This window comes from Micromonospora sp. NPDC006766, from assembly GCF_040636055.1.
Classification (GTDB): domain Bacteria; phylum Actinomycetota; class Actinomycetes; order Mycobacteriales; family Micromonosporaceae; genus Micromonospora.
Window position 1 is genome coordinate 1 of sequence record NZ_JBEYIX010000053.1, and the last position, 41,224, is coordinate 41,224.

Sequence of the window (41,224 nt, forward strand, 5' to 3'; positions counted from 1 at the left end):
CCCGCCGAGAGCGAACAGTTCCTCGCCGTGCGACATGCCCCCAGCGGCGGCGAGCCGGCCACGGCCAAGGAGCCGGCCGGCGCCAAGCAGCCCGCCGGCTCGAAGTTGCCGGCCTCCAGCCGCTCCTTGACCGCGACGAGGAAGCGGGCCGCGTCCGCGCCGTCGATCAGCCGGTGGTCGTACGACAGGGCCAGGTAGACCATCGAGCGGACCGCGATGACCTCGCCCAGCTCCGGGTCGTTGACCACGACCGGCCGCTTCACGACGGCACCCGTGCCGAGCATCGCCGACTGCGGCGACGGCACGATCGGGGTGTCGAAGAGCGCGCCCCGGCTGCCGGTGTTGGTCAGCGTGAAGGTCGCACCGGCGATCTCGTCCGGGCTGATCTTGTTGGTGCGGGTGCGCTCGGCCAGGTCGGCGACCCGCTTGGCGATGCCGCCCAGGTTGAGGTCACCGGCGTTGTGGATCACCGGCACCAGCAGCCCGCGCTCGGTGTCCACCGCGATGCCGAGGTGCTCCGCGTCCGGGTAGGTGATCGTGCCGGCGTCCAGGTCCATGCTGGCGTTGACGATCGGGTACGTCTGCAGCGCCTCGACCGCGGCCAGGGCGAAGAACGGCAGGAAGGACAGCTTCACGCCGTGCCGCTGCAGGAACGAGTCCTTCGCCTGCGCCCGCAGCTTGGCGATCCTGGTGACGTCCACCTCGATCACCGTGGTGAGCTGCGCCATCTCGTGCAGCGACTGCTGCATCCGCTTGGCGATGGCCGTCCGGATCCGGGGCAGCTTCTCGGTGGTGCCCCGCTTCGCGCTCGGCTGCGGCTTCACAGCCGGCTTGGCCGGGGCCGCTGCCGCAGCGGGGGCCGGCTGGGCGGCCGGCGCGGCCTTGGCGGCCTTCGCCTTCTCCGCCGCGTCCAGCACGTCCTGCTTGCGGATCCGCCCGCCGACGCCGGTGCCGGTGACCGAGGCCAGGTTGACCCCGTGCTCGGCGGCCAGCTTGCGGACCAGCGGGGTCACGTAGCCGGCGGCTTCCTCGCCACCCTGCACCGGCGCGCTCGGGCGCTGCGGGGTCGGGGTCGGGGCGGCCGGCTGCGCGGCCTGCTCGACCTGTGCCGGCCGGGCGGCGGCCTCCGCCTCGGCTACCGGCTCGTTGTAGGACAAGCCCGGGGTCGGCTCCTCGACCTTCGGCGCCGGCGCGGCCGTGGGCTTCGGCTCCGGCTTCGCCTCGGCCTGCGGTGCGGGGGCCGGAGCGGGCGTCGGCTGGGCCGGCGCACCGGCCGCCCCGACGACCGCCAGGTCGGCGCCGACCGGGGCGGTCTCGTCCTCGGCGACCTTGATCTCCAGCAGCGTGCCGGCGACCGGCGAAGGAATTTCCGTGTCGACCTTGTCGGTGGAGACCTCCAGCAGGGGCTCGTCCACCTCGACGCTGTCGCCGACCTGCTTGAGCCAGCGGGTAACCGTACCCTCGGTGACGCTCTCGCCCAGGGCCGGCATCTTGACCGGGGTGCCCGCGCCCGTCGGCGCCGGTGCCGCCGGGGCTGCCGGGGCCTGCACCGCCGGCTGCTCCGCCTCGGCCTGCGGCGCGGCGGCGGCCGCCGCAGCCTGCTCCGCCGGTGCCGCCGGCTGCGGGGCGGCCGCGCCGGCCGCCTCGCCCGCGCCGGCGATGACCGCCAGTTCGCTGCCGACCTCGGCGGTCTCGTCCTCGCCGACCACGATCCGGCTCAGCACGCCCGCCGCGGGCGACGGGATCTCGGTGTCGACCTTGTCGGTGGACACCTCAAGCAGCGGCTCGTCGACCTCGACGGTGTCGCCCTCCTGCTTGAGCCAGCGCGTGACGGTGCCCTCGGTGACGCTCTCGCCGAGCCGGGGCATGGTGACCGATACCGGCATGTTCTCCAGACTCCTTCATTTCCCTGGTGGGATCATCGCCCGTCGCCGGACGCCGCGGTTGTCGTGGTCAGGCGTGCGCGTGCAGCGGCTTGCCGGCGAGGGCCAGGTGCGCCTCGCCCAGGGCCTCGTTCTGCGTCGGGTGGGCGTGCACGAGCTGTGCCACCTCGGCCGGGTAGGCCTCCCAGTTGTAGATGAGCTGCGCCTCGCCGATCAGCTCGCCGACCCGGGCGCCGACCATGTGCACGCCGACCACCGGGCCGTCCTCGACCCCGACCAGCTTCACGAAGCCGGTGGTCTTGAGGATCTGGCTCTTGCCGTTGCCGCCCAAGTTGTAGTTGTAGGTCTTGATTTTGTCGGCGCCGTACTTCTCCTTGGCCTTCGCCTCGGTCAGGCCGACCGAGGCCAGCTCGGGGTCGCAGTAGGTGACCCGCGGGATGCCGGCCTCGTCGATTACGGCCGGGTTCTGGCCGGCGATCTCCTCGGCGACGAAGATGCCCTGCTGGAAGCCGCGGTGGGCGAGCTGGAGACCCGGCACGATGTCGCCGACGGCGTAGACGTTCGGCACGCTGGTGCGCAGCCGCTCGTCGGTCAGCACGTAGCCGCGGTCCATCTTGACGCCCTGCTGCTCGTAGCCGAGGTTGGCGGTGTTCGGGCCGCGACCGACGGCGACCAGCAGCAGCTCGGCCTCGATGACCTCGCCGCCGGCGATGGTCACCCGGACGCCGTTCTCGGTCTTCTCGACCTTCTCGAACGGCTTGCCGACCTTAAAGTTGATCTTCCGCTTGCGGAAGGCCCGCTCCAGCGCCTTCGACGACTCCTCGTCCTCGGCGGCGACCAGGCGCGGCAGCGCCTCGATGATCGTCACGTCGACCCCGAAGGACTTCCAGACGCTGGCGAACTCGACGCCGATCACGCCGCCGCCGAGCACGATCGCGGAGGCCGGGATCCGGTCCAGGACCAGGGCGTGGTCGCTGGTGATGACCCGCTCGCCGTCGACCTCCAGGCCCGGCAGGCTCTTCGCGTACGAGCCGGAGGCCAGCACGACGTTGCGGCCGGTGTAGCGCTTGCCGTCGACCTCGACGGTGTTCGGCGCGACCAGCCTGCCGGCGCCCTCGATGATGGTGATCGCCTTGTTGCCCTTGAGCATCCCCTGGAGGCCCTTGTAGAGCCGGGCGATCACGCCGTCCTTGTACGAGTTGACCGCTGCCATGTCGATGCCGACCAGCTCGGCCTTGACGCCGAACTGCTCCGACTCGCGGGTCTGGTCGGCGATCTCGGCGGCGTGCAGCAGGGCCTTCGTGGGGATGCAGCCGTTGTGCAGGCAGGTGCCGCCCAGCTTGCTCTTCTCGATCAGGGCGATTGACAGACCCAACTGGGCGGCGCGCAGCGCGGTTGCGTAGCCGCCGCTACCACCTCCGAGGATCACGATGTCGAAGGTTGCGTCGTTCGGCTCGCTCACGTCCAACTCCCAGGTCGCGTCACTGCATCGGGGGTTACGGGGGAGTAACAGGCACACCCCACCTCGGTCATCTTGTCACCACCCGGGACGGAGCGGGTACCGAGGTGCCCAACGACACGTCCCCACCACGTACTCTTGGCACCGTCTTCAATGACGTACGGGGGAGGAGTTGGGTGCGGTGGGGCTGTTCCGACGACGCAAGCGCACGGGCGCGGTGAGCCGCGACCGGGTCGCCAACCGCGCCGATCTGGAGCACCTTGAGAACTTTGTCCGCACTCGGCGCGGAGTCGAGGCGTACCTGGAACCCCGCACCACGGTCACCGAGACCACGGTCATGCTGATCGCCGACGACGGCGAGTGGACCCGGCGCCGGGTCAGCGGCCCGGAGGAGGCCCGCCGCTTCGCCCACCAGCAAGGCATCCCCATCTACGACGTGCGCCTCATGGGCTACCCGCAGCGCATGCGCGACTACAACGAACGCCGCAAGCGTCGTCCCGAGCTCTTCTGACCGGCGCACCCGGCGCCGATGCGTCCGGCGCCCGATGCGTCCGGCGCCGATGTTAATAAGGGCCCCCTGCTCTGCACGAGGCGTTAACAGGGGGCCCTTCCTTGCAGGTGTCAGCCGTTGGCGGCGATGTCGTCGACCAGGTGGAGCAGGGTACGGACCGGGACGCCGGTGCCGCCCTTGGTCCAGTAGCCGGTGGGCTCGCCCGAGTGGTAGCCCGGCCCGGCGATGTCGATGTGCGCCCAGGCCACGTCCTCGGTGACGAACTCGCGCAGGAAGACGCCGCCCTGCAGCATGTGACCGGCCCGGTCCATGCCCGCGTTGACCTGCGAGATGTCCGCGACGTCGGAGTCCATGCCCTTGCGCACGTCCTCCGGCAGCGGCATCGGCCAGGCCGGCTCGCCGGTCGCCTCGCCGGCGGCCTTCACGCGCTCGCACAGCTCCGGGCTGCCCATCACGCCGGCGATCTTCTTGCCCAGCGCGATCACCTGACCGCCGGTCAGGGTGGACGTCTCGAACAGGTAGTCGGCACCGTCCTCGCAGGCCCGGGCGATGCCGTCGGCGAGGATCATCCGGCCCTCGGCGTCGGTGTTGAGCACCTCCACCTTCTTGCCGTTGTACATGGTGATCACGTCGCCCGGCCGGTAGCTGGTGCCCGAGGGCATGTTCTCCGCCATTGGCAGGTAGCCGGTGACGGCTACGGCGGGCTTGAGCGCCGCGACCGCGAGCATCGCCGCGCCGACCGCCGCCGCGCCGGCCATGTCGGACTTCATCTCCCACATGCCCTGGGCCGGCTTGATCGAGATGCCGCCGGTGTCGAAGGTGATGCCCTTGCCGACCAGCGCCACCCGCTTGCCGTTGCCGCCACCGGACGGGGTGTAGGTCAGCTTGACCAACCGCGGCGGGGCCTCCGAGCCCTGCCCGACGGCGAGGATGCCGCCGTACCCGCCGGCGGCCAGCGCCGCCTCGTCGAGCACCTCGACGCCGAGCCCGGCCTCCCGGGCGGCGGCGGCCACGGCCTCGGCGAACGCCGGCGGGCGCAGCTCGTTCGGGGCGGTGTTGACCCAGTCCCGGCTGGTCCGCACGGCACCGGCGACCGCCTGGGCCCGCGCGATCTCCGCCTGGGCGGTCGTGTCGCCGGCGTCCGGCACCGCGACCAGCACCTCGGCCACCGGCTCGCGCCGGGCCGGCTGCGGCTTGGTCTTGTAACCGGCGAACCGGTAGCCGCCCAGCAGCGCGCCCTCGGCGACCGCGCGCAGCGCGGCCGGGGCGTCAGCGTCGTCGGGCAGCGGCAGGGCGAGCGCGACGCGCGGCGCACCGGCCAGGGCGCGTACCGCGGCGCCGGCGGCCCGGCGCAGGGTCTCCGGGGCCGGTGCGGCGCCGGTCGGCTCGGGACCGAGGCCGACGGCGGCGACGACGGGGGCGGTGACCGTGCCCAGCGTGGCCAGCTTGATCACCTCGCCTGCGCCGCCGGTCGCGCCGAGCAGGGCCAGGGTCTCGGTCAGCTTGCCGTCGAACGCGGCGGCGATGCTCTCCGCGCCGCTGGCCAGCAGCAGGGCGCCGGCGGGGGCGTCGGACTCCTGCTCTGCGGTCTGGCTGTGCACGCCGATCACGATCGCGTCGACGGCGAGTTCGGCGGGGTCGGTGTCGACCAGACTGAGGGTGGTACGAGGTGATGTCACTGAGGCTACTCCGGGCGGGCCGGGCCGGCCGCGTCGTCGCGTACCGGCGATGAAGGTCTCCGGCGGCAACCTACCCGCCGGACGCGTGGCTGTCCCGCCGATGGGCTCCGACGGGGTCCCGCCGATGCTAACCAGCCTGCCAGCTGGCGGTAAGTTGCCACCCATGACCGAGGTGACCTCCGACGCTGCCGTGACCCGGCTGCGTCGTTCCCCGTTGCACGAGCGGCACACCGCCGCCGGCGCCAAGTTCGCCCCCTTCGGGGGCTGGGAGATGCCGCTGGAGTACGCCGGTGGCGGCGTGCTCAAGGAGCACACGGCGGTGCGTACCGGGGTGGGGGTCTTCGACGTCTCGCACCTCGGCAAGGCCCGGATCACCGGGCCGGGCGCCGCGGACTTCGTCAACGCGTGCCTGACCAACGACCTGCGCCGGATCGGCCCGGGCAAGGCGCAGTACACGCTCTGCTGCGACGACGCCACCGGCGGCGTGGTGGACGACATCATCGCCTACCTGCACGCCGACGACGACGTCTTCCTCATCCCGAACGCGGCGAACACCGCCGAGGTGGTCCGCCGGTTGCGCGCCGCCGCGCCGGACGGCGTGGTCGTCACCGACGAGCACGAGGCGTACGCGATCCTCGCGGTGCAGGGGCCGCGCTCGGCGGAGCTGCTGGACGCGCTGGGCCTGCCCACCGACCACGACTACATGAGCTTCTCCAGCGCGACGCTCGACGGTGTCGAGCTGACCGTGTGCCGCACCGGCTACACCGGCGAGTTGGGCTTCGAACTGGTCGCCCCGGCCGAGCACGCGGTCGCCGTGTGGGACGCGCTCTTCGCCGCCGGCGCGGCGTACGAGCTGCGGGCCTGCGGGCTGGCCGCACGGGACACCCTGCGTACCGAGATGGGCTACCCGCTGCACGGGCAGGACCTGTCCCCGGAGATCACTCCGGTGCAGGGCCGCTCCGGCTGGGCGGTGGGCTGGGACAAGCCGGCCTTCTGGGGGCGCGAGGTGCTGCTCGCCGAGAAGGCCGCCGGCCCCCGGCGTACGCTGCGCGGCCTCGAGGCGGTCGACCGGGCGATTCCGCGCCCCGGCATGGCCGTGTACGCCGGCGACCAGCAGATCGGCACGATCACCAGCGGCACGTTCAGCCCAACCAAGAAGCAGGGCATCGCCCTGGCCCTCATCGACACCGACCCGAAGCTGCCGGACGGCGAGACGGTGGAGGTGGACATCCGAGGCCGCCGCGCCCACCTCCGCCTGACCCGCCCCCCCTTCATCCAGCCCTCCGTCCGCTGAGGTCAGCCCTCGTTGATCATGAGGTTGGTGGCGGCAAAAGAGATCAACAACACCGCTAACCTCATGATCAACGTGGCTAGGCGGTGGGGGGGTTGCCGGCGTCGAGGACGGCCTGGGTCCAACCGCCTTCTATGACGCCGGTGGCGTCCAGGACGGCCCAGTCGACCACGTCCGTCGTCTCCACCACCACGGGGGCGCCGATCCGGACGGTGGGATCGCTGTTGGCGTCGCTGGCGCTGGCGCCGATGATCCGTTCCGGGGTCTCCCACGAGGTCACCCCGGCCCAGACGTACTCGGGGCCGTCGTCGCCGGGCAGGCCGTACTTCACCACCAGCTGCGACTCGACGGGCAGCTGACCGGCGAGGAACCGGGCCCGGATGTCACCCAGCCCGGCCCGGGCCGCAGCGATCGCCCTGCTCATCGCGTCGCCCGCGCGGGTGTACCGGACGTCCGGCTGGATGCCGCTGAACAGGGTGGCGCAGGCCGCGGCGAAGTAGCGGCCGGCCGGCCCGGGATGACCCGGCGGCGGGCTGAGGGTGAGGAACGAGTCGGCGTCCGGGTCGGTCGCCGGATCCAGTTCCAGCCGCAGCAGCACCGGCGCGGTCGCGCCGTGCTGCCCCGGATTCCCGTACGCCACCGCGATGTCGTGCCCGGTCACCGTGGCCAGCACCGGCAGCTGCACGAACGCCGGCACCTCCTCGCCGGCCAGCCCCGCGGTCCAGTCCCGCAGCAGCCGCCGCGCGGCACCGGTCATCACCGCGCCCCAGGCCCGGGTCAGGTGGTCCGGCACGCCCTGGGCCTGAAGCTCCAGCAGCCCGAAGCGGCGCAGCCCCTTCGTGGTGAACCAGAGCCCGTCGGTGTCCGACGAGTAGGGCACCAGCACCCAGTCGACCAGCCGGATCCGACCGTCGGCGTCGGGGAGGGAGCGCAGCGCGGCCGCCGGGTCCAGGAACTGGAGACCGAAGACGTCCACCACGTCCCCGTCGACCGTCTCGGCGATCGCCGCGGCCACCGCCCGGGCCGCCCACTCGTGCGCCGGCGGCCACCCGGGCCGATATTCCGCCTGCACCACCACCAGGTGGGTCGCGGCGGCCAGCCGGGCCAGCTGAGTCTCGGTGGCGCCGAACGCGGTGAGCAGATCCGGCGGCAGCTCGGGAAACTCGCTGATCTGCCGGGTGTCCACGCTCATCAGCGGGCTGGCCAGCATCTGCTTCGCCAGCCCGTGCACCGGCTCGGCGAGCCGGCCGGCCAGGGCCTCCACCGCCGTCTTCGGGCTGACCCTGGGCAGCCCCGCGATCGGCACCAGGTAGGTCGCGTCCAGCGACTCCGGCACCGGTACGGGCAGGAAATCGTCCGTGATGAGCATGCCGTCCCCCTCGACCGCGCCGCTGCCGTCGACCACGAACGCTACCTGCCGCGACGGGTGACCCTCAGCCGGACAGCACCAGTCCCAGGTAGACCAGCGTGGTGACGATCTCCACGGTGGCGCCGAGCACGTCTCCGGTGATGCCGCCGAGCCGGCGTACCACGTGCCGCAGGAGCCCCGCCGCGACGGCGAGCGCGACGACGACGGCGAGCGGCCCCTGCCACGGGCGGCCCGGCACCGCCGGCACCGCCAGCAGCGCGACGGCGGCCGCGCCGACGACCAGCGCGACCGGCCCCACCGTGCCGGCCACCAGCGCGCCCAGCCCCTCCGGCCGGGCGGCCGGCACCCCCCGGCGGCAGGCCAGGCCGACGCCGAGCCGCCCGGCCGCCGTGGCGGCGGCCACCCCGGCGAGCGCCGCCGGCCAGGACCGCCCGGCCAGGCCGGCGAGCACCGCGGCCTGGAGCAGGAGTACGACCACCAGCGCGACCACCCCGAACGGGCCGACGTCCGGCTTCTTCATGATCTCCAGCGCCGCCGCGCCGCGCCGGTACGAGCCCAGCGCGTCCACGGTGTCGGCGAGCCCGTCCAGGTGCAGGCCCCGGGTGAGCAGCGCGCCGAGACCGACGGTGACCCCGGCGGCGACCAGCGGGGGCGCGAGGGCGGCGGCCAGCAGCAACACCACCGCGAGCAGCGCGCCGAGCAGCGCCCCGACCGCCGGGGCGAGCGCCATCGCGGCACCCGCCGCGGCCCGGTCCACCCGGCCGGCGCGGACCGGCAGTGTGGTGAAGGTGGTGACCGCCAGCCGGATTCCGTCGGCGACCCGTGCCTCAGTCGGCACGCCGGCCGGGGGACTCCGGCACCGTGACCGCCTCGTCCGGCTCGACCGTGGTGGGCCGGCTGGGTCCCGGGCCGGCTGGCTCCGGCTCGGCGAACTCCGGTTCGGTGGGGGTGGGCCGGCTGGGCCCCGGGCCGGCCGGTTCCGGCTCGGCGAATTCGTCCTCGTCGTACTCGGTGTCCCGCAGCGACGGGTGCACCGGCAGGGTGGCCGCCAACGACAGCATCGAGCGCAGCAGCGGCAGGGTGGCCAGCGAGGTCGCGCCCTCGCCCAGGCCGAGCCGCAGGTCCACCAGGGGGGCCAGGCCGAGCACGTCGGCGGCGTGCCGCACCGCGGGCTGACCGCCGTGGTCGGGCAGCAGGCACCAGTGCCGGGCCTGCCCGGCCAGGTCGCGGCTGACCAGGCCGGCGGCGACCCCGACCGGCCCGTCCAGCAGCACCGGGATCCGCCGGGCGGTCGCGCCGAGCAGCACGCCGGTGGCCACCGCGATGTCCCCGCCGCCCAGCTCGGCCAGCACGTCCTTGGCGTCGCGCGGGCCACGCCGGGTGCGGTGCAGGGCATCCCGGACCGTGGCGCAGCGGACCATCCAGGCCGCGTCGTCGATCTGGCCCTGCTCGGTCAGCACCCGGCCCAGCACCATCGGCGCTTCCGCGCCGGTCGTGGCCACCAGCACCGCCGCGGCGGCCGCCTCGGCGCCGGCCCCGCACGCGGCCAGCACCAGCAGCTGTACGCCCGCGTCGGCGGCCTGTTCGGCCAGCCGCCAGCCGTACCGCAGGGCCGACTCGACCTGCTCGGCGGTGAGCGCCGGCTCGTCCTCGATGGCGGCGGAGGCGGGCGCCTCGACCACCTGCAGGCTGGCCCCACACTCGGCGGCCAGCCGGGCGAGCGCCCCCTGGCCGGCGCGCGCCTGCCGGGCACGGCGGGCCGACTCGTCGGGCGTTGCGCCGGCCGACGCCCCGCCGGCGTGGTCGCCGTGCAGCAGCAGCACCCGCACGGAGGTCCAGGGCGCGGGAGTCGCGGTGCCCTGGGTGGCGGCGGCGAAGCCGACCACCCGTTCCAGCACGCCGAGCCCGGCGCCGGGGATGTCCAGGGTGGCGAGCCGGTCGACCGCCTGCGGACCGACGTAGTCGTCGGGCATGGGCAGCTCCATGCCGGGCTCGATGGTCAGGCCGGCGGCGACCGCCGGCGGCGGTTCGGCCCACTCTGCGGCCGTCGCCACCGGTGCGCCGGCCTGGCCGGGGCCGGCCTGGGACGGCACGGCGGGTTGGCGCGGGGCGGCCGGCTTCAGCCAGGCCGGCTGGCCGGCCACGACCAGCACCACCGCGTCGCAGGCGTCGGCGATCGCCCGGTTGGCCGCGCCCAGCGCGTCGGTGAAGGCCCGGCCGAGCGGCGTGGTCGGCACCAGGCTGAGCCCCACCTCCGGGCTGACCAGCACCAGCCGGGCGCTGCTCGCCCGGACGGCCGCCGCCAGCTCGGCGATGGTGGCCGGGTCGTCGGCGGGCTGGCGGGCCGGGTCGAGCAGCACGGTCACCCAGCCGCCCAGGTCGTCGACGAGCAGCGTCTCGTTCGGCCCGGCCGCCGCGATCACCTCGGCCAGCCGGCCCGGATCCGCCGCGGTCTCCTCGGTGGTCCAGGTGCCCGGCCGGCGGGCGCGGTGCGCCGCCAGGCGGGTCGCCCACTCGGTGTCCGCCGGGTCCCCCTCGGGCGCGGTGGCCACATATCGGACCATGGGTGCGTCGGCGACCAGCGATTCCGCGAACTCGGACTTGCCGGACCGGATACCGCCGAGCACCAGGAGCGTGTTCCACCCGTCAACGGACATGCCCGTACCTTAAAGCCGTCCGACCCGTCGCCGCCCGCCGGCCCGTGCGTGAGCCGACGGGCTGGGACGACCGGTCAGCCGCAGTGCCCGGATGGGCTGTTGTAGCTGGCCCCGCCGGTCGATCCGCCCCACTTGACGCAGGTCTTGGCCGCGGCGGCCCGGACCGGCCCGGCGTAGTACGCGAACGACCCGCCGTCGGTCTGCCGGGTCTTCCCCTGCACCTCCAGGTACGCGGTCACCGGGGTGGCCCGGCCGACGTCGGTGTCCTTGAGCGTGACCACGCAGTTGTTCCCGTTGGCCGAGTTGTAGAGCAGGTAGACCCGGCCCTTGCGGACCCCGTTCGCGGTCAGCGTGGCCGAGTCGATCACCTGGTAGCCGCTGCCACACGCCTGCCCGGCCGTGTACGGGTTGGGCTTCTCCGGGGCCTTGGTCGTGCTGGTCGGCTTCGGCGCACCGGTGCCGCCGGTGGACGGGGACGCCGGCGCGGGCGCCCCGGCCGACGGAGTGGTGGCACCGGGCGTCGATCGGTTCGGGGCGGCGGACGGCGATCGCTCGGTCCGCCCGGTACGGCTCGGCGTCGGCCCCGCAGCACCCTCGGTGACCTGCGGTGTCGGCTCCGGGTCGGCGACCGGGCCCTCCGCGTCCACCGCGTCCACCGTGGTCTGCGTGGTCTGCGTGGTCTGCGCGGACCGGCCCTGCGGTGGGTCGTCGTCGCGCAGCGCCGCCACGGCGACCGTGGCCGCCACCGCGACGAGAACCACGCCGGCCGCCCCGGCCAGGGCGAGGGCCCGTCCCCGCCCCGGACGTCCCGAGGGCTCCTCCAACGTCGGCGGAACGCCGGAGCCGGCGGGCCGGTTCTGCTCCGGCCCGTACCCCCCGGGGCGCGGACCGGGCTGGCCGGGTTGCGCCACGCCGACCGACCAGACGGGACCGGCCGGGGGCGGGCCGCCGCTGCCGGCCGCAGCGGCGGTGGCCTTCGGCGCCGGTGCGGGAGGGCGCGGATCCGAGGGCTCGCCGACGCCCGGGCTGGCCGGGGACCCGGCGGATGGGGACGCGCCGGACGGCGTACCCCCGGACCGGTCTGCGGCGGCCCCCGGCACGGCCGGGCCGGCCACCGCCCAGGGCGGCTGCGGCGGAACGGGGACGCTGGCCAGGGTGGCGTCCCGGACGTCCTGGGCGGCCTCGGCCATGGCGAGCGCGCTCGGGTACCGGTCGCCGGGGCTCTTCGCCAGCGCCCGGTTGACCATTTCCACCACCGCCGGGGGCGTGCCCGGCGGCAGCGGGGCGGGCTCGTCCTGGGCGTGCCGCAGCGCCACCTGGAGCGGGTTGTCGCCCTCGAAGGGCGGGTGGCCGGCAAGGCAGAAGTACGCGACCGCGCCGAGCGCGTAGACGTCGGTGGCCGACGAGACGGGCTGGCCGGTGGCCTGCTCCGGCGACATGTACGAGGCGGTGCCGAGCACCATGTGCGCGGCGGTGATCCCCGCCATGGTGGTGGCCCGGGCGATCCCGAAGTCGACCAGCACCACCGTGCCGTCCCGCTTCACCAGCAGGTTGCCGGGCTTGACGTCGCGGTGCACGATCCCGGCGAGGTGAGCGGCGTGCAACGCGTGCGCGGCCTGCGCCACCACCGACATGGTGGACGCCGGGTCGAGCCGGCCGGCGCGCCGGACCCACGTCACCAGCGGATCGCCGTCGACGTACTCCATCACCAGGTAACTGACCTGGCTCTCGTCGGCGAGGGTGGCGGAGCCGAAGTCGTGCACCTGCACGATGCCCGGGTGCCGCAGCGCGGCCATCATCCGGGCCTCGGCGTGGAAGCGGGTGGTGAACTCCGGGTCGGCGACCAGCGACGGCAGCAGCACCTTCACCGCGACCTCGCGATCCAGCAGGGTGTCGGTGCACTTCCAGACGGCCCCCATGCCACCGGTGGCGATGCGTTCGTTCAGCCGGTAACGGTCGCTGAGGACCACTCCTCGAGTCAGCACCGCGCCACCGTACCGGCCGTGGATCTGTCGCATGATCCACCCGGGTGTCCGGTCCGGCACGTGCTGCCCGGGCCGTTGTTCGTCCGGCCGACTACGCTTGCGGGGGTTCCGTCCCGGGAGGACGGCGGTGAGGGGAGACACGGCATGGCGTGGAGCTGGCGGTACGAGGGCACGAACGGCGAGTCGGTCGACGGCCCGAGCGAGTCGTTCGGCAGCCAGGCGGACGCCGAGTCGTGGATCGGTCAGACCTGGCGGGAGCTCGCGACGTCCGGCGTCACCTCCGTCACGCTCGTCGAGGACGACCGGGTGGAGTACCGGATGAGCCTGCTGCCCCCGGCCCAGTGATGGGCTACGACCGGCCGGCCGAGCCGCTGGTGCTCGGGGTGCCCCGCGCGGCGTTCCGGCCCAGCCCGATCTTCCTCGCGCTGGTCGCGCTCTTCGTGACCAGCGGCGTGCTGACCTGGTACGGGTTCGGCAACGTCCGGTTCGACGTCTTCCTGTTCGTGGTCTCGGGCTGGCTGGTGTCGCTCTGCCTGCACGAGTACGCCCACGCGGTGGTCGCCTACCGGTCCGGGGACCGGGACATCGCCCACCGGGGCTATCTCACGCTCAACCCCCTGAAATACACCAATCCACTACTGTCGATCATTCTGCCGGTGGTCGTGGTGCTGCTCGGCGGGATCGGCCTGCCCGGTGGCGCGGTCTGGGTGGACCGGCACGCCATCCCCGGCCGGCTGCGGCACACCCTGGTCAGCCTGGCCGGCCCGGCCACCAACGTACTGTTCACCCTGCTGCTGGTGATGACGCTGCTGATCGGCCCCGGCCTGGTGGGCGGCCCGCTGGCGTTCTGGGCCGGGGTGGGCCTGCTGGCGTTCCTTCAGCTCACCGCCAGCGTGCTCAACCTGCTGCCGGTGCCTGGCCTGGACGGCGGCAACATGATCCAGCCGTGGCTCAGCCCGTCCTACCGCCGGATGTACGACATGTTCGCCCCGTTCGGCTTCATCCTGCTGTTCGCGCTGCTGTGGAACCCGCGGATCGGTGGCTGGTTCTTCGGCGCGGTGTTCGGCATCGCGGACCTGCTGGGCCTGCCCCCCGACCTCTACCTGCTCGGCCGGGAGCTGATCCGCTTCTGGTAGGGCTGCGCCGGACCCGGTCCGGCCGGGGCGCGCCGCGCCGACCGGACCGGGGATTCTCACGGACGCTGGGCGGGGGACTCGGTCTTCGCCGGGTCCCGCTCGGTGATCGGCTCGACGATCTCGTCTATCGCCTTGAGCAGGTCGGCGTCGAGCTTGACGCCCGCCGCCTTCACGTTGTCGTGCACCTGCTCCGGCCGGGACGCCCCGACGATCGCCGAGGAGACGTTCGGGTTCTGCAGCACCCAGGCGATGGCCAGCTGCGCCATGGTCAGCCCGGCCTGCTCCGCGAGGGGCTTGAGCCGCTGCACCCGGGTGAGCACCTCGTCGGTGAGCCACTTGGCGATGAAACCGGCGCCCGACTTCTCGTCGGTGGCCCGGGTGTTGGCCGGCGGCGGCTGGCCCGGCAGGTACTTGCCGGAGAGCACGCCCTGGGCCATCGGCGACCAGACGATCTGGCCGATGCCCAGCTCCTCCGAGGTGGGAATCACCTCGGCCTCGATGACCCGCCACAGCATCGAGTACTGCGGCTGGCTGGAGACCAGCGGGATACGCAGCTCGCGGGCGAGCCGGTGGGCCTCGCGGAGCTGCGCCGCCGTCCACTCCGAGACGCCGATGTAGTGCGCCTTGCCGGAGTGCACGATGTCGGCGAACGCCTCCATCGTCTCCTCCAGCGGAGTGCTGTAGTCGTAGCGGTGGGCCTGGTAGAGGTCCACGTAGTCGGTCTGCAGGCGGCGCAGCGAGCCGTTGATCGACTCCATGATGTGCTTGCGGGACAGCCCGCGGTCGTTGCGACCTGGGCCGGTCGGCCAGTAGACCTTGGTGAAGATTTCCAGCCCCTCGCGGCGCTCGCCCTTGAGCGCGCGGCCCAGCACCTCCTCCGCCTTCGTGCCGGCGTACACGTCGGCGGTGTCGAAGGTGGTAATGCCGGTGTCCAGGGCGGCCCGCACACAGGCGGTCGCCGCCTCCTCCTCGACCTGCGAACCGTGGGTGATCCAGTTGCCGTACGAGATCTCGCTGACCATCAGGCCCGAGCGGCCTAGGTGTCGGAATTCCATACCCCGACCCTAGCCCCGCCCGATCATGGTCACCGCCGCCGGTCAGAGCACCGGGCTGGTGTCGGCGAGCAGATGTTCGATCTCCGCGACCACCGCCGCGCGACTCGGGTGCGCCCGCGCGATCAGCGGCTCGCCCCGCCGGTCCAGCGCCCCCCAGCGGCCCGACTCGTCGCCCACCAGGAAGGCGACCGGGTGCACGACCAGCGCCGAGTACGCCGGTTCGACCAGCACCCGGCCGGTCCGGTCGACCACGCCCCGGCGGCCGGCCAACTCCACCACGGCCAGGCCCTCCTCGGTGAAGCCGTCCACGTACCGGCCGTCGGCCAGGGTGGTGGTGAAGCCGTGGTACCGGGTCGGCACGACGACCTGACCGGTCCGGTCGACCGCGCCCCAGCCGCCGTTCTGGCGGACCACCGCCAGGCCGCCCCGGAACGGTCGGACGTCCTCGTAACCCGGCGGGATCCGCACGATGTTGGTCGGGTCGACCGCCATCCACCGGCCCTTGCCGTCCATCGACACCCAGGCCAGCTCCTCGGAGAACGAGCCCACCGCCCGGTAGCCGTTGTTCGCCTCGATCAGCGTCACCCCGGCCGGGTCGATCAGCGCCCACCGGGACGCCTCCGGGCGGCGTACCCAGGCCAGGCCCTCGCGGAACGGCTGCACCTCGGCGTACCGGTGCTCGATCACCAGCTCGCCCTCGGCGTCCGCGTACCCCCAGAGCTGCTGTTCGTCGTCGAACGTGGGCGCCGGGTGCCGCTGCTCGCCCAGGATCGTCTCCCGGGTACGCGGCTTCGGGCCGAAGCCGTCGGCCCCAGCCCGTTCGGCGACCGCGTCCAGCGCCACCACCGTACGCGCGTTCAGCTCGGCATCCTCGCCCTGGCGCAGGTCCAGGGCCCGCTCGAAGTGCAGGCACGCCTCGACGAGCCGGCCCTGGTCGTAGCAGGACCGGCCGGCGTGCTCGTGCAGCACCGCGCGCAGGCGGTCGGGCAGTTCGGACGAATTGGCCTCGGCGAAGAGCCGGTCGGCCTCCGCGTGCTCGCCCCGCCAGCGCAGCACCTCGGCCAGCCGCGCGCGGGCCAGCGCGGTCCGCCGTAGCTCGCCGGTGGCCTCCGCGTACGTGAGCGCGAGCCGCGCGTCGGCGACGGCGTCGTCCAGGTCGCCGAGGATCCGGGCGGCCACCGACCGCAGACTCAGCAGCCGGGCCCGGGTGCGGTTGTCCAGCGCGCTGCCGAGCTTCGTGGTGAGCCCGTCCAGGATCGCACGCAGCGCCTCCGGATCGGGTGCCTCCTCGCGCAGCTTCTCCGGGTGTAGCCGCCACCGGACGGCGGCCAGCGCCTGCTCCGGGTCCGCCGGGCGTACCTCCCGCGGCTCGTCCTCGGCCGGGGCGGCCGGTGCCGGCGGCGCGGACACCTGCGCGGGTGGCGCGGATACCTGCGCGGGTGGCGCGGATACCTGCGCGGGTGGCGCGGACACCTGCGCGGGCGGCGCGGAGATCTGCGCGGGTGGCGCGGATACCTGTGCCGGAGCGTAGGCCGGCGGCGCGGACACCGGCGGTGGAGTGTATGCCGGTGGGGCGGGTGGCGCGGACACCGACGACGGGCTCGGCGCCGGAGGGGCGGACACGGGCGGTGCGGACCCGGGCGGGGCGGACACCGGGGCCGGTGGTGCCGACACCGGCGGCGCCGCGGGGCCGGGATCCTGGATCGGGAACACGGGCGCGGCCGACATGGCGTCCGATGCGGTGGCCGGGCCTCCAGCCGGCGGCGCGGTGGGCGCTCCCGCGGTGGGCCGGTCGGCGGTCGGCGGATCGTCCTCATCGGTCGGCGGGATCGGGCCGGTGGCGGGCTCGGCGTCGGCAGGGACGTGCACGGGCGGTCGAGGCTCCCCGCCCCGCTCGTCGCCGCCCCGCTCGTCGCCGACGCGAGGCGGGGCGGAGGCGGGCGATCCCGACACCGGCGCAGGCGGGGCGGCGCTGATCGGCTGCCCCGCCGCACCCTGCCCGGCTGGCGGTACAGGCAGCGGTTCGTCATGGGCTGCTGGGCGGGCCTCGGTCTCGCCGGGTGGATCCGCCACCGGCCCGTTCGGCCGGAACCAGGCGTCCATGCCGCCGGCCGGGCGACCCGCCGAATGCGTAACCGCCGGGTTGTCGTCGGGCCGGACGGGCCGCGCAGTCTCCGCGGCACCGGGGTCGCTTCCGGCCTCGACCATCGATGGAGGTGATACGGGCTCGGGCACGCCGCCGGCCGGGCCCGTGGACGCAGGGGCGGCCGGCGGCGCCGATACCGGTCCGGCCGGCGGCGCCGACGCCGGGGCGTCGACCGGCCGGGTCTGCGGTGCCGGGACGGCCATCGACTCCGGAACCGGTGGCCGGGGCGGCGTGGACGCGGGCGGCGCGGAAACGGGTGGCGTTGGGGCAGGGGACGTCGCCCGCTCCCGCCTGTCGTCGGCTGCGTACGCCGCAGGACGCTCGCGCATGTCCTCGGGCGCGGCGTACGCCGGAGGCCGCCGGTCCTCAGGCCTCGGCGCGGCCGGCACCGGCGGTCGCTCACGCAGGCCGTCCGGCCGGGGGGCGGACGCGGCCGGCCGGTCACGGACGTCGTCGGGGCGGGTACGGGCGTTCGGCGCTTCCGGCCTGGGCCAGCCGGTGTCGGGGCGGACCGGACCGGCTTCGGCCGGGCGCGCCGGCCGGCCGTCCGGACCGGGACGGTCGGGGCCGGTCGGGCGGTGCCATTCGTCGGGCCGGTAGCCGGCCGGCTCGCTGCGGGGGCGTCGCTCGACAGGCGGCCACTCCTCGGCACGCGGGTGCGCCGAGTCCGACGGCAGGCGGCGGCCGTCCCACCGCTCGTCGGGGCCGTGGGCGCCGGGGCGTGGGCCACCGGGCCGGCCGGGCTCCGCACGGTACGGATCCACGGGCCGCCGGTGACCGTCGGGTGCGGTGGGTGGGGCCGGCATTGGGTTCCCGGCGTGTGCGGCCGCCTCCCGGCGCGGGTCGGAATCGCGGCGTGGCGCACCGTCGAAGCCCGGTTCCCGCCGTTCGACCGGCCGGTCGAAGCCGGGGTCGCGTCGGTCCACCGGGCCGCGAGGCACTGCGGAGGGCGGTCCCTCGGGTGTTCCCCGGTGCTGCTCCGACCGGGCCGGGCGCGGCTGGGGGCGGTGCGGGAACTCCTCGGGCTCCGGCAGCCAACCGGGCTCAGGCGCGGGAGAGACCGGTCGGCGGGAGTCCCCGTCCGGCGCTGGCATCCGCCGTCCGGGCTCGGGGCGTACCCAGCGCGGGTCGTGCCGGTCCTCCGGCCAGCCGGCGGAGCGTGCGCGGTCCGGCGTCCGGTCCTGGCCGCGCGGGTCGTATCGGTCGCCCTGGTGCGGAGCGAAGCCGCGTCGGGGCGACTGGTCCGCGCGCACGTCGTCCGGCGCGTGGCGGTCTGCCCAGGGCCGCCGCTCGCCCGGGCGCGGCTCGTCCCGGCCGCGCCCGTCCGGATACGCGGGTCGCTCGCCGGGACCGGGGTACGCGCCGTTCCGGTCAGCCGGCGCCGGGCTGACCGGGTATGCGTCCCGGCCCGGTGGCGGGTTGACCGGGTGCACCTCGGCGCGGCCGACGACGGCGGCCCGGCCACGCGGCGCGGGTGGCGGGGTCAGGTTCTCGATGCCGATGTCGCCCGGGTAGCGCTGCCCCGGGAACTGCGGGCGCCACTCGTGGGTGGGCTCGGCCGCCCAGGACGGTTCGGCCAGCTCGCGCCAGCGGTCCCAGCCGCTCATCGGGGGACCCTGTCGCCGCCCGCGCGGCGCGGCCCCGGGGCCGGCTCGCGTCGATCGCTCACGGCGATGTCACCTCGTTGGAAAATTGTCGCGCCGGGCGCCAGACGTGCCGGTAGAGTCGCCCGGTCCGGCACGTCGTGGCTGCGAAAGGAGGGTAGCGGCGTGGGCTCCGTCACCGCCACTGTGGCATCGCCCACGAGCGCAAACGTTACCCGATGGTTTCGGACATTCAGCGCTATAGTGGCATCCGGTTTTCGGCGATACGCCACCTACCGCCAGGCCGCCCTGGCGGGCGTGATCACCAACAGCGTTTTCGGCTTCCTGCGTTACTACATCTTCGTCGCGGCGGCCGGCGCGACGGGCCGGGTCGCCGGTTACGACCGGACCCAGCTCGCCACGTTCGTCTGGGTCGGGCAGGGACTGCTGGCGGTGGTCCTGCTCTGGGGCTGGACCGAGCTGGCCGACCGGATTCGCACCGGTGAGATCGCCGCCGACCTGCTCCGCCCGGTCCACCCGGTGACCAGCTACCTCGCCACCGACCTGGGCCGGGCCGGCTTCGCCGCGCTGTCCCGGCTGGTGCCGCCGGTCTTGGTCGGCCTGCTCCTGTTCGACGTGTACCTGCCCCGCCAGCCGGCCACCTGGCCGTTGTTCGCGCTCTCCGTGCTGCTTGCCGTGCTGGTCTGCTTCGGTTGCCGCTACCTGGTCAACGCCACCGCGTACTGGTTGCAGGACGTGCGGGGCCCGCTGATTCTGTGGACGCTCTGCTCCGGCGTGCTCGCCGGGCTCTACTTCCCGCTGGGCTTCCTGCCCGGTTGGCTGGAGGCCGTGCTGCGCTACGGCACCCCGTTCCCGAGTCTGCTTCAGATCCCGCTCGACGTGCTGGTCGAGCGGGATCCGGCACCGATGCGGCTCGGCCTGGTCGGGGTGCAGTTCGGCTGGGCTGTCGCGCTGCTCGCCCTCAGCCGGCTGGTGCAGCGCCGGGCCGAACGCCGGCTGGTGGTGCAGGGTGGCTGAGCCGGGGACGCTTTCCGCGTACCGGGCGCTGCTCGGCGCGCAGGCCCGGTCGCAGGCGGCCTACCGGACGTCGTTCGTGGTGGACCTGATCGGCAACGTCGGGGCCACCGTGTTCGACGTGGTCACCGTGTTCGTGCTCTTCGGGGTCACCCGGGAGCTGGGCGGCTTCACGCTGCGCGAGACGCTGGTCATCGTCGGTCTGTCGTCGTTCGCGTTCGCCAGCGCGGACCTGCTGGTCGGCAACATCGAGCGGCTGTCCCGGTATGTCCGCACCGGTCTGTTCGACGCGGTGCTGGTCCGCCCGCTGGCGGCGCTGCCCCAGCTGCTGCTCATGGACCTGCCGCTGCGCAAGGTGTCCCGGGCGGTCTTCGGGCTGGCCGTGCTGGTGGTGGCGCTCGCCTCGGCCGGCATCCACTGGACACCGGAGCGGGCGGCGCTGGCGGTGGTCGCCCCGCTCGCCGCGGTGGTGTTCTTCGGCTCCGTCTTCGTCATCACCGCCACCGTGTCGTTCTACTGGATCGACTCGGGCGAGCTGGCCAACTCGGTCACCTACGGCGGGCGTGACTTCACGGCATACCCGATCACCGTCTACGGCGGCTGGTTCCGTGCGCTCTTCGCGTACGGGATGGGCTTTGCCTTCGTCAGCTACCACCCGGCGCTGGCGCTGCTCGGCCGGGCCGACCCGCTCGGCCTGCCCGCCTGGGTCGGCTGGGTCGCGCCGGGCGTCGCGCTGGTCGCCGCGGCGGTCGCCGCCCTGGCCTGGCGCGTCGGGATCCGCCACTACCGGAGTACGGGGTCTTGATGAGCGTCATCGAGCTGCGCGGGCTGCGCAAGGAGTTCACGGTCCGGGTGAAGGCGGGCCGGCTGCGCCGGGAAAGGCGCACCGTCACCGCGGTCGACGGGATCGACCTGCGGGTCGAGCGCGGCGAGATGGTCGGCTACATCGGCCCCAACGGGGCCGGCAAGTCGACCACCCTGAAGATGCTCACCGGCGTGCTCATGCCGTCGGCGGGGGAGGCCCGGGTCTGCGGGTTCCGCCCGGTGGCGGAGCGGACCCGCCTGGCGCTGCGCATCGGGGTGGTCTTCGGGCAGCGCTCGCAGCTCTGGTGGGACCTGCCGCTGCGCGACTCGTTCGAGCTGCTCCGGCACGTCTACCGGGTGCCCGCGGGCGAGCACGCCGCCCGGCTGGCCCGCTGCCGCGGCCTGCTCGACCTGGACGAGTTCCTGGACACTCCGGTCCGCCAGCTCTCCCTCGGGCAGCGGATGCGTGGCGAGCTGACCGCCGCGCTGCTGCACGGCCCGGAGGTGCTCTTTCTCGACGAGCCGACCATCGGGCTGGACGTGGTGAGCAAGCAGGCTGTCCGGGGCTTCCTGGCCGAGCTGGGCCGGGCCGGCGACACCACCCTGGTGCTCACCACCCACGACCTGGCCGACATCGAGCGGCTCTGCCAGCGGCTCGTGGTGATCGACCACGGCCGGGTGGTGCACGACGGTTCGATCGCCGCGCTGCACAGCCGCTACGGTTCCCGCCGGATGGTCGTCGCCGAGCTGGACGCCCCGCTGCCCGAACCGCCGGCGCTGCCCGGCGCGCCGCTGGTGCGGACGGCGGCGGACGGGCACCGACTGGTCTTCGCGCTGGAGTCGGCGAGCGTCGCCGAGGTGGTGGCCGGGCTCGCCGGCCTGGCTGCCCTGCGGGACATCTCGATCGTCGAGCCGGACATCGAGGAGGTCGTCGCCCGGCTCTACCGCGCCCCGGCGGAGATCGGCTGAGCGCCGGCCTGCCGCCGGCTCAGGGGTGTTCCATCACGAGCACGGCGAAGGTGCCCGGGGCCAGCGCCTCGTATCGGTGCGGCGTGTCGCCGGGGAACGTGGCGTAGTCGCCCGGACCCAGCTCGACCAGGTCGGAATCCGGGCCGAGCCGCATTCGCCCGGCCGCCACCACGACATGCTCGACACTGCGCGGGGTGTGCGCCTCGGCCACCCGGACCGCACCGGGCTCCAGCTCCATCACGTACACGTCGCGGCGGACGTGCGGCGCGCCGGCGGCGAGCAGGGTGGCGGAGAAGTCGGCGTGCTCGGAGCGGATCCGGGGGCCCTCGCCGGCCCGGACGACCCGGACGGCGGCCGTGGGAGGTTCGACCAGCCGGCTGAACGGTACGCCCAGCGCGACGCCCAGCGCCCAGAGCGTCTCGACGCTCGGGTTGCCGGCGCCGTTCTCCAGCTGGGAGAGGGTGGACTTGGCGATGCCGGCCCGGCGGGCCAGCTCGGTCAGCGAGATGCCCGTCCGGTCTCGCTCGCGGCGCAGGGCCGCTGCGATGGTGGCCAGCGGGGGAGCGGGATCGACCGTCACTGTTCGCTCCATAGGTCGGTCTGTTCGGTTTGACGAACGCGTGTCGCTGCGTCCAGGATAATGGACATGCGTACGGCAAATCGAACGGGCGATGCGGCGGTGCTCCGCGACGTCGCCGCCATCGGCGCGGCGATGCTCGCCGTCGGCGCCTCGTTCGGCGCGATGGCGGTGGCGGCCGGCCTGCCCGCCTGGGCCACCCTCGCCATGTCGGTGTTCGTGTACGCCGGTGGCGCGCAGTTCATGGCGGTGGGCCTGGTGGCCGCCGGCAGCCCGCTCGCGGGGGTCCTCGCCGGGCTGCTGCTCAATGCCCGGCACCTGCCGTTCGGCCTCGCCCTCGGTGGCAGCCTCGGCCCGGCGCGCTGGCGGCGGCTGCTCGGCAGCCACCTGATGACCGACGAGGCGACGGCGTTCGCCCTGGCCCGGCCGGCCGGCCCGGCTCGTCGGCACGCGTTCTGGGTTGCCGGGGCGCTGCTCTTCCTGGCCTGGAACGCGGGCACACTCCTCGGCGTGGTGGCGGGCGGTGCGGTCGGCGATCCGGCGGTGCTGGGCCTCGACGCCGCCTTCCCGGCCGGGCTGGCCGCCCTGCTGCTGCCAAGCCTGCGGGACCCGCAGACCCGCCGGATCGCGTTGGCCGGTGCCGGGCTCGCCGTGCTGGCCACACCGTTCCTGCCGGCCGGCCTGCCGGTCCTGCTCGCCCTCGTCGCCGTCGTCGTGCCCGCGCTGCGCCGCCGCACCCCGGCTGCGGCGACCGGGCCATCAGCGGCGATCGGGCCGGCTGCGGCGATCAGGCCATCAGCGGCGATCAGGCCGGACACGGCGATCGCGCCGGACGCCATCGTGCGCACCGAGGAGGCCTCATGCTGATCGCCGTGATCATCGCCCTGGCCGCCGGCACGTACGGCTTCCGGGTCGCCGGGGTGCTCCTGCGCGACCGGCTGGAACTGCCCGAGTGGTCCCGGCAGCTGCTGCCGGTCGCCGCCGCCGCGCTGCTGGCCGCGCTCGCCGCCACCGCCGCGTTGACCGAGGCCGGCGGGTTCGCCGGCTACGCCCGGCCGGCGGGGGTGCTGGTCGGGCTGGCGTTGGCCTGGCGACGGGTGCCCTTCGTGCTGGTCGTGGTCGCGGCGGCCGGCACCACCGCGCTGCTGCGCCTACTCGGGGTGGAATGACGCGGCCCCTCCCCGCCGAGGCGGGAAGGGGCCGACCCGGGGCGGGGCCCGGTCAGATCTTGTCGCCGATGTTCACCTGGGGCACCGGGGCCCGCATCTTGCGGAACGTGATCGAGCGCATGATCGCGTAGAAGTAGAGCGAGCCGAGGCGCTCGGTGCTCTTGGGGAAGCGCTCGCGCACCAGCTTCTTGATCCGGCGCGAGATCAGGATCGAGTCGATCAGCACACCGAGCGCCAGCGCGGCCCACAGGACGTTGGAGAGCAACCGGACGATCGGCGGCATGGCCTGGTTGGAGCCGAGCAGCACGATCAGCGCGCCGCCGAAGAACCACGTGCCCACCGTACGCCGGGAGTCGACGACGTTGCGGGCCAGCAGCCGCTCGGGGCCTCGGTCGCGGGGGCCGCCCTCGCGGCGGAACTCGGCCGCCGACTCGGCGCGCGCCACCCGGCGCTGCTCCCGGGCCTCCTCCTTGCTCAGCGGCTTGGTCGGCGCGCCCGGCCGGCGGCCCTCGGTAGGCCGCTTCGGCGTCACCACACCCAGCTCCTTCTTGCTGGGCGTGTAGCCCCGGGGGCGGGTGGCAACGGACGCCTCGTCGGTCGTCACCGTGGCGACGGACTCTTCGACGAGGTCGGTGGGCTTACGACGAAACAGGGGCACTCGTGAAGGGTAGCCAAACAGCCGCGCCCGGTGCACATCGCGGGTGCACCGGGCGCGGGAAACGCAGTGTGATGTTACGGACGCTCTACGTGTGCGCCCAGGTTCGCCAGCTTGGCCTCGAAGTCCTCGTAGCCGCGGTTGATCAGGTCGACGCCGTACACCCGGGAGGTGCCCTCGGCGGCGAGGGCCGCGATCAGGTGGCTGAACCCGGCGCGCAGGTCCGGGATGACCAGGTCGGCCGCGTGCAGCTTGCTCGGGCCGGCGATCACAGCGGAGTGCTTGAAGTTGCGCCGGCCGAAGCGGCACGGGGTGCCGCCCAGGCAGTCCCGGTAGACCTGGATGTTGGCGCCCATCGAGTTCAACGCCTGGGTGTAGCCGAGCCGCTGCTCGTAGACCGTCTCGTGGACGATCGACAGGCCGCGGGCCTGGGTCAGCGCCACGACGAGGGGCTGCTGCCAGTCGGTCATGAAGCCGGGGTGGACGTCGGTCTCCAGCGCCACCGCGTTCAGCTCGCCGCCCGGATGCCAGAACCGGATGCCTCCTTCCTGGCCCGGGCGGCCGGCCCGCGGCGGCCGCAGGTCGGTCACCTCGTACTCGCCGCCGACGGAGCGGAAGATGTTGAGGAAGGTCATCATGTCGGCCTGCTGGGCGCCGAGCACCTCGACGTGGCCCCGGGTGGCCAGCGCCGCCGCCGCCCAGCTGGCCGCCTCGATCCGGTCCGGGATCGGCCGGTGGGTGTAGCCGCTGAGCCGCTTCACACCCTGGATCTCGATCACCCGGTCGGTGTGCACCTTGATGATCGCGCCCATCTTCTGCAGGACGCAGATCAGGTCGATGATCTCCGGCTCGACCGCCGCGTTGCGCAGCTCGGTGACGCCCTCGGCCATCACCGCGGTCAGCAGCACCTGCTCGGTGGCGCCCACGCTCGGGTACGGCAGGGCGAACTTGGTGCCGTGCAGCCCGTTCGGCGCCGACAGGTGCAGGCCCTCCGGCGTCTTCTCGACGGTCGCGCCGAACTCCCGCAGCGCCTGCAGGTGGAAGTCGATCGGACGCGGGCCGATGTGGCAGCCGCCCAGGTCCGGGATGAAAGCGTGACCGAGCCGGTGCAGCAGCGGGCCGCAGAACAGGATCGGGATCCGGCTGGAGCCGGCGTGCACGTTGATCTGGTCGGTGCTGGCGCTCTCGACGTTGGACGGGTCGAAGACGAGCTCCCCGTCCTCATCGCCGTCGCTGACCTTGACCCCGTGCAGGCCGAGCAGCCCGCGGACCACCTCGACGTCCCGGATCCGTGGCACGTCGTACAGCCGGCTCGGGGTGTCACCCAGCAGGGCGGCGACCATCGCCTTGGAAACGAGGTTCTTCGCGCCGCGTACGCGAATCCGCCCTTCCAGGGGAGTGCCTCCGTGTACGACCAGGACGTCGTCGGTCAACGCAACCTCCAGCGCGTTGGTGCTGCCGTGTAGATGGGTGGGGCCCACGATCTGCATCGCTACCCAGAATGCGGCCACGGGCAAACGACCCGCGTAGTTCGTCGCCTCGGCAGCATAGCCCTCCGTGACGAAAATGTAATCGGTCACATCACCAGCGAGGGCACGAACTGGGGTGTCCCGTGCGTTTCTGTGCCAGTGATGTGACCGAGGGTGATCAAGCGCCTGGGAGGGCGAGCATCTGGTCCAGCGCGGCCCGGGCGTGGTGCGTGGTGTCCGGGTCGACGGTGATCTGGTTGACCACGCGCCCGGCGACCAGCTCCTCCAGAGCCCACACCAGGTGCGGCAGGTCGATCCGGTTCATCGTCGAGCAGTAGCAGACCGCTCGGTCCAGGAACATGATCTGCTTGTCGGGGTGGGCCAGCGCCAGCCGACGGACCAGGTTCAGCTCGGTGCCCACCGCCCACGCCGAGCCGGCCGGGGCCGCCTCGATGGCCTTGATGATGTATTCGGTCGAGCCGACGAAGTCGGCGGCGGTGACCACCTCGTGCCGGCACTCCGGGTGGACCAGCACGTTGACCCCCGGCACCCGCTCCCGGACGTCGTTGACGCTGTCCAGCGTGAACCGGCCGTGCACCGAGCAGTGCCCACGCCACAGGATCATCTTCGCGTCGCGGAGCTGCTCCGGGGTGAGCCCACCGCCCGGCTTGTGCGGGTCGTAGAGGACGCAGTCGTCCAGTGTGAAGCCCATCTCCAGCACCGCCGTGTTGCGGCCCAGATGCTGGTCGGGCAGGAAGAGCACCTTCGACCCCTGCTGGAATGCCCAGTCCAGCGCCCGCTTCGCGTTGGACGAGGTGCAGACCACACCGCCGTGCCGGCCGACGAAGCCCTTGATGTCGGCCGAGGAGTTCATGTAGGTCACCGGGACGGTGTCCGCCGCGACGCCCAGCTCGGTCAGCAGGTCCCAGGCGGTCTCGACCTGCGACAGCACGGCCATGTCGGCCATCGAGCAGCCGGCGGCGAGGTCGGGCAGGATCACCCGCTGCCGGTCCGAGGTGAGGATGTCGGCGCTCTCGGCCATGAAGTGCACGCCGCAGAAGACGATGTATTCCGCGTCGGGGCGGGCCGCCGCCTCGCGGGCCAGCTTGAACGAGTCGCCGGTCACGTCGGCGAACTGGATCACCTCGTCGCGCTGGTAGTGGTGGCCCAGCACGAAGACCTTCGTGCCGAGCGCGGCCTTCGCCGCCGCCGCGCGGGCCACCAGGCCCGGGTCGCTCGGCGCGGGGAGGTCACCCGGACACTCCACGCCACGCTCGGTGGCGGGGTCGCTGCCGCGGCCGAGGAGCAGCAGCGCAGTGGCGGTGTTGGAGGGCTCAACCCAGGTCGAAGTCACGCCTCCCATCGTCCCACAGCCAGACGGTCCCGCAGCCGCCGCCGATGTGGCCTGCCACACTGCTGCGCATGCGCGTGCTGCTCTGCCCGGACAAGTTCGCCGGCACGCTGCCGGCTCAGGAGGTGGCCGCCGCGGTGGCCGAGGGCTGGCGGACCGTGGCCCCCGCCGACGAGCTGCTGCTCCGGCCGCTCGCCGACGGCGGGCCCGGGTTCGTCGCCGTGCTCGCCGAGGCGCTCGACGGGCGGCGGCTGCCGGTGCCGACCGTCGACCCGCTCGGCCGGCCCGCCGCCGGTGAGATCCTGCTCACCAATGACGGCACCGCCTACCTGGAGAGCGCCCAGTCCTGCGGGCTGCACCTGCTCGCCGCCGCCGAACGCGACCCGAAGACCACCACCTCGTACGGGCTGGGGCTGCTGGTGGCGGCCGCAATCGAGGCGGGCGCGCGAACCGTGGTGATCGGGCTCGGCGGCTCCGCCACCAACGACGGGGGCGCCGGGATGTTCACCCCGCTGGGCGTCACCGCGCTGGACCAGGCCGGCCAGGCCCTGCCGTACGGCGGGGCGGCCCTCGCGGCGGTGGCCGCGCTGGACGGCGCCCCCCGGGTACGCGGGGCTGCCTTGGTCGCCGCCACCGACGTCGACAACCCGCTGCTCGGACTGCACGGCGCGAGCAACGTGTACGGCCCGCAGAAGGGCGCCGACCGGCCCGACGTGCTGCTGCTCGATGCGGCGCTGGAGCGCTGGGCCGAGGTGCTGGAACGCGAGTTGCCCGGCTGCCCGCCCGGGCTCGGCGCGCTGCCCGGCGGCGGCGCGGCCGGTGGGCTCGGCGCGGCGATCCTCGCCCTCGGCGGTCGGTGCGAGTCCGGCATCGGGCTGGTCACCCGGGCCATCGGGCTGGACGCCGCGCTGGACGCCGCCGACCTGGTGATCACAGGGGAGGGGTCCTTCGACCACCAGTCGCTGCGCGGCAAGGTCGTGGCCGGGGTGGCCGGGGCCGCCCGGGACCGGGGCGTGCCCTGCGTGGTGCTGGCCGGACGGGTGAGCACCGGGCGGCGGGAGGCCGCCGCGGCCGGCGTGACCGAGGCGTACAGCCTGGTGGAGCACTTCGGCGGCGAGGAACGCGGCGGGGTGGAGGCGGCGCTGGAACGGCCCGCTGAGGGGCTGCGCGCGCTGGGCGCCCGGCTGGCCCGGCAGTGGAGCCGCTGACCCGGGGCCCGGTGGTGCCGGCCACGAGTCACGGCACCCGGGGTGAGTTCCAGCCGGGCGGCGTACGATCGGGTCTGGACCACACCGGGAATGACTGGGCGACGGGAGATGTTGACCAGTGCGTCCGGACCCACACGCGCAGGGAGATTTCCACGTGACCACGCCAGCGCAGACCGAGTCGACCGAGGCCAAGGCCCCCAACAACGTCGTCCTCACCGACGTCGCGGCGCAGAAGGTCAAGGCCCTGATCGAGCAGGAGGGCCGCGACGACCTGCGGCTCCGGGTCGCCGTGCAGCCGGGCGGTTGCTCCGGCCTGCGGTACCAGCTCTTCTTCGACGAGCGGTCGCTCGACGGTGACATCGTCACCGACTTCGACGGCGTTGAGGTCGTCGTCGACCGGATGAGCGCGCCCTACCTGGCCGGCGCGACCATCGACTTCGCCGACCGGATCGACGCCCAGGGCTTCACCATCGACAACCCGAACGCCGGCAACTCCTGCGCCTGCGGCGACTCGTTCAGCTGAGTCGACGCCGCAGTGGCCCGCACCGGGCCGACGGCTGACATACGCAACGGCGGGACCACCCTCACCGGGGGTGGTTCCGCCGTTGCTGTCGTTGCGCTCTGCCGGTGTCCACGCGGTGACCTTCGTGCGTGCGGAGTATGACCGATTGTCGACCGGTCCGGTCCGGCGGGCCGGGGTGACCGGTAGGCTGACCGGCGCCGAGCTTCCGACCACGAGGGCTGACATGAAGATCGCCGTAACTGGCTCGATCGCCACCGACCACCTGATGAGCTTCCCCGGCCGCTTCGCCGACCAGCTCATCGCCGACCAGCTCCACAAGGTGTCGCTGTCGTTCCTCGTGGACGACCTAGTGCTGCGGCGCGGCGGCGTGGCGGCGAACATCGCCTTCGGCATGGCCCAGCTCGGGCTGCGCCCGGTGCTGCTCGGCGCGGTCGGCGCGGATTTCGACGACTACCGGTCGTGGCTGGAGCGGCACGGCGTCGACTGCGACTCGGTGCACATCAGCGAGGTGGCGCACACCGCGCGGTTCGTCTGCACCACCGACACCGACATGTGCCAGATCGCCTCGTTCTACGCCGGCGCGATGAGCGAGGCCCGCAACATCGAGCTGGCCCCGGTGGCGCAGCGGCTGGGCGGCCTCGACCTGGTGCTGGTCGGCGCCAACGACCCGGAGGCGATGATCCGCCACTCGGAAGAGTGCCGGGAACGCGGCTACCCGTTCGTCGCCGACCCGTCCCAGCAGCTGGCCCGAATGGACGGGAAGCAGGTCCTCGGCCTGATCGACGGCGCCGACTATCTGATGACCAACGACTACGAGAAGTCGTTGCTGTTGAGCAAGGCCGGTCTCACCGACGCGCAACTGCTGGACCGGGTCAAGGTCCGGGTCACCACGCTGGGCAAGGACGGCGCGGAAATCGCCGGCCGCGACTTCGACACGATCCACGTGCCGATCGCCCGGGAGATCCAGGCGGTCGACCCGACCGGCGTCGGCGACGGCTTCCGGGCCGGCTTCCTCGCCGCCCTCTCCTGGGGGCTGGGCCTGGAGCGGGCCGCCCAGGTCGGCTCGCTGCTGGCCACCCTGGTGCTGGAGACCATCGGCACTCAGGAGTACCAGGTTCGCCGGGATCTGTTCGTCAAACGGTTCGCCGAGTCGTACGGCGACGCCACCGCCGAAGAGGTCCGCCCCCACCTACTCCCGTAACCCCCCCCGCCGGCGCCCCCGACGCTCAGAGATCTTGGTACGGATCGGTCCCCATAGGGGCCACTTCCGTCCAAGATCGCGGGAGGGCGTCGGGTGGATGGGGGGGTGTCAGGGGGTGGGGGACGTGGGGATGGTGGCCAGGAAGGCCGACCACTGGGCCGCTGGGAAGACGAGCGCCGGGCCCGAGGGGTCCTTGCTGTCCCGTACCGCCATCGCGTCGGGCAGGACGGCGCATTCCACGCAGTCGCCGTTGTTGGCGCTGCGGCTGCTGGTGAACCATCGGGCGTTGGTGAGGTCGGGGGTGGACACGATCGCCTCCGGAGCTAGGCGCCGGCCAGCTCCCTGATCATCGCCCGGGACTCGGCGGGCGAGAGGGCGACCTGGCGCAAGTTGTCTGCCACCATGCTATAGGTGCGCACGCCGTCCGGATCCTGCACGTACATCGCACCGTCGAGCACCTCGGTGTAGGCGATCGGCCGGACGTGCGCGAAGTCCAGCAGGACGAACTTGCCCAGCGGCGTGGCCGGGGTGTGGCCCGTCCTCGGGGCGGAGCACCTGCACGGTGACGTTGGGCAGCTCGGCCATGGCGGCCAGGTGCGCGAGCTGGGCCCGCCGGGTCCCGTCGCCGTTGACCCGCAGCCGCAGCGCCGCCTCGCCGATCACCGCGTGCAGGCCGAGCGGCGGGTCGTCGGTGAGGCGGCGGGCCCGCACCTGCCGGAACGAGACGAACCGCTCGGCGTGGTCGGGCCGTACGAAGCCGGTGCCGAGGGTCAGCGCCTGCGCGTACTCCTCGGTCTGGAGCAGGCCGGGGACCACCATCGACTCGAAGACGAACGCGCTGTCGGCCAGCCCTTCCAGGCCGACGTACGTCTTGAACCAGTCGGGCATGACCGCCGCCCAGGGTGCCCACCAGGTCTTCGCGTCGGAGCGGCTGGCGATGGCGGTGAGCCGGTCGATCGCGCTCTGCTCGACCTCGCAGGCCCGCAGCACCGTCGCGATGTCCTCGGGGAACTGCTGGTAGCGGCCGGTCTCCATGTGGCCGAGCTTCGGCTTGCCGATGCCCGTACGGGCCGACAGCTCGGCCAGGCTCAACGTCGCCTCGCGTCGGTACCGCCCCAGCTCGGCCCCGATCAGCCAACGCAGCGCGGACGGGTCAGTACGTGGTGCCATCCGGCGTCCCCTTCTCCTTCGCCGACGGCGTGATCTTCTGCGACCCCGCCCGGTCGTACACCGGCCGGTTCTCCGATACCGAAAGCACGCTGCGCCTGCTCGCCCGAACAAACGGCCGGCTGCACCTGATCTGGCTCGATCGATGAGCGCCCGAGGCTGACGTGTTAAAAGGGGGCCCCTGCTCTACCGGAGGCGTTAACAGGGGGCCCCTCCTTACCCAACTCGGCGGACGTCGTAGGCGTCGGGGTGGGCGGCGAGGAACTCCTGGCCGCGCATCCGGCACCAGGCCGGGATGTCGACCGCGGCGGCCGGATCGTCGGCCAGCACCCGCACCACCGCGCCCAAGGGCAGCTCGGGCAGCCTGCGAGCCAGGTTGATCACGGGTAGCGGGCAGCGCTGGCCCCGGCAGTCCAGCACCTCGTCCGGTTCGCTCACAGCCCGGTCACTCCCGCCTCGGCGCGCAGGTCGGCGACCACCCCGGGCAGCTCGGCGAGGAAGCGCTCCACCTCCGCCTCGGTCGTCTCCCGGTGCAGCGACACCCGGACGTTGCCGTGCGACAGCACCCCCATCGCCTCCAACACGTGCGACGGCCGCAGCGTCGAGGAGGTGCAGGAGGAGCCGGAGGAGACCGCGAAGCCGCGTCGGTCCAGCGCGTGCAGCAGCGCCTCGCCGTCCACGTAAAGGCAGGAGAAGGTGACCAGGTGGGGCAGCCGGTCCACCGGGTCGCCGACCACCTCCACGTCCGGCACCTCGGCCGCCACCCGCGCCCGGATCCGGTCCACCAGCGGCGCCAGCCGGGCCGTCTCGGCCGCCGCGTCGGCCGCCGCCGCGCGCAGGCTCGCCGCCGCGGCCACCACCGCCGGCAGGTTCAACACCCCCGGCGTACGCCCCGACTCCCGCTCGTCGGCGGGGAACGGCGACTCCCAGCGGGTGCCCTTGCGGACCACCAGCAGCCCGACGCCGGGCGGCCCGCCCCACTTGTGCGCGCTCGCGGTCAGCACCGACCAGCCGGCCGGCAGCGGCGCCCGGCCGACCAACTGCGCCGCGTCGACGTACAGCGGCACCCCCGCCTGCGCGCACGCCTCGGCCGCCGCCGGCACCGGCTGCACCGTGCCCACCTCGTGGCTGGCCCCGATCAGGGCGGCCAGAGCCACCCCGGGCGTACCCACCGCGGCAGTCCAGGCGGCCAGGTCCAGCCGGCCGAGCCGGTCCACGGGCACGGACGTCGCCGTCCCACCGTCGGCCACGTGCCGCTGCGCGGCATGCAGCACGGCCGAGTGCTCGATCGCCGAGTGCACCAGCGCGCCGCCGACCCGCCGCCGCCCGAGCAGGCCACCCAGCACGGCGGCGTGCGCCGCGGTCGTACCGCTGGCGGTGAAGGAGAGCTCGTCGGCGCGGACGCCGAGAGTCTGGGCGGCGGCCTCGCGGGCGGCGTCGAGGAGTTGGCGGCCCCGGCGGGCCTGGGCGTAGAGCCGGCCCGGGTCGGCCCAGCCGTCGTCCAGCGCGGCCAGCAGCGCCTGCCGCGCGACGGGATGCAGCGGGGCGGCGGTGGCCGCGTCCAGGTAGACCGGGGGTGTGCTCACGACTGCCGACGCTATCGCGCCGTCTTGTCACGGACGCCCCGATGGGGGCGGAGAGTGACCCCAAGACGGTCAGGCCAGTCATGGTCGAGTAATCTGCGACCGTCGGTGACGCCTTTGCCGTCGGTGCTGGAGGAAACAACCACCGCGGCGCGCTAGGGAGGCAGGACCAGGTGGTCGCAAGGAGTTCGGAGGTACGGCCGTCGGCCGTACGGCACAGCGCTTCCCAGGGAGCCGGTGGACGCCGGCGGCGTGGTGCTGGTCGACTCGCCGGGCTCAGCCTCGGCGGAGCCGCGCTGCTGGTTCTGCTCACCGGCTGCGACGTCGGCAAGACGTTCGGTGGCTTCGGGTGGCCGCAGGGCGGCATCACTCCGGAATCCCACCGGATGTACGACCTGTGGATCGCGTCCTGCATCGCGGCGCTCGCGGTCGGCGTGTTCGTCTGGGGCCTGATCTTCTGGTGCGTGATCCGCTACCGGAAGCGGGGCAACGAGCTGCCGGTGCAGACCCGCTACAACCTGCCGATGGAGTTCCTCTACACCATCGCGCCGATCCTCGTGGTCTCCGTGCTCTTCTACTACACGGCGGTTGTGCAGACCGACGTGGACAAGCTCACGAAGAACCCCGACATGACCGTCGAGGTCGTGGCCTTCAAGTGGAACTGGCAGTTCAACTACCGCGACGGCCAGGGCCGCGACGCCAAGACCGTCGCCTCGACCCTCGGCACCAGCGACGTCATCCCGATTCTGGTCCTGCCGAGCGGTCGGTCGATCCGGTTCGAGGAGCAGAGCCGCGACGTCGTCCACTCCTTCTGGGTGCCGGAGCTGCTGTTCAAGCGGGACGTCATGCCGGGTAACATCCGCAACGTCTTCGAGGTCTCCAGCATCGACCAGGAGGCCGCGTTCGTCGGCCGCTGCGCCGAGCTGTGCGGCACCTACCACGCCTTCATGAACTTCGAGCTGCGGGTCGTCTCGCCGCAGAAGTTCGACCAGTTCCTCGCGGAGAAGAAGGCCGGCAAGTCGACGCAGGAGGCGCTCTCGGCGATCGGCGAGGCCCCGTACGCCACCACCACCAAGCCGTTCGACACCCGGCGCACCACGAACAACTTCAACCCGACCGACGCGTCGGCCGGCGCGGGAAGCTGAGGGATCCGGCATGAAGACCGAGTGGCGAATCTTCCTGATCGTGGCGTCGTTCCTTGCCGGCACCGCCGTTCTCTACGGCGCCTGGACGGCCGGCGAGAGCGGCCGGGTCGAGTGGGTCGGCACCGTCGCGCTTGCGCTGTCGTTCCTTCTCTGTTCGATGTGCGGCGGCTTCTTCTGGTTTGTTTCCCGCCGGATCGACCTGCGCCCGGAGGACCGGCCGGACGGCGAGATCGCCGACGGCGCGGGTGAGGTCGGCTTCTTCAGCCCGGGCAGCTACTGGCCGTTCGGCGTGGCCCTGGCCGCGACGATCGCCGGCCTGGGGCTGGTCTTCTGGCAGATGTGGCTGCTGGGCGTGGGCGCGGTGGCGGTCATCTTCGCCGCGAGCGGCCTGCTCTTCGAGTACTACTCCGGCACCCGCCGGACCGCCGAGCACTGACCTGACGCTGCGCCGAAAAGGCCCGCGCCCCGGTAGGGGACGCGGGCCTTTCGCGTACGTTGGTCAGGCCAGCGTGCGGCCGGTCAGCGTGCGCTTGGCCGACGCGCGGCCGGTCAGAGCGAGCGGCCGACCTCGAGCCACCGGTCCAGGACGCCGGCGGCGGCCCCGGAGTCGATCGACTCGGCCGCCCGGGCCAGGCCGGCCCGCAGCGCCTCGTGCAGGTCGCCGTCGAGCGGGCCCTGGGTGGCCAGCGCCACCGCGGCGTTCACCAGCACCGCGTCCCGGACCGGGCCGGTCTCGCCGGCCAGCAGCCGCCGGGCCACGCCGGCGTTGTACGCGGCGTCGCCGCCCCGCAGATCGGCCAGGGTGGACCGCGGCACCCCGAGCGTCACCGCGTCCAGCAGCGCCTCCCGAACGGTGCCCTGCTGGGCCACCCAGACGCGGGTCGGCGCCGCGGTGCTGAACTCGTCCAGCCCGTCCTCGCCGCGCATCACGACCACCGAGTCTCCGCGGGCCGCGAAGACGGCCGCCATCACCGGCGCCATCCGGCGGTCGAAGCAGCCGACCGCGCCGGCCCGGGGGCGGGCCGGGTTGGTCAGCGGGCCGAGGAAGTTGAAGAAGGTGGGTACGCCGACCTCCCGGCGGACCGGGCCGGCGTGGCGCATCCCCGGGTGGAAGCGGGCCGCGAAGCAGAACCCGATGCCGGCCTCGGTCACGCACCGGGCCACCTGCTCGGGGGTCAGGTCCAACGGCACGCCGAGGTATTCCAGCAGGTCGGCGGTGCCGCACGAGGAGGAGGCGGCGCGGTTGCCGTGCTTGACCACCCGGACGCCGGCCCCGGCCACCACGAGCGCGGTCATCGTGGAGATGTTGACCGTGTGCGCGAGGTCACCGCCGGTGCCGACCACGTCCAGCGCGGTGGCCCGGAGCTCCTCGGGAAGCTCGACCTCGACGGACCGGCCGAGCATCGCCTCCACCAGGCCGGCCAGCTCGGCCGGCGTCTCGCCCTTGGCCCGTAGCGCCACCGCGAAGCCGGCCACCTGCGCCGGGCTGGCCGAGCCGGTCATGATCTCGTCCATCGCCCAGGCGGTGTCGGCGGTGGTGAGTTCCTCGTCGCGCAGCAGCGCGTTGAGCAACAGCGGCCAGGTCCGTTCGCCCATGGTGGGCCTCCTGAGCGGGGCGTGGAGAGAGCGGGTGTGCGGCGCCACTGCCTGGCTGCCGTGGCGCCGAGTGGTCGACTCAGGCTGCGACGTGCGTACGCCGCAGCAGCTCGGCGACGGTGGTGCCGGTGGCCACCGGGTCGAGCGGGTGGGTCAGTGTGGCGTCGACCTCGGCGTACGCGGCCAGCCAGCGGTCGGCGGCGCGGGCGAGCACCACGCAGGTCAGCGGGGCGTCGTCCCGGTCGTCCTTGATCTGGCGGGCGATGCCGATGCCGCCGCCCGGGGTCGCCTCGCCGTCGAGCAGGAGCAGATCGATCTCGTAGTCGTCGACCAGCCGGACGCACTCGGCGTAGTCGGAGGCCTCGACGAACTCGATCTCAAGCCCGGGCGCGGGCCGGGTGCCGACGGCGAGTCGCATCCGGTCGCGGACCTTCGGGTCGTCGCTGTAGAGCAGGACGGTGCAAAGACGATCACTCATGCCGGCTGGCTCCCACTTCGTAGCTGCCCGCTGATCGTAGCGGGCGTCACATTCGGCCGGACGGCCCGCCCTGCCCACCGGTGGCGCGCGCCACCGGTGGCGCTCAGGCGGCGTTCTCCGCGGCCCGCTGGCGCGCCTCCTGGCGGTCCAGCTCCCGGTCCAGCCGGCGGGCCTCCCGTTCGGACTGTTTGATCCACTGCACGACCAGCACGGCCAGCATGGTGACGCTGACGAACTCGCCACCGGCCCAGAGCACGCCGCCGGCCACCACCTGGTCGTTCCACGGGTCCGACCAGCTCAGCTGCAGCGACGGGTACCAGTCGCCGCCGAGCAGGGTGGTGCTCTGCATGATCGTGAGCCCGAGCACGGTGTGGAAGGGCACGGAGAGCAGCATCAGCAGCGCCCGGGCCGGGTACGGCCAGCGCCCGGGCAGCGGGTCCAGGCCGAGCAGGGGCCAGAAGAAGACGCAGCCGGTCATGATGAAGTGCGCGTGGGTCAGCTCGTGCGCCCATTCGTGCTGCAGCGTGTAGCGGTAGAGGTCGGTGAAGTAGAGCACGAACGGGTTCACCACGAAGATGGCGAACGCGACCAGCGGGAAGGTGTAGATCCGGGCGATCCGGCTGTGCACGATCGCCAGCAGTCGCCGGCGGGGCCGCACCGAGAGGGTGCGCAGGGCGAGCGTCACCGGGGCGCCCAGCGCCAGGAAGATCGGCGAGATCATGGACAGCACCATGTGCTGCACCATGTGCACCGACAGCACGGTGGTGTCGTACGTGCCCAGCCCACTGAGGGTGACCGCCGCGATGCCGCCCAGGCCGGGGCCGAGGAAGCACACCGTCCGGACCACCGGCCAGCGGTCGCCGCGCAGCCGCAGTCGGTACACGCCGTACAGGTAGAGACCGGCGGCGAGGAGTATGCCGAGGGTGAGCCAGCTGTTCAGCCGGGCCTCGGTGAGGACCCGCGCGACGGTGAACGGCGGCAGGGCGGCCTCGCCCCCCGCCGCCAGGAGCGCCGGGACGACGCGTGGCGGAGCGGCCGAGGTGGCGACGAAGATCGGATCGACGTGCAGCACGCTTTTCAGGGTAGGTCAGGCGAAGCGGACGCCCCCGATCGGGCCACTGTCGGTGCGGGTTTGCCACCCCGCTGATCGTCGTTCCCGGTCAAGGGCAATAATGACCGCGTGACTGCGGCCCCAGCCATTGACAAGAGCCGGATCCACTCCCTGACCCGACCCAACATGGTCAGCGTGGGGACGATCGTCTGGCTCTCCAGCGAACTCATGTTCTTCGCGGCGTTGTTCGCGATGTACTTCTCGATCCGCGCGGCGGCGCCGGAGCAGTGGGAGAAGCACACCGAGGTTCTCAACATCCCGTACGCCACCACCTTCACGGCGATCCTGGTGTTGTCCTCGGTGACCTGCCAGCTCGGTGTCTTCGCGGCCGAGAAGGGCGACGTCCACGCCCTCCGCAGGTGGTTCACGATCACCTTCGTGATGGGCCTGATCTTCGTGCTCGGCCAGGCGAACGAGTACCGCAACCTGGTGCACGAGGGCGTCAAGATCAACGGAGACGGGTATGGGTCGATGTTCTACCTGACCACCGGCTTCCACGGTCTGCACGTGTCCGGCGGTCTGGTGGCCTTCATCATCTTCATGATCCGCACCACCATGGGCCGGTTCACCCCGGCGCAGGCCACGTCGGCGATCGTCGTGTCCTACTACTGGCACTTCGTCGACGTCGTGTGGATCGGGCTCTACGCCATGATCTACTGGCTCCAGTGATCTTGGCGCGTCACGCATCGCGCCGCTGCTCCGTCCCCTGAGACAAGGTCCAACCGGTTAAGGACACAGGTCATGACTTCTGACAACGACCGCCGACGCGGTCTGCTCGCGCGGTTGCGTGGGCGGCCCGTAGCGCGCAGCAGGGGCCGCCGCCGGCTGGGCGCCGCGGTCCGGCTGGCCGCCGCGCTGATGCTGGCCGGCGGCGCCTACACCGTCTTCGCCCCCGCCGTGCAGGCGCAGGACACGCCGCCCCTGAGCGCCGCCGCCAACGAGGGCAAGGCACTGTTCGACGTGAGCTGTGTGACCTGCCACGGTCGCAACGCCCAGGGCGTTCTGGACCGTGGTCCGAGCCTGATCGGTGTCGGCGCGGCCGCAGTCGAGTTCCAGGTCGGCACCGGCCGGATGCCGATGGCCCGTCAGGAGGCCCAGGCCCCGCGGAAGTACCCGCAGTTCACCGACGAGCAGGTGCGCCAGCTCAGCCAGTACATCCAGGAGCTCGGCGGCGGCCCGGAGGTCCCCGCGGGCAACAACCTGCACCAGAACGGCAACGTGGCCACCGGCGGCGAGCTGTTCCGGATCAACTGCTCGCAGTGCCACGCCTTCACCGCCGGCGGCGGTGCCCTCTCCTCCGGCAAGTACGCGCCGAGCCTGGCGCCGTCCAGCGACCGGCAGATCTACGCCGCGATGCTGAGCGGCCCGCAGAACATGCCGGTGTTCGGCGACAACCAGATCACGCCGCAGGAGAAGGCGGACATCATCGCCTACATCCAGGAGGCCCTGAAGGGCAACCAGGACCCGGGCGGTTTCAACCTGGGCCGGTACGGCCCGTCGACCGAGGGTGTCGCGATCTTCCTGGTCGGCATCGTCGCGCTGGTCTTCGCGAGCCTGTGGATTGCGGGCAAGTCGTGACCGAGCGGACCATTCGTTTCAGTGCTGCGGCGTCGACCCCCGGCGCCGCCCGTAGCGAGGTGACGGCATGAGCACCCTGCACCAGGCCCCGCAGGGCCGGCAGCCGCTCGACGTGAACGACTCCAAGCTCTCCCGGTTCGACGTCGTCAAGGAGGGCGCGCGGCGGGACGACATCGAGATCGTTCACTATGAGCCGCAGGTGGTCCCGGGCAGCAAGGCGGAGCGCCGGCTGACCCGCACGGTGGCCGCGATGTTCCTGCTGACCGGGGCGGCCGCCACCGCATTCCTGGTGGTCTACATCTGGTGGCCGTGGCAGTGGCAGCCGGGCGGCGGCGGCGACAAGTTCTACACCCCGCTGCTCGGCGTGACCCTCGGCCTCGCGCTGCTCGGCGTCGGCTTCGGCATCCTCACCTGGGGCAAGAAGCTGCTGCCCAAGGAAGTCTCGATCCAGGACCGGCACGACCAGCCGAGTTCCCCGGAGGATCGCAAGATCACCGGCGAGACGATGCGCTACATGGCCGACGAGCTGGGCGTCAAGCGTCGGCCGCTGCTCGGTGTCTCGCTGCTCGCCGGGCTCGCGCCGGTCGGCGCAGCGGCCGCAGCGCCGCTGATCGGTGGCCTGATTCGCAACCCGCACAAGGACAACGAGATGTTCACCACCGGGTTCAAGCCGGTGGACGGGAAGAGGATCCGGCTGATCCGCGAGGACGGCCGGCCGATCCGTCCGGCCGACGTCAGCGTGGGTGGCCAGCTCACCGTGTTCCCGGGTATCGACGGCGGGGTCAGCAACCGGTACGCCGACTCGCCGACGCTGCTGATCCACCTGCGTGACGAGGACGCGCAGAAGTCGCGCGCCGCCAACGCCAAGATCGAGCACGCCGACTACATGTGGGGCAACTTCGTCGCGTTCTCGAAGATCTGCACGCACGCAGGCTGCCCGGCGAGCCTCTACGAGCAGCAGACCAACCGGCTGCTCTGCCCCTGCCACCAGTCGCAGTTCCTCATCACCCGCAACGCTGAGCCGGTCTTCGGCCCAGCGAGCCGGCGGCTGCCGCAGCTGCCGATCGAGGTGGACGAGGAAGGCTTCTTCGTGGCGAAGTCCGACTACACCGAAGCCATCGGCCCCGACTTCTGGGAGCGGCCATGAAGCGCCGAAAGTTTGACGCAGCAGCGCTGCCCGGCAAGACCGCCGGGGCGCTGGACGACCGCTTCCAGGCGGCCACCCCGCTTCGTAAGCTGCTGAACAAGGTCTTCCCCGACCACTGGTCCTTCCTGCTCGGCGAGATCGCGCTCTTCTCGTTCATCGTCCTGCTGCTGACCGGCGTCTTCCTGACCCTCTTCTTCGAGCCGGCGATGACCGAGGTGGTCTACGACGGCAGTTACGCGCCGCTGCGGGGGACCCCGATGTCGGCCGCGTACGCCTCCAGCCTGAACATCTCGTTCGATGTCCGGGGTGGTCTGATCATGCGGCAGATGCACCACTGGTCGGCCCTGCTGTTCATGGCCGCCATCGTGGTGCACATGCTGCGGGTGTTCTTCACCGGCGCGTTCCGCAAGCCGCGTGAGACCAACTGGATCATCGGCTCGCTGCTGTTCTGGGTGGGCTTCCTGGCCGGCTTCACCGGCTACTCGCTGCCGGACGACGGCCTGTCCGGCACCGGCCTGCGGATCGCCTCCGGCATCATGCTGTCGATCCCGGTGATCGGCTCGTGGGTCACCTCGTCGATCTTCGGCGCGGAGTTCCCGGGCGCCATCATCATCCCCCGGTTCTTCATCGCCCACGTGCTGCTCATCCCGGGTCTGCTGGTGGCGCTGATCAGCGTTCACCTGGGTCTGGTCTTCAAGCAGAAGCACACCCAGTGGCCCGGCCCCGGGCGGACCAACGAGAACGTGGTCGGCGAGCGGATGTTCCCGCGCTACGCGATCAAGCAGGGCGGCTTCTTCATGGTCGTCTTCGGCGTGATCGCCCTGATGGGTGGCCTGTTCCAGATCAACCCGATCTGGTACTTCGGTCCGTACGAGGCCTGGGTGGTCTCCGCGGCCAGCCAGCCCGACTGGTACGTCATGTTCCTCGACGGCTCGACCCGCCTCATGCCCAACTGGGAGATCATCATCCCGATCGGCGACGGGTACGTCATCCCGCCGCTGTTCTGGCCGACGGTCGTGCTCCCCGGCGTGCTGGTGGGCCTGTCGACGATGTACCCGTTCCTGGAGGCCCGTCGCCTCAAGGACAACCGCCACCACAACCTGCTCCAGCGGCCCCGGGACGTTCCGGCCCGGACCGCGCTGGGCATGATGGCCGTGGCGTTCTTCATCGTGCTGACCCTCACCGGCGCCAACGACGTCATCGCCGACAAGTTCCACATCAGTTTGAACGCGATGACCTGGGCGGGCCGGGTCGGCCTGCTGGTCCTGCCGCCGCTGGCCTACTACCTCACCTACCGCATCTGCCTCGGTCTGCAGCAGCACGACCGGGAGGTGCTGGCCCACGGCGTGGAGACCGGCATCATCAAGCGGCTGCCGGACGGCCGGTTCGTCGAGGTGCACCAGCCGCTCACCGCGGCCGAGGGCCACGAGGAGCACGCCGCGCTGGACTACGTCGGCTGGGTCGTCCCGAAGAAGATGAACCGGCTCGGCGCCCTCGGCCCGGCGGTCCGGGGCTTCTTCTACCCAATCGAGAAGCCGGCCGAGGCGCCGGTCTCGCCGGGGCACCCGCCGGTCGAGCCCCGACCGGAGCGCGAGGAGATCGGCAGCGGCGAGAGCCGCCGCTGACCTACCCCAGCACCACCGACCGTGGCTACGGGCCGCCTTGATGGCGGCACGTACCGGCGCGGTATGGCGCAGGGAAACG

40 protein-coding genes are annotated in these 41,224 nt (G+C 73.0%); 19 read left to right on the plus strand and 21 right to left on the minus strand.

The window, feature by feature from the left end:
* Both sucB and lpdA read right to left on the minus strand, forming a co-directional pair.
* On the minus strand, positions 1 to 1,886 hold a 1,886-nt coding region (sucB, locus tag ABZ671_RS27485; RefSeq protein ID WP_357863507.1), incomplete at its 3' end, for a 2-oxoglutarate dehydrogenase, E2 component, dihydrolipoamide succinyltransferase.
* 67 nt (positions 1,887 to 1,953) lie between these two features.
* Positions 1,954 to 3,345, minus strand: a complete 1,392-nt coding sequence (gene lpdA / locus ABZ671_RS27490) for a dihydrolipoyl dehydrogenase (RefSeq protein ID WP_357863510.1) — start codon at positions 3,343 to 3,345, stop codon at positions 1,954 to 1,956.
* Positions 3,346 to 3,523: 178 nt separating this feature from the next.
* Between lpdA and ABZ671_RS27495 the strand changes: the two genes are divergently transcribed.
* Positions 3,524 to 3,853: a hypothetical protein gene (locus ABZ671_RS27495; RefSeq protein ID WP_357863513.1), complete on the plus strand. Its 330-nt coding sequence runs from the start codon at positions 3,524 to 3,526 to the stop codon at positions 3,851 to 3,853.
* A gap of 110 nt (positions 3,854 to 3,963) precedes the next feature.
* On the opposite strand, the gene ABZ671_RS27500 is transcribed toward ABZ671_RS27495, so the two are convergent.
* Positions 3,964 to 5,532 carry a leucyl aminopeptidase gene (locus tag ABZ671_RS27500; RefSeq protein WP_357863516.1) on the minus strand — a complete coding sequence of 523 codons (1,569 nt, stop codon included), beginning with the start codon at positions 5,530 to 5,532 and terminating at the stop codon, positions 3,964 to 3,966.
* Between the two features lie 163 nt (positions 5,533 to 5,695).
* Here ABZ671_RS27500 and gcvT point away from each other — a divergent pair, with 163 nt between their 5' ends.
* Positions 5,696 to 6,826, plus strand: coding sequence for a glycine cleavage system aminomethyltransferase GcvT (gene gcvT / locus ABZ671_RS27505; RefSeq protein ID WP_357863519.1), 1,131 nt, complete (start codon positions 5,696 to 5,698; stop codon positions 6,824 to 6,826).
* Positions 6,827 to 6,902: 76 nt separating this feature from the next.
* On the opposite strand, the gene ABZ671_RS27510 is transcribed toward gcvT, so the two are convergent.
* From ABZ671_RS27510 to ABZ671_RS27525, 4 genes are all read right to left on the minus strand, one after another.
* Positions 6,903 to 8,192, minus strand: coding sequence for a DUF2314 domain-containing protein (locus ABZ671_RS27510; protein WP_357863618.1), 1,290 nt, complete (start codon positions 8,190 to 8,192; stop codon positions 6,903 to 6,905).
* 64 nt (positions 8,193 to 8,256) lie between these two features.
* Complete coding sequence (locus ABZ671_RS27515) at positions 8,257 to 9,030, minus strand: adenosylcobinamide-GDP ribazoletransferase (RefSeq protein WP_357863522.1); 774 nt, start codon at positions 9,028 to 9,030, stop codon at positions 8,257 to 8,259.
* Positions 9,020 to 10,849 (minus strand): bifunctional adenosylcobinamide kinase/adenosylcobinamide-phosphate guanylyltransferase, encoded by a 1,830-nt coding sequence (locus ABZ671_RS27520; protein ID WP_357863525.1) that lies wholly within the window; start codon positions 10,847 to 10,849, stop codon positions 9,020 to 9,022. Before ABZ671_RS27520 ends, ABZ671_RS27515 begins: the two co-directional genes overlap by 11 nt.
* Positions 10,850 to 10,923: 74 nt before the next feature.
* The gene (locus tag ABZ671_RS27525) at positions 10,924 to 12,834 is read right to left on the minus strand and encodes a protein kinase (protein WP_357863528.1); all 1,911 of its coding nucleotides are present in this window, start codon (positions 12,832 to 12,834) and stop codon (positions 10,924 to 10,926) included.
* 144 nt (positions 12,835 to 12,978) lie between these two features.
* Between ABZ671_RS27525 and ABZ671_RS27530 the strand changes: the two genes are divergently transcribed.
* Both ABZ671_RS27530 and ABZ671_RS27535 read left to right on the plus strand, forming a co-directional pair.
* Positions 12,979 to 13,179: a hypothetical protein gene (locus ABZ671_RS27530; RefSeq protein WP_357863530.1), complete on the plus strand. Its 201-nt coding sequence runs from the start codon at positions 12,979 to 12,981 to the stop codon at positions 13,177 to 13,179.
* Positions 13,179 to 13,970, plus strand: coding sequence for a site-2 protease family protein (locus ABZ671_RS27535; protein WP_357863533.1), 792 nt, complete (start codon positions 13,179 to 13,181; stop codon positions 13,968 to 13,970). Before ABZ671_RS27530 ends, ABZ671_RS27535 begins: the two co-directional genes overlap by 1 nt.
* A gap of 56 nt (positions 13,971 to 14,026) precedes the next feature.
* Here ABZ671_RS27535 and ABZ671_RS27540 read toward each other — a convergent pair whose 3' ends face one another.
* Positions 14,027 to 15,025, minus strand: coding sequence for an aldo/keto reductase family protein (locus ABZ671_RS27540; RefSeq protein ID WP_357863536.1), 999 nt, complete (start codon positions 15,023 to 15,025; stop codon positions 14,027 to 14,029).
* A 42-nt stretch (positions 15,026 to 15,067) separates the two neighbouring features.
* Entirely contained in the window at positions 15,068 to 18,778 is a 3,711-nt protein-coding gene (locus ABZ671_RS27545; RefSeq protein WP_357863539.1) for a WG repeat-containing protein, read from the minus strand.
* A gap of 240 nt (positions 18,779 to 19,018) precedes the next feature.
* On the opposite strand from ABZ671_RS27545, the gene ABZ671_RS27550 reads away from it, so the two are divergent.
* The 3 genes from ABZ671_RS27550 to ABZ671_RS27560 are packed head-to-tail and all read left to right on the plus strand — an operon-like array spanning position 19,019 to position 21,562.
* A complete protein-coding gene (locus tag ABZ671_RS27550; protein WP_357863541.1) occupies positions 19,019 to 19,792 on the plus strand; it encodes an ABC-2 family transporter protein in 774 nt (257 codons plus the stop codon).
* Positions 19,785 to 20,594 (plus strand): ABC-2 family transporter protein, encoded by an 810-nt coding sequence (locus tag ABZ671_RS27555; RefSeq protein ID WP_357863544.1) that lies wholly within the window; start codon positions 19,785 to 19,787, stop codon positions 20,592 to 20,594. Before ABZ671_RS27550 ends, ABZ671_RS27555 begins: the two co-directional genes overlap by 8 nt.
* The gene (locus tag ABZ671_RS27560) at positions 20,594 to 21,562 is read left to right on the plus strand and encodes an ATP-binding cassette domain-containing protein (protein WP_357863547.1); all 969 of its coding nucleotides are present in this window, start codon (positions 20,594 to 20,596) and stop codon (positions 21,560 to 21,562) included. The genes ABZ671_RS27555 and ABZ671_RS27560 overlap by 1 nt, the downstream gene beginning before the upstream one ends.
* 19 nt (positions 21,563 to 21,581) lie before the next feature.
* Here ABZ671_RS27560 and ABZ671_RS27565 read toward each other — a convergent pair whose 3' ends face one another.
* Positions 21,582 to 22,142 (minus strand): XRE family transcriptional regulator, encoded by a 561-nt coding sequence (locus ABZ671_RS27565; protein WP_357863550.1) that lies wholly within the window; start codon positions 22,140 to 22,142, stop codon positions 21,582 to 21,584.
* Positions 22,143 to 22,208: 66 nt separating this feature from the next.
* On the opposite strand from ABZ671_RS27565, the gene ABZ671_RS27570 reads away from it, so the two are divergent.
* The gene (locus ABZ671_RS27570) at positions 22,209 to 23,006 is read left to right on the plus strand and encodes an AzlC family ABC transporter permease (RefSeq protein WP_357863553.1); all 798 of its coding nucleotides are present in this window, start codon (positions 22,209 to 22,211) and stop codon (positions 23,004 to 23,006) included.
* Positions 23,000 to 23,308: an AzlD domain-containing protein gene (locus tag ABZ671_RS27575; RefSeq protein ID WP_357863556.1), complete on the plus strand. Its 309-nt coding sequence runs from the start codon at positions 23,000 to 23,002 to the stop codon at positions 23,306 to 23,308. Before ABZ671_RS27570 ends, ABZ671_RS27575 begins: the two co-directional genes overlap by 7 nt.
* A gap of 52 nt (positions 23,309 to 23,360) precedes the next feature.
* On the opposite strand, the gene ABZ671_RS27580 is transcribed toward ABZ671_RS27575, so the two are convergent.
* From ABZ671_RS27580 to nadA, 3 genes are all read right to left on the minus strand, one after another.
* Complete coding sequence (locus tag ABZ671_RS27580; protein WP_357863559.1) at positions 23,361 to 23,966, minus strand: DUF3043 domain-containing protein; 606 nt, start codon at positions 23,964 to 23,966, stop codon at positions 23,361 to 23,363.
* A 74-nt stretch (positions 23,967 to 24,040) separates the two neighbouring features.
* Entirely contained in the window at positions 24,041 to 25,453 is a 1,413-nt protein-coding gene (gene murA, locus ABZ671_RS27585; RefSeq protein WP_357863562.1) for a UDP-N-acetylglucosamine 1-carboxyvinyltransferase, read from the minus strand.
* A 157-nt stretch (positions 25,454 to 25,610) separates the two neighbouring features.
* On the minus strand, positions 25,611 to 26,786 hold the full coding sequence (gene nadA, locus ABZ671_RS27590) for a quinolinate synthase NadA (protein ID WP_357863565.1): 1,176 nt from the start codon (positions 26,784 to 26,786) through the stop codon (positions 25,611 to 25,613).
* 44 nt (positions 26,787 to 26,830) lie between these two features.
* Here nadA and ABZ671_RS27595 point away from each other — a divergent pair, with 44 nt between their 5' ends.
* The 3 genes from ABZ671_RS27595 to ABZ671_RS27605 all read left to right on the plus strand — a co-directional run bounded on the left by ABZ671_RS27595 (position 26,831) and on the right by ABZ671_RS27605 (position 29,715).
* Complete coding sequence (locus tag ABZ671_RS27595) at positions 26,831 to 27,991, plus strand: glycerate kinase (RefSeq protein ID WP_357863568.1); 1,161 nt, start codon at positions 26,831 to 26,833, stop codon at positions 27,989 to 27,991.
* Between the two features lie 154 nt (positions 27,992 to 28,145).
* Positions 28,146 to 28,514, plus strand: coding sequence for an iron-sulfur cluster insertion protein ErpA (gene erpA, locus ABZ671_RS27600; RefSeq protein WP_357863571.1), 369 nt, complete (start codon positions 28,146 to 28,148; stop codon positions 28,512 to 28,514).
* Between the two features lie 223 nt (positions 28,515 to 28,737).
* Positions 28,738 to 29,715: a carbohydrate kinase family protein gene (locus ABZ671_RS27605; protein WP_357863574.1), complete on the plus strand. Its 978-nt coding sequence runs from the start codon at positions 28,738 to 28,740 to the stop codon at positions 29,713 to 29,715.
* 108 nt (positions 29,716 to 29,823) lie between these two features.
* Here ABZ671_RS27605 and ABZ671_RS27610 read toward each other — a convergent pair whose 3' ends face one another.
* From ABZ671_RS27610 to ABZ671_RS27620, 3 genes are read right to left on the minus strand one after another with little or no spacing between them, the layout of a single operon-like run.
* Positions 29,824 to 30,024: a DUF397 domain-containing protein gene (locus tag ABZ671_RS27610; protein ID WP_357863577.1), complete on the minus strand. Its 201-nt coding sequence runs from the start codon at positions 30,022 to 30,024 to the stop codon at positions 29,824 to 29,826.
* Positions 30,025 to 30,038: 14 nt separating this feature from the next.
* Entirely contained in the window at positions 30,039 to 30,173 is a 135-nt protein-coding gene (locus ABZ671_RS27615) for a Scr1 family TA system antitoxin-like transcriptional regulator (protein ID WP_357863580.1), read from the minus strand.
* Positions 30,121 to 30,885, minus strand: a complete 765-nt coding sequence (locus tag ABZ671_RS27620) for a helix-turn-helix transcriptional regulator (RefSeq protein ID WP_357863583.1) — start codon at positions 30,883 to 30,885, stop codon at positions 30,121 to 30,123. The genes ABZ671_RS27615 and ABZ671_RS27620 overlap by 53 nt, the downstream gene beginning before the upstream one ends.
* Between ABZ671_RS27620 and ABZ671_RS27625 the strand changes: the two genes are divergently transcribed.
* Entirely contained in the window at positions 30,879 to 31,031 is a 153-nt protein-coding gene (locus tag ABZ671_RS27625; protein WP_357863586.1) for a hypothetical protein, read from the plus strand. The two genes, ABZ671_RS27620 and ABZ671_RS27625, sit on opposite strands and share 7 nt — an antisense overlap.
* Before the next feature lie 67 nt (positions 31,032 to 31,098).
* Here ABZ671_RS27625 and ABZ671_RS27630 read toward each other — a convergent pair whose 3' ends face one another.
* Both ABZ671_RS27630 and ABZ671_RS27635 read right to left on the minus strand, forming a co-directional pair.
* The gene (locus tag ABZ671_RS27630) at positions 31,099 to 31,320 is read right to left on the minus strand and encodes a sulfurtransferase TusA family protein (protein WP_357863588.1); all 222 of its coding nucleotides are present in this window, start codon (positions 31,318 to 31,320) and stop codon (positions 31,099 to 31,101) included.
* Positions 31,317 to 32,468 (minus strand): aminotransferase class V-fold PLP-dependent enzyme, encoded by a 1,152-nt coding sequence (locus tag ABZ671_RS27635; RefSeq protein ID WP_357863591.1) that lies wholly within the window; start codon positions 32,466 to 32,468, stop codon positions 31,317 to 31,319. Before ABZ671_RS27635 ends, ABZ671_RS27630 begins: the two co-directional genes overlap by 4 nt.
* A 170-nt stretch (positions 32,469 to 32,638) precedes the next feature.
* On the opposite strand from ABZ671_RS27635, the gene ABZ671_RS27640 reads away from it, so the two are divergent.
* Both ABZ671_RS27640 and ABZ671_RS27645 read left to right on the plus strand, forming a co-directional pair.
* Positions 32,639 to 33,610, plus strand: coding sequence for a cytochrome c oxidase subunit II (locus ABZ671_RS27640; protein WP_357863594.1), 972 nt, complete (start codon positions 32,639 to 32,641; stop codon positions 33,608 to 33,610).
* A gap of 10 nt (positions 33,611 to 33,620) precedes the next feature.
* Positions 33,621 to 34,046 (plus strand): cytochrome c oxidase subunit 4, encoded by a 426-nt coding sequence (locus ABZ671_RS27645; RefSeq protein WP_357863597.1) that lies wholly within the window; start codon positions 33,621 to 33,623, stop codon positions 34,044 to 34,046.
* Positions 34,047 to 34,159: 113 nt separating this feature from the next.
* Here the strand turns inward: ABZ671_RS27645 and trpD are convergent, their stop codons facing one another.
* From trpD to ABZ671_RS27660, 3 genes are all read right to left on the minus strand, one after another.
* Positions 34,160 to 35,206, minus strand: a complete 1,047-nt coding sequence (gene trpD / locus ABZ671_RS27650; protein WP_357863600.1) for an anthranilate phosphoribosyltransferase — start codon at positions 35,204 to 35,206, stop codon at positions 34,160 to 34,162.
* Positions 35,207 to 35,285: 79 nt separating this feature from the next.
* Positions 35,286 to 35,684 carry a hypothetical protein gene (locus ABZ671_RS27655; protein WP_357863602.1) on the minus strand — a complete coding sequence of 133 codons (399 nt, stop codon included), beginning with the start codon at positions 35,682 to 35,684 and terminating at the stop codon, positions 35,286 to 35,288.
* 103 nt (positions 35,685 to 35,787) lie between these two features.
* Positions 35,788 to 36,756, minus strand: coding sequence for a cytochrome c oxidase assembly protein (locus ABZ671_RS27660; RefSeq protein WP_357863604.1), 969 nt, complete (start codon positions 36,754 to 36,756; stop codon positions 35,788 to 35,790).
* A 108-nt stretch (positions 36,757 to 36,864) separates the two neighbouring features.
* Between ABZ671_RS27660 and ABZ671_RS27665 the strand changes: the two genes are divergently transcribed.
* The 4 genes from ABZ671_RS27665 to ABZ671_RS27680 all read left to right on the plus strand — a co-directional run bounded on the left by ABZ671_RS27665 (position 36,865) and on the right by ABZ671_RS27680 (position 41,145).
* Entirely contained in the window at positions 36,865 to 37,464 is a 600-nt protein-coding gene (locus tag ABZ671_RS27665) for a heme-copper oxidase subunit III (protein WP_357863607.1), read from the plus strand.
* A 72-nt stretch (positions 37,465 to 37,536) separates the two neighbouring features.
* Positions 37,537 to 38,373: a cytochrome c gene (locus ABZ671_RS27670; protein WP_357863610.1), complete on the plus strand. Its 837-nt coding sequence runs from the start codon at positions 37,537 to 37,539 to the stop codon at positions 38,371 to 38,373.
* Positions 38,374 to 38,440: 67 nt separating this feature from the next.
* Positions 38,441 to 39,520, plus strand: coding sequence for a Rieske 2Fe-2S domain-containing protein (locus ABZ671_RS27675; RefSeq protein WP_357863613.1), 1,080 nt, complete (start codon positions 38,441 to 38,443; stop codon positions 39,518 to 39,520).
* A complete protein-coding gene (locus tag ABZ671_RS27680; protein WP_357863615.1) occupies positions 39,517 to 41,145 on the plus strand; it encodes a cytochrome bc complex cytochrome b subunit in 1,629 nt (542 codons plus the stop codon). Before ABZ671_RS27675 ends, ABZ671_RS27680 begins: the two co-directional genes overlap by 4 nt.
* Positions 41,146 to 41,224: the final 79 nt, after the last annotated feature.

Bases quoted from the DNA above. Each gene is read 5' to 3' on its own strand.
- ABZ671_RS27675 (WP_357863613.1), top strand. From the start codon at position 38,441: ATGAGCACCCTGCACCAGGCCCCGCAGGGCCGGCAGCCGCTCGACGTG.
- ABZ671_RS27645 (WP_357863597.1), top strand. From the start codon at position 33,621: ATGAAGACCGAGTGGCGAATCTTCCTGATCGTGGCGTCGTTCCTTGCC.
- ABZ671_RS27595 (WP_357863568.1), top strand. From the start codon at position 26,831: ATGTGGCCTGCCACACTGCTGCGCATGCGCGTGCTGCTCTGCCCGGAC.
- ABZ671_RS27620 (WP_357863583.1), bottom strand. From the start codon at position 30,885: ATGGCACCACGTACTGACCCGTCCGCGCTGCGTTGGCTGATCGGGGCC.
- ABZ671_RS27570 (WP_357863553.1), top strand. From the start codon at position 22,209: ATGCGTACGGCAAATCGAACGGGCGATGCGGCGGTGCTCCGCGACGTC.
- ABZ671_RS27520 (WP_357863525.1), bottom strand. From the start codon at position 10,849: ATGTCCGTTGACGGGTGGAACACGCTCCTGGTGCTCGGCGGTATCCGG.
- ABZ671_RS27560 (WP_357863547.1), top strand. From the start codon at position 20,594: ATGAGCGTCATCGAGCTGCGCGGGCTGCGCAAGGAGTTCACGGTCCGG.
- ABZ671_RS27510 (WP_357863618.1), bottom strand. From the start codon at position 8,192: ATGCTCATCACGGACGATTTCCTGCCCGTACCGGTGCCGGAGTCGCTG.
- gcvT (WP_357863519.1), top strand. From the start codon at position 5,696: ATGACCGAGGTGACCTCCGACGCTGCCGTGACCCGGCTGCGTCGTTCC.
- ABZ671_RS27540 (WP_357863536.1), bottom strand. From the start codon at position 15,025: ATGGAATTCCGACACCTAGGCCGCTCGGGCCTGATGGTCAGCGAGATC.
- murA (WP_357863562.1), bottom strand. From the start codon at position 25,453: ATGCAGATCGTGGGCCCCACCCATCTACACGGCAGCACCAACGCGCTG.
- ABZ671_RS27545 (WP_357863539.1), bottom strand. From the start codon at position 18,778: ATGAGCGGCTGGGACCGCTGGCGCGAGCTGGCCGAACCGTCCTGGGCG.
- trpD (WP_357863600.1), bottom strand. From the start codon at position 35,206: ATGGGCGAACGGACCTGGCCGCTGTTGCTCAACGCGCTGCTGCGCGAC.
- ABZ671_RS27530 (WP_357863530.1), top strand. From the start codon at position 12,979: ATGGCGTGGAGCTGGCGGTACGAGGGCACGAACGGCGAGTCGGTCGAC.
- ABZ671_RS27575 (WP_357863556.1), top strand. From the start codon at position 23,000: ATGCTGATCGCCGTGATCATCGCCCTGGCCGCCGGCACGTACGGCTTC.
- ABZ671_RS27655 (WP_357863602.1), bottom strand. From the start codon at position 35,684: ATGAGTGATCGTCTTTGCACCGTCCTGCTCTACAGCGACGACCCGAAG.
- ABZ671_RS27680 (WP_357863615.1), top strand. From the start codon at position 39,517: ATGAAGCGCCGAAAGTTTGACGCAGCAGCGCTGCCCGGCAAGACCGCC.
- ABZ671_RS27605 (WP_357863574.1), top strand. From the start codon at position 28,738: ATGAAGATCGCCGTAACTGGCTCGATCGCCACCGACCACCTGATGAGC.
- ABZ671_RS27670 (WP_357863610.1), top strand. From the start codon at position 37,537: ATGACTTCTGACAACGACCGCCGACGCGGTCTGCTCGCGCGGTTGCGT.
- ABZ671_RS27535 (WP_357863533.1), top strand. From the start codon at position 13,179: ATGGGCTACGACCGGCCGGCCGAGCCGCTGGTGCTCGGGGTGCCCCGC.